This is a genomic window from Arthrobacter sp. NPDC056493 (assembly GCF_042795115.1).
Taxonomy (GTDB): Bacteria; Actinomycetota; Actinomycetes; order Actinomycetales; family Micrococcaceae; genus Arthrobacter.
The window spans coordinates 118,087-170,452 of record NZ_JBHTSL010000003.1 but is presented as its reverse complement, the minus strand read 5'-3'; the positions used below and the strand labels follow the sequence as shown (position 1 = coordinate 170,452).

The 52,366-nt window shown below is 66.6% G+C and carries 52 protein-coding genes (1 of these 52 cut by a window edge); 30 read left to right on the top strand and 22 right to left on the bottom strand.

Annotated features, from left to right (window positions below; translation table 11 throughout):
- From ACFQ50_RS02505 to ACFQ50_RS02490, 4 genes are all read right to left on the bottom strand, one after another.
- A partial coding sequence (locus ACFQ50_RS02505; RefSeq protein ID WP_377993946.1) for a DUF222 domain-containing protein occupies positions 1 to 1,151 on the bottom strand: 1,151 nt, incomplete at its 3' end.
- A gap of 313 nt (positions 1,152 to 1,464) precedes the next feature.
- Positions 1,465 to 1,932: a hypothetical protein gene (locus tag ACFQ50_RS02500; RefSeq protein ID WP_377993945.1), complete on the bottom strand. Its 468-nt coding sequence runs from the start codon at positions 1,930 to 1,932 to the stop codon at positions 1,465 to 1,467.
- A 112-nt stretch (positions 1,933 to 2,044) separates the two neighbouring features.
- On the bottom strand, positions 2,045 to 2,308 hold the full coding sequence (locus tag ACFQ50_RS02495) for a GlsB/YeaQ/YmgE family stress response membrane protein (protein WP_236806325.1): 264 nt from the start codon (positions 2,306 to 2,308) through the stop codon (positions 2,045 to 2,047).
- Positions 2,309 to 2,455: 147 nt separating this feature from the next.
- On the bottom strand, positions 2,456 to 3,286 hold the full coding sequence (locus ACFQ50_RS02490; RefSeq protein ID WP_377993944.1) for an aldo/keto reductase: 831 nt from the start codon (positions 3,284 to 3,286) through the stop codon (positions 2,456 to 2,458).
- 185 nt (positions 3,287 to 3,471) lie between these two features.
- On the opposite strand from ACFQ50_RS02490, the gene ACFQ50_RS02485 reads away from it, so the two are divergent.
- On the top strand, positions 3,472 to 4,170 hold the full coding sequence (locus ACFQ50_RS02485; protein ID WP_377993943.1) for a CDP-alcohol phosphatidyltransferase family protein: 699 nt from the start codon (positions 3,472 to 3,474) through the stop codon (positions 4,168 to 4,170).
- Positions 4,171 to 4,323: 153 nt separating this feature from the next.
- Positions 4,324 to 4,533, top strand: coding sequence for a hypothetical protein (locus ACFQ50_RS02480; RefSeq protein ID WP_377993942.1), 210 nt, complete (start codon positions 4,324 to 4,326; stop codon positions 4,531 to 4,533).
- Between the two features lie 442 nt (positions 4,534 to 4,975).
- On the opposite strand, the gene ACFQ50_RS02475 is transcribed toward ACFQ50_RS02480, so the two are convergent.
- Positions 4,976 to 5,188, bottom strand: a complete 213-nt coding sequence (locus ACFQ50_RS02475) for a dodecin (RefSeq protein WP_003799328.1) — start codon at positions 5,186 to 5,188, stop codon at positions 4,976 to 4,978.
- Positions 5,189 to 5,263: 75 nt separating this feature from the next.
- On the bottom strand, positions 5,264 to 5,965 hold the full coding sequence (locus tag ACFQ50_RS02470; protein WP_377993941.1) for a FadR/GntR family transcriptional regulator: 702 nt from the start codon (positions 5,963 to 5,965) through the stop codon (positions 5,264 to 5,266).
- A gap of 158 nt (positions 5,966 to 6,123) precedes the next feature.
- Between ACFQ50_RS02470 and ACFQ50_RS02465 the strand changes: the two genes are divergently transcribed.
- From ACFQ50_RS02465 to ACFQ50_RS02440, 6 genes are all read left to right on the top strand, one after another.
- Positions 6,124 to 7,599 carry a four-carbon acid sugar kinase family protein gene (locus tag ACFQ50_RS02465; RefSeq protein ID WP_377993940.1) on the top strand — a complete coding sequence of 492 codons (1,476 nt, stop codon included), beginning with the start codon at positions 6,124 to 6,126 and terminating at the stop codon, positions 7,597 to 7,599.
- 22 nt (positions 7,600 to 7,621) lie between these two features.
- A complete protein-coding gene (locus ACFQ50_RS02460) occupies positions 7,622 to 8,530 on the top strand; it encodes an NAD(P)-dependent oxidoreductase (protein ID WP_377993939.1) in 909 nt (302 codons plus the stop codon).
- Positions 8,530 to 9,399 carry a class II fructose-bisphosphate aldolase gene (locus ACFQ50_RS02455; protein WP_377993938.1) on the top strand — a complete coding sequence of 290 codons (870 nt, stop codon included), beginning with the start codon at positions 8,530 to 8,532 and terminating at the stop codon, positions 9,397 to 9,399. Before ACFQ50_RS02460 ends, ACFQ50_RS02455 begins: the two co-directional genes overlap by 1 nt.
- 176 nt (positions 9,400 to 9,575) lie before the next feature.
- Entirely contained in the window at positions 9,576 to 10,889 is a 1,314-nt protein-coding gene (locus ACFQ50_RS02450; protein ID WP_377993937.1) for an acyltransferase, read from the top strand.
- The gene (locus ACFQ50_RS02445) at positions 10,886 to 11,239 is read left to right on the top strand and encodes a GNAT family N-acetyltransferase (RefSeq protein ID WP_377993936.1); all 354 of its coding nucleotides are present in this window, start codon (positions 10,886 to 10,888) and stop codon (positions 11,237 to 11,239) included. Before ACFQ50_RS02450 ends, ACFQ50_RS02445 begins: the two co-directional genes overlap by 4 nt.
- A gap of 276 nt (positions 11,240 to 11,515) precedes the next feature.
- Positions 11,516 to 11,794: a hypothetical protein gene (locus ACFQ50_RS02440; protein ID WP_377993935.1), complete on the top strand. Its 279-nt coding sequence runs from the start codon at positions 11,516 to 11,518 to the stop codon at positions 11,792 to 11,794.
- A 52-nt stretch (positions 11,795 to 11,846) separates the two neighbouring features.
- Here the strand turns inward: ACFQ50_RS02440 and ACFQ50_RS02435 are convergent, their stop codons facing one another.
- Positions 11,847 to 12,329: a hypothetical protein gene (locus ACFQ50_RS02435; RefSeq protein WP_377993934.1), complete on the bottom strand. Its 483-nt coding sequence runs from the start codon at positions 12,327 to 12,329 to the stop codon at positions 11,847 to 11,849.
- A gap of 356 nt (positions 12,330 to 12,685) precedes the next feature.
- Between ACFQ50_RS02435 and ACFQ50_RS02430 the strand changes: the two genes are divergently transcribed.
- From ACFQ50_RS02430 to ACFQ50_RS02410, 5 genes are read left to right on the top strand one after another with little or no spacing between them, the layout of a single operon-like run.
- Positions 12,686 to 14,356 carry a pyridoxal phosphate-dependent decarboxylase family protein gene (locus ACFQ50_RS02430; protein ID WP_377993933.1) on the top strand — a complete coding sequence of 557 codons (1,671 nt, stop codon included), beginning with the start codon at positions 12,686 to 12,688 and terminating at the stop codon, positions 14,354 to 14,356.
- A complete protein-coding gene (locus tag ACFQ50_RS02425; RefSeq protein WP_377993932.1) occupies positions 14,353 to 15,729 on the top strand; it encodes a lysine N(6)-hydroxylase/L-ornithine N(5)-oxygenase family protein in 1,377 nt (458 codons plus the stop codon). The genes ACFQ50_RS02430 and ACFQ50_RS02425 overlap by 4 nt, the downstream gene beginning before the upstream one ends.
- Positions 15,726 to 16,289, top strand: coding sequence for a GNAT family N-acetyltransferase (locus ACFQ50_RS02420; protein ID WP_377993931.1), 564 nt, complete (start codon positions 15,726 to 15,728; stop codon positions 16,287 to 16,289). Before ACFQ50_RS02425 ends, ACFQ50_RS02420 begins: the two co-directional genes overlap by 4 nt.
- Positions 16,286 to 18,121 (top strand): IucA/IucC family protein, encoded by a 1,836-nt coding sequence (locus tag ACFQ50_RS02415; protein ID WP_377993930.1) that lies wholly within the window; start codon positions 16,286 to 16,288, stop codon positions 18,119 to 18,121. The genes ACFQ50_RS02420 and ACFQ50_RS02415 overlap by 4 nt, the downstream gene beginning before the upstream one ends.
- Positions 18,122 to 18,178: 57 nt before the next feature.
- Positions 18,179 to 18,979 (top strand): SDR family NAD(P)-dependent oxidoreductase, encoded by an 801-nt coding sequence (locus tag ACFQ50_RS02410; RefSeq protein WP_377993929.1) that lies wholly within the window; start codon positions 18,179 to 18,181, stop codon positions 18,977 to 18,979.
- Here the strand turns inward: ACFQ50_RS02410 and ACFQ50_RS02405 are convergent.
- Together ACFQ50_RS02405 and ACFQ50_RS02400 are read right to left on the bottom strand one after the other, a co-directional pair.
- Entirely contained in the window at positions 18,918 to 20,003 is a 1,086-nt protein-coding gene (locus ACFQ50_RS02405; protein ID WP_377993928.1) for an FUSC family protein, read from the bottom strand. The genes ACFQ50_RS02410 and ACFQ50_RS02405 overlap by 62 nt on opposite strands.
- A 182-nt stretch (positions 20,004 to 20,185) precedes the next feature.
- Positions 20,186 to 21,784: an MFS transporter gene (locus ACFQ50_RS02400; protein WP_377993927.1), complete on the bottom strand. Its 1,599-nt coding sequence runs from the start codon at positions 21,782 to 21,784 to the stop codon at positions 20,186 to 20,188.
- A 395-nt stretch (positions 21,785 to 22,179) separates the two neighbouring features.
- Here ACFQ50_RS02400 and ACFQ50_RS02395 point away from each other — a divergent pair, with 395 nt between their 5' ends.
- Together ACFQ50_RS02395 and ACFQ50_RS02390 are read left to right on the top strand one after the other, a co-directional pair.
- Positions 22,180 to 22,686, top strand: coding sequence for a hypothetical protein (locus ACFQ50_RS02395; RefSeq protein ID WP_377993926.1), 507 nt, complete (start codon positions 22,180 to 22,182; stop codon positions 22,684 to 22,686).
- Positions 22,687 to 22,942: 256 nt separating this feature from the next.
- Positions 22,943 to 23,203, top strand: a complete 261-nt coding sequence (locus ACFQ50_RS02390; protein WP_377993925.1) for a hypothetical protein — start codon at positions 22,943 to 22,945, stop codon at positions 23,201 to 23,203.
- Positions 23,204 to 23,293: 90 nt separating this feature from the next.
- Here the strand turns inward: ACFQ50_RS02390 and ACFQ50_RS02385 are convergent, their stop codons facing one another.
- On the bottom strand, positions 23,294 to 25,882 hold the full coding sequence (locus ACFQ50_RS02385; RefSeq protein ID WP_377993924.1) for an ATP-dependent DNA ligase: 2,589 nt from the start codon (positions 25,880 to 25,882) through the stop codon (positions 23,294 to 23,296).
- Between the two features lie 40 nt (positions 25,883 to 25,922).
- Between ACFQ50_RS02385 and ACFQ50_RS02380 the strand changes: the two genes are divergently transcribed.
- The gene (locus tag ACFQ50_RS02380; RefSeq protein ID WP_377993923.1) at positions 25,923 to 27,005 is read left to right on the top strand and encodes a Ku protein; all 1,083 of its coding nucleotides are present in this window, start codon (positions 25,923 to 25,925) and stop codon (positions 27,003 to 27,005) included.
- Positions 27,006 to 27,045: 40 nt separating this feature from the next.
- On the opposite strand, the gene ACFQ50_RS02375 is transcribed toward ACFQ50_RS02380, so the two are convergent.
- The 7 genes from ACFQ50_RS02375 to ACFQ50_RS02345 form a co-directional block, all read right to left on the bottom strand.
- Complete coding sequence (locus tag ACFQ50_RS02375; RefSeq protein ID WP_377993922.1) at positions 27,046 to 27,312, bottom strand: Rho termination factor N-terminal domain-containing protein; 267 nt, start codon at positions 27,310 to 27,312, stop codon at positions 27,046 to 27,048.
- Positions 27,313 to 27,314: 2 nt separating this feature from the next.
- The gene (locus ACFQ50_RS02370) at positions 27,315 to 27,782 is read right to left on the bottom strand and encodes an SRPBCC family protein (protein ID WP_377993921.1); all 468 of its coding nucleotides are present in this window, start codon (positions 27,780 to 27,782) and stop codon (positions 27,315 to 27,317) included.
- Positions 27,783 to 28,059: 277 nt separating this feature from the next.
- The gene (locus ACFQ50_RS02365) at positions 28,060 to 28,338 is read right to left on the bottom strand and encodes an HPr family phosphocarrier protein (protein WP_003799274.1); all 279 of its coding nucleotides are present in this window, start codon (positions 28,336 to 28,338) and stop codon (positions 28,060 to 28,062) included.
- A 51-nt stretch (positions 28,339 to 28,389) separates the two neighbouring features.
- Positions 28,390 to 30,423 (bottom strand): fructose-specific PTS transporter subunit EIIC, encoded by a 2,034-nt coding sequence (locus ACFQ50_RS02360; RefSeq protein ID WP_377993920.1) that lies wholly within the window; start codon positions 30,421 to 30,423, stop codon positions 28,390 to 28,392.
- Positions 30,424 to 30,425: 2 nt separating this feature from the next.
- A complete protein-coding gene (locus ACFQ50_RS02355; RefSeq protein ID WP_377993919.1) occupies positions 30,426 to 31,430 on the bottom strand; it encodes a 1-phosphofructokinase family hexose kinase in 1,005 nt (334 codons plus the stop codon).
- Positions 31,427 to 32,233 (bottom strand): DeoR/GlpR family DNA-binding transcription regulator, encoded by an 807-nt coding sequence (locus ACFQ50_RS02350; protein WP_377993918.1) that lies wholly within the window; start codon positions 32,231 to 32,233, stop codon positions 31,427 to 31,429. The genes ACFQ50_RS02355 and ACFQ50_RS02350 overlap by 4 nt, the downstream gene beginning before the upstream one ends.
- 239 nt (positions 32,234 to 32,472) lie before the next feature.
- On the bottom strand, positions 32,473 to 32,730 hold the full coding sequence (locus tag ACFQ50_RS02345; protein WP_377993917.1) for a DUF6458 family protein: 258 nt from the start codon (positions 32,728 to 32,730) through the stop codon (positions 32,473 to 32,475).
- 168 nt (positions 32,731 to 32,898) lie between these two features.
- Between ACFQ50_RS02345 and ACFQ50_RS02340 the strand changes: the two genes are divergently transcribed.
- From ACFQ50_RS02340 to ACFQ50_RS02330, 3 genes are all read left to right on the top strand, one after another.
- Complete coding sequence (locus tag ACFQ50_RS02340; RefSeq protein ID WP_377993916.1) at positions 32,899 to 33,516, top strand: alpha/beta hydrolase; 618 nt, start codon at positions 32,899 to 32,901, stop codon at positions 33,514 to 33,516.
- A 590-nt stretch (positions 33,517 to 34,106) separates the two neighbouring features.
- Positions 34,107 to 34,853: an HAD family hydrolase gene (locus tag ACFQ50_RS02335; protein ID WP_377993915.1), complete on the top strand. Its 747-nt coding sequence runs from the start codon at positions 34,107 to 34,109 to the stop codon at positions 34,851 to 34,853.
- Between the two features lie 125 nt (positions 34,854 to 34,978).
- Positions 34,979 to 37,345: a glycoside hydrolase family 65 protein gene (locus ACFQ50_RS02330; RefSeq protein WP_377993914.1), complete on the top strand. Its 2,367-nt coding sequence runs from the start codon at positions 34,979 to 34,981 to the stop codon at positions 37,343 to 37,345.
- A 54-nt stretch (positions 37,346 to 37,399) separates the two neighbouring features.
- Here the strand turns inward: ACFQ50_RS02330 and ACFQ50_RS02325 are convergent, their stop codons facing one another.
- Positions 37,400 to 38,740, bottom strand: coding sequence for an MFS transporter (locus ACFQ50_RS02325; protein WP_377993913.1), 1,341 nt, complete (start codon positions 38,738 to 38,740; stop codon positions 37,400 to 37,402).
- A 61-nt stretch (positions 38,741 to 38,801) separates the two neighbouring features.
- Here ACFQ50_RS02325 and ACFQ50_RS02320 point away from each other — a divergent pair, with 61 nt between their 5' ends.
- The 3 genes from ACFQ50_RS02320 to ACFQ50_RS02310 all read left to right on the top strand — a co-directional run bounded on the left by ACFQ50_RS02320 (position 38,802) and on the right by ACFQ50_RS02310 (position 41,080).
- Positions 38,802 to 39,392: a hypothetical protein gene (locus ACFQ50_RS02320; protein ID WP_377993912.1), complete on the top strand. Its 591-nt coding sequence runs from the start codon at positions 38,802 to 38,804 to the stop codon at positions 39,390 to 39,392.
- 145 nt (positions 39,393 to 39,537) lie between these two features.
- Complete coding sequence (locus ACFQ50_RS02315) at positions 39,538 to 40,347, top strand: hypothetical protein (protein WP_377993952.1); 810 nt, start codon at positions 39,538 to 39,540, stop codon at positions 40,345 to 40,347.
- On the top strand, positions 40,331 to 41,080 hold the full coding sequence (locus ACFQ50_RS02310; RefSeq protein ID WP_377993911.1) for a LamB/YcsF family protein: 750 nt from the start codon (positions 40,331 to 40,333) through the stop codon (positions 41,078 to 41,080). The genes ACFQ50_RS02315 and ACFQ50_RS02310 overlap by 17 nt, the downstream gene beginning before the upstream one ends.
- Before the next feature lie 55 nt (positions 41,081 to 41,135).
- Here ACFQ50_RS02310 and ACFQ50_RS02305 read toward each other — a convergent pair whose 3' ends face one another.
- The gene (locus ACFQ50_RS02305; RefSeq protein WP_377993910.1) at positions 41,136 to 42,509 is read right to left on the bottom strand and encodes a DUF445 domain-containing protein; all 1,374 of its coding nucleotides are present in this window, start codon (positions 42,507 to 42,509) and stop codon (positions 41,136 to 41,138) included.
- A 50-nt stretch (positions 42,510 to 42,559) separates the two neighbouring features.
- Here ACFQ50_RS02305 and ACFQ50_RS02300 point away from each other — a divergent pair, with 50 nt between their 5' ends.
- The 4 genes from ACFQ50_RS02300 to ACFQ50_RS02285 all read left to right on the top strand — a co-directional run bounded on the left by ACFQ50_RS02300 (position 42,560) and on the right by ACFQ50_RS02285 (position 45,427).
- Complete coding sequence (locus tag ACFQ50_RS02300) at positions 42,560 to 43,489, top strand: glycerophosphodiester phosphodiesterase (protein ID WP_377993909.1); 930 nt, start codon at positions 42,560 to 42,562, stop codon at positions 43,487 to 43,489.
- A 12-nt stretch (positions 43,490 to 43,501) separates the two neighbouring features.
- Positions 43,502 to 44,332 carry an AzlC family ABC transporter permease gene (locus tag ACFQ50_RS02295; RefSeq protein WP_377993908.1) on the top strand — a complete coding sequence of 277 codons (831 nt, stop codon included), beginning with the start codon at positions 43,502 to 43,504 and terminating at the stop codon, positions 44,330 to 44,332.
- Entirely contained in the window at positions 44,329 to 44,640 is a 312-nt protein-coding gene (locus ACFQ50_RS02290) for an AzlD domain-containing protein (protein WP_377993907.1), read from the top strand. Before ACFQ50_RS02295 ends, ACFQ50_RS02290 begins: the two co-directional genes overlap by 4 nt.
- A gap of 121 nt (positions 44,641 to 44,761) precedes the next feature.
- Positions 44,762 to 45,427: an SIS domain-containing protein gene (locus ACFQ50_RS02285; RefSeq protein WP_377993906.1), complete on the top strand. Its 666-nt coding sequence runs from the start codon at positions 44,762 to 44,764 to the stop codon at positions 45,425 to 45,427.
- A gap of 13 nt (positions 45,428 to 45,440) precedes the next feature.
- Here ACFQ50_RS02285 and ACFQ50_RS02280 read toward each other — a convergent pair whose 3' ends face one another.
- Together ACFQ50_RS02280 and ACFQ50_RS02275 are read right to left on the bottom strand one after the other, a co-directional pair.
- Complete coding sequence (locus ACFQ50_RS02280) at positions 45,441 to 45,638, bottom strand: hypothetical protein (protein ID WP_377993905.1); 198 nt, start codon at positions 45,636 to 45,638, stop codon at positions 45,441 to 45,443.
- 278 nt (positions 45,639 to 45,916) lie between these two features.
- Positions 45,917 to 46,537, bottom strand: a complete 621-nt coding sequence (locus tag ACFQ50_RS02275; protein WP_377993904.1) for a TetR/AcrR family transcriptional regulator — start codon at positions 46,535 to 46,537, stop codon at positions 45,917 to 45,919.
- A gap of 112 nt (positions 46,538 to 46,649) precedes the next feature.
- Here ACFQ50_RS02275 and ACFQ50_RS02270 point away from each other — a divergent pair, with 112 nt between their 5' ends.
- Both ACFQ50_RS02270 and ACFQ50_RS02265 read left to right on the top strand, forming a co-directional pair.
- Positions 46,650 to 46,997, top strand: coding sequence for an MTH1187 family thiamine-binding protein (locus ACFQ50_RS02270; RefSeq protein WP_377993903.1), 348 nt, complete (start codon positions 46,650 to 46,652; stop codon positions 46,995 to 46,997).
- 43 nt (positions 46,998 to 47,040) lie between these two features.
- Positions 47,041 to 47,718, top strand: a complete 678-nt coding sequence (locus ACFQ50_RS02265; protein ID WP_377993902.1) for an O-methyltransferase — start codon at positions 47,041 to 47,043, stop codon at positions 47,716 to 47,718.
- A gap of 131 nt (positions 47,719 to 47,849) precedes the next feature.
- Here the strand turns inward: ACFQ50_RS02265 and ACFQ50_RS02260 are convergent, their stop codons facing one another.
- Positions 47,850 to 50,003, bottom strand: coding sequence for an FG-GAP-like repeat-containing protein (locus tag ACFQ50_RS02260; RefSeq protein WP_377993901.1), 2,154 nt, complete (start codon positions 50,001 to 50,003; stop codon positions 47,850 to 47,852).
- Positions 50,004 to 50,365: 362 nt separating this feature from the next.
- On the opposite strand from ACFQ50_RS02260, the gene ACFQ50_RS02255 reads away from it, so the two are divergent.
- Together ACFQ50_RS02255 and lepB are read left to right on the top strand one after the other, a co-directional pair.
- Positions 50,366 to 51,970: a multicopper oxidase family protein gene (locus tag ACFQ50_RS02255; protein ID WP_377993900.1), complete on the top strand. Its 1,605-nt coding sequence runs from the start codon at positions 50,366 to 50,368 to the stop codon at positions 51,968 to 51,970.
- 113 nt (positions 51,971 to 52,083) lie between these two features.
- Positions 52,084 to 52,366, top strand: partial view of a signal peptidase I gene (gene lepB / locus ACFQ50_RS02250; RefSeq protein WP_377993899.1) — the 5' portion only. 167 nt of this gene lie beyond the right edge of the window; 283 of the gene's 450 nt are visible here — the first part of the coding sequence; it begins with the start codon at positions 52,084 to 52,086; its stop codon lies off the right edge, out of view.

The window sequence follows — 52,366 nt, the reverse complement described above, 5'->3', positions numbered from 1 at the left end:
AAGACGCCTTGGCGGTGGTGGAGGGTTTCTTCGGAGGGTTCGGTGCCGTCCTGGTCGAGGGCGTCGATCCAGCGGTGGGCGATGCGGGTGAGGAAATCGTGGTCGTTTTCGATCGCGGTCAGGGTGAGGTTGTGTTCCATTTCGGCGATCGTTCCGGGGTTGGGGATGTGGCGGACTTTGTCCAGGGCGGTGGTGATGATGGTTCCGGCGCGGGAGGCGATGATTCCGGCGGTGAGGGCGGCGGCGGTTTCTTCGTGTTCGGGGGGCATGGGGCGGCCGGCGAGTCCGGTGCTGGGGAGGGTGGCGTTCGCGAGGGCGAGGCGGCGGCGGGCTTCGGTGGTGCTGATCCGGAGCCGGGTGCGGAGGAACTCGGCGGTGTTCCTGGCCCCGTCGTCGGCCGGGGACCAGGCCACCGGGCTGGCGGGGGTTGCCGGCGTGGCGGTGCCTGCGCCGTCTGCCGTGGTGCCGGCGGCCGTGGTGCCGGGGGCCGTGGTGTTGGGGGCCGTGGTGTTGGGCGTGTCGGTATCAGAGGAGACTGCGGCGGCCGTGGCCCTGGCGGGTTCAGCGGTGCTGGCCGCGGCGGGTTCGGGTTCGGGGTCGGTGCCCCAGCCTGTGGTCCATCCGGCGGCGCGGCTGGCTGCTCCGGCGGCGTTGATCGCCTCGGCCCGGGTCCGGTCCACCGCAGCGGCGGCCTGCAGCTGGAGGTATTCGATCCGGCGGGAGAGTTCCTCGGTCAGTTCCGCGAAATCGGCCGCCTGGAGGAAGTTGGCAGCGGCCAGTTCCTCGGGCGCCGAACTGGTGGCCGAGTCAAGCAGCGCCAGGGACGCCTGCAGATTGGGAGTGGCACGCGCCGGGGATGCAGGCTCTGTGGATGCTTGGCCGGCGGAACCGGAATCAGCCGCGATCCCGGCGGGAGCCCCGCCGTCGGACGCCGGGGCGTCAGAACGGAACCCGGCGGCAGCACCGCCGTCGGACGCCGGGGCGTCAGAACGGAACCCGGCGGCAGCACCGCCGTCGGACGTGTCCTTTGCTGGGGTGCCAGCGCCCGGAACGCTGCGTAGCCCGCGGCCGCGCAGCAGGGCAGCAGCACTGACGCCCGGGACATCAGTCCCGGCCCCGACATTCGCTCCATGCCCCCCAAGAGCTTCCATGGAACAAGTCTGATGAGGGGGTCTGACATTTAACGTTGTGACCGGGGCCATGCGGGCCCCGAAGCCGGCGGCAGCACCGCCGTCGGACGAAGATGTGTCCGCAACGGCGGTGCCAGTTCCGGCATCAGCCGGGCACCCGGAAGCAGGAGCGTCTGGCAGGGCAGCACGCAGGCCGGGCAGTGCTGCCCGGCCTGACATACCGTCTGCGTTTTCCCCCATGGCTTCCATAGGAAAACATTGTCAAAGGGGTCTGACATTTTTCAGCTCTGGCCCACACCGCCCGGGATGCAGGCGAAAGCAGCCAACTCTGGAGCTATTGCCTGTCCGGATTCACGTTTGTGGCGGCGCCGGCGGGAGTGGCGCCGCCCTCGTCCGACCAGTCTTGACCCGTGCTGTCATTGAGCGCCGGATCGGACTCCACATCGGAGGTTCCAAGGTTGATCGTTTCCGGGTGTGTGCTGTGGGCGGGGACGTGCCCGCTGTCAGCAAAGGCACCGGCAGAAGCAGAGCCAGTAGAAGCAGTATCAGCGTGTGTATCGTGATGCATGGCTGAGCTGAGCACCGTCCCAGCCCGGCGCGCGGCTTCAGCCAGGTGGTCACCGACGTCGGGGGCCTTTTCCTTGACGGCTTCGGTTGCTGCCGTGACCTTGTCCTGGACCGGCTTGCTGTCCCAGATGCCTGCGGCCCGCGCTTTGAGCTTGTCGTACGCTGCCCGGCCCGACCTGGATCCGAGCACGTAGCCTGCAGCGAGTCCGGCGCCGAAGAGAAGTTTGGATTTCATGATGATCTCCTGCTCTTGAGGGGGATCTGTACGATTTGGAATCGGCCCGGTGGGCCTGGGGCGGGAAACCGGCCCCGGGTGGTTCCCGGAGCCGGTTCCGGCACTCTTCTGTCTAGCGCGCCGTGCGCTTGGTAATCATGCCGTAGACCAGCAGGACGATCAGCGCGCCGCCGATCGCCAGCAGCCATGTGGACAGCGAGAAGAACTCGTTGATGCCCACATTGAAGAGCGCGCTGCCGATGAAACCACCGAGAATTGCGCCAACCACGCCAAGCAGAAGCGTGATGAAAATGCCGCCGCCCTGCCGGCCGGGGAGGATGGCCTTAGCAATGGCTCCGGCAATGAGGCCAAGAATCAGAAATGCGAAAAAACCCATCTTTTATCGTTCCTTCTTCATCTAGAGGAGTTACCCGGATTGCCGGGTACGCTTCGTCCTTCTGCTCAATACTAATCATGCTTACTATTTTTTTGCCAGTCGGCTTCCGGTGGGAAGGGACTGGCAGCGCACGCCCGGGCCCAGGCCTTAGTGGCCCTGGACGTCGGAATTTACTCCCGCCTCGGGGCCTTCGTCGAGGGTGCTGATGGCCGTCAGGTCCTCCTCATCCAAAGCGAAATCGAAGACATCGATGTTCTCTTTCATCCGGTGGGGATCGGCGGACTTGGGAATGGCCACGAGACCCTGCTGGACGTGCCAGCGCAGGACCACCTGGCTTACGGTCCGGCCGTGTTTGCCAGCGATTCGGGTCAGCACGGGCGCGGAAAGCAGCCCCGAACCCGCACCCAGCGGGCTGTACGATTCGGTGGCGATCCCGTGCCGCTCGTTGTAGGTGCAGTCCGCCGAGCGGGTCACTGACGGGTTGATCTGGATCTGGTTCACGGCCGGCACAACGTCGGTCTCCCACATGAGCTTTTCCAAATGGGCGGCCTTGAAGTTCGAGACGCCGATCGACCGGACTTTCCCTTCGCCCTGCAGCCGCTCAAAGGTCTTCCACGTGGAAATGAATTCTCCGCGGCGGGGGAGCGGCCAGTGGATCAGCAGCAGGTCCACATAATCCAGGTTCAGGCGCCTCAGGGACCCTTCAAGGCCGGCCGCGGCCAGATCTTCACCTTGGAATTCGCCGTCCAGCTTAGTGGTGATGAAGAACTCCGCCCGGTCCAGGCCGCTGGCACGGATTCCGGAACCGACGCCGGACTCGTTCCCGTAGCGCACGGCCGTATCGATATGCCGGTACCCGGCTTCCGCAGCCCGTACGACGGCGTCACGCACCTCCCGGTCGTTCAGCGGCCAAGTGCCAAGGCCGATCTGAGGTATCCGGTTGCCGTCGTTCAGTTCGATGACTGGTGCGAGTGCCATGCGGAAGAGTCTTTCCTATCGGTGGCAGTTTGCCCAGACCCCGTTTGCTGCCCTAACGGCACGTTTTTGCTGTCTTCCGAGGTCAGCCCGCGAATGCTCGTGCGCAGCCTGTTGTTACGATGAGCGCAAGGAGGCATATGCAGGTCTTGCTCGGTAGGCGCGCTTTGGTGGACGTAGGCGTTGCCATGGCTGGTTTCCTTGTGTCCGGGGGCTGGATCCTGACCGTTGCAGGGGCTGGAGCAACGTACTTCCTTGCCGCCATAGCTGCCGGGTTGGCGGTGATGGGAAATGCTGCGGCTTCCATCCTCAACCGCAAGCCCCGGCTGACCACGGCTGCGGACCGCGTTACCCTGACTCGGGCTGTCTTGGTGGCGTGCTGCGCGGCGGCAACGGTCCCGGCGATGTTCGGTGGGACTGGGCCCGGCATGCAGGTGGTCGTGCTGGGTGCGGCAGCTTTTCTTCTTGACGCGGTGGACGGGGCCGTTGCGCGCCGATTTGCCTGTGTGAGCCCGGCGGGAGGCCGGCTGGACGTCCAGACCGATGCAGCGCTGGTCCTTGTGCTGGCGTGCGCAGCTGTGCCCATCACCGGCCCCTGGGTGCTGTCTATCGGGCTCATGTGGTACGCGTTCGTCGCGGCCGGGTGGTTCCGGCCTCAACTGAAACGCACGCTGCCTATTAAGAGACTGCGAAAGGTCATTGGCGCCTTCCAGCCCTTCGCCTTGCTGTTAGCACTGACGCCGGGGGTGCCCGGTGGAATCAGCATGGCCGCGGTTTTTCTGGCGCTCGTGGCCCTGGTGGCCTCGTTTGGCCGGGACGTCGTCGAACTGGAGCAAAGCCACCGCAAGTGGACCGGCCGGCATTCCAGCACCGAACTGGTGAACTGACGGCGCCCGGTGAACTGGCGGCACGCCCGGACTAATCAAGGAGGGTCGCTCAAGGGCTGGGTGCTCTGGACTAACTATGCCGGCGCTGGTAATCCTTGGAGTGGCCTGGCAGGACAATAATCCCGGCCCTTCCAACAGCTAAGGATCCAGACCATGAGCGAAACGCCCGCCGATCCGGAGCAGAACCCGACGGACCAGCCGAAGGACGGTACGCCCGAAGGATTCCCCTTCGACCCTAATCAGGACCCGCCCCAAGAGGAACCCGCAGTTCCGCACCAGGACAACCCGGGACCGCCCACGGGTCCGGACGGCGAACCTGATGAGCCGGCGCTGGAGGATCCCCAGCGCCCGCCCGCCCGGTAGCACCTGAGGCCACGCTTAGGCGGCCCTGTGCTGATGCCCAGCCGGACGGCCGGATTCTATCCATTCGTCCATTGGGCCGGTGTGGCGCGTTTCCTAGCCTTGGAGGAGAACTTCTCCCAGCCCTCCGACCCAAGGATGACCTTCAACGATGAAACGCATCGCACTGCTTCGGGAACGCCACACACCCTCCGCCTCGACTGGAACCCATTGCCCGGCGTCGGGACTGTGGGCCCCCGCCGACTCGCCGGACGAGGCGCACGCTTTCTTTGAAGGACAGGTATTTCCGGCATTCCGCGGGATCGCCACCGTGTGGCGCCGGAGTGCTACCGGCCAGGATTAAGCAAGTAGGGCGGTGCCGGCTGAATGAAAGCCGGCACCGCCCTAGTTAATCTGCCAACGCGCGGTCAGTCCCGCCGGCGCGCGCGTGAGATCACGGTGCGATCTAGTCCCGCTCCAGGCGGAATCCGAGCTTGAGAGTGACCTGCCAGTCCGCCACCTGCCCGTTCTCGAGGTGGCCACGGATTTCCTTGACTTCGAACCAGTCCAGGTTGCGCAGGGTCTTCGCGGCGTCGGAAATACCGTTGCGGACGGCCGCATCGACGCCTTCGGTCGAGGTTCCGACAATTTCAGAAATGCTGTAGGTGTTATTAGACAACTTCGCTCCTCGTGATCGCCACCGATACCCGGCTGCGGGCCGTTCCTGCAGAGTATCGGACGGGACGCCTTGGGACTAGCCTTCCAGCACGTAGCTTCTGAGGTCGTCGAGGGTCTGCTGCATGTGGGCGTCCATGGCATTGCGTGCCTGCTGCGGATCGCGGGCAGCCAGGGCCTCGTAAATGTTCTGGTGGTGCCCGATCGCATGCTCCTGGATGTCAGGCACCTTCGAGGTTTCGGTCCGTCCCTTCTCCAGAACGCGGTGCAGCGGCTCGAAGAGGACTGCCACGAACACGTTCTCGGACGCGTGCAGAATCTGATCGTGGAAAGCCAGGTCGGCGGCAACAAAGCTTGCCACGTCGTTTCCCTGGTGCGCCTTCCGCATGTCCGCCACGCAGTCCCGAAGGCCCTCGAGCTCGGCGTCGGTGATTCGGTGGGCCGCCAGCTCGCAGGCGCCCGTTTCTAGCATCCGCCGTAGCTCGATCAGCTGGACCGCGGCGGCCGGGCCGTTCTGCCCCTCGGATGCGGCCCGCAGCACTGCCTCAAGGGACGACCACCGGTTGAGTGGATTCACGAACGTCCCGCGGCCCCGTTCCACACTCAGGATGCGCTGCGCCTCAAGGGTCTTCATCGCCTCCCGAACTGTCATGCGGCTGACGTCGTGCCGTGCGCTGAGTTCCAGTTCTCCCGGCACGCTGCTGCCCGGCGGAAACTCGCCGGAGATAATGCGGTCAAGGAGTTCGTCGGCGACGACGCCCACCAGTGATTTGCGTGCCATTTTTTCCGTTCAGCGTGTGCGGCCTTTTACGGCTCGGGATATCTGCCAAAAAGTGTACTTGCGCACGTGCTGTGCGTTATGCCACACTAGCACCAAAGAACAGATGTCTGACATCTGACAAATGTCCGTAAGACAGTTTCGACACAACGGAGTGCACAGTGCCCCTCGAATCCGACGTTCTGGCCGCCTTTCCCGCCGAGCTCCAGATCCCTGCCCGGCAGGTCGCAGACGCTGTTGCCGCTACGGCCGCCACATCCCCCCGCGTCCTCGTGGTGCTCGACGACGACCCCACCGGCACGCAGTCTGTTGCGGACTTGCCTGTGCTCACCCGCTGGGAAGTCGAGGACTTCCAGTGGGCTCTCCATCAGGGTAAACCGGCCGTGTACGTGCTGACGAACACCCGCAGCCTCGACCCCGAAGAAGCGGCCGCCCGCAATGAAGAGGTGGTGCGTAACGCCCTGGCCGCTGCCCGCGACGGCGAAGGGGACATCAACCTGGGTTTTGTTAGCCGCAGCGACTCTACCCTCCGCGGGCACTTCCCCCTGGAACCGGACGTCATTGCCGCCACGGTGGCAGCCGAAAGCGGCGAGGCCACCGACGGCGTTGTGATGGTTCCCGCATTTCCCGACGCCGGCCGCATCACCATTGGCGGCGTGCACTACACCCGCGGCCCGGAGGCCGGCCAGCTGACCCCCGTTGCCGAGACGGAATTCGCCAAGGACGCCACCTTCGGCTTCGCCAACTCCGAGATGGCCAAGTACGTGGAAGAAAAGTCGCAGGGGCGGTTTGCCGCAGACTCCGTGATCGTGCTGGATCTGAACATCATCCGCGCCGGCGCCGCCACCGGGCAGGCTGAGGTCTCGGCCAAGGCCATCGCCGACGTCATCGAGCCGGCCACGCAGTCCACGCCCATTGTGGTGGACATCGTCACGGAAAACGACATGCGGGCCTTGGCTCTGGGGCTGGAGGAGGCCGAGCGCCGTGGCAAGAAGTTGCTGTACCGGGTTGGCCCACCGTTCATGCGCGCCCGGATCGGCCAGGACATTCGGCCTGAGCTCAGCGGCGAGGAGGCCTACGCGGGCAACACCCCGTCCGAAGCCGGCGGCCTGATCGTCGTGGGCTCCCACGTGGGCGTGACCACCCGGCAGCTCAAGGTGCTCACCGACCGGCACAGCCGTGCACGCATTGTGGAGATCGACGTCGAAAAGCTGCTGGACGAGGATGCACCCGCCTACCTCGAGCAGACCGTCGACGCCGTCGTGGCGGCCTTGCGCAGCGGCGACGTCATCGTCCACACGAGCCGCCTGCTCATCAAGACCGACGACCCGGCCGACAGCCTGCGGATCGCGCGCACCGTGTCTGCCGCCGTCGTCGCCGTAGTGAACCGGACGCTGAAGACCTTCCCGCCGCGGTTCGTCATCGCCAAGGGTGGCATTACGTCCTCGGACGTTGCCGCGCACGGCTTGGAGATCCGGCACGCGATCGTCCGCGGACCCATGTTGCCCGGCATCGTGAGCCTCTGGGAGCCGGTCGACGGTCCCGCCAAGGGGATCCCGTACATCGTCTTTGCCGGCAACGTGGGCGATGACGAGTCGCTCGCCCAGGTCACCAGCAAGCTCAGCAACACTTTCTAGACTTTTCAACGGAGAGCACACTATGACCTCGAATTACACAGTCACCGTCCTCGGACTGGGCGCCATGGGACTGCCCATGGCCACCCGCCTCGCCAGCCAGCTGACCGTCCACGGTTTCGACATCGCCGAACCGCGCCTGCGCCTCGCCGAAGAAGCCGGCGTGCAGACCTTCGCTTCCGCCCGGGACGCCGCCCAGGACACTGACGCCCTGCTGCTCGCCGTGCGCAACAGCGAACAGCTCGACGACGTCCTGTTCGGGGAGAACGGGGTGGCCTCCGTGCTGAAGCCGGGCGCCGTCGTCATCCTGACCAGCACCGTGGGCACGGAGGCCATTCCGGCCGCTGTCGCCCGCCTGGCGGAATTCGGCGTCGGGCTCGTGGACGCCCCGCTGTCCGGCGGGCCAAAGCGTGCCGGCGAAGGCGACCTGCTGATCGTCGTCGGAGCCGAACCCAAGGCGCTGGAGTCGGCACGTCCGGTCCTGGAGCTGCTCGCCTCCACGTTGACTGTCGTGGGCGACAAGCCAGGCGACGGCCAGGCCCTGAAGACCGTCAACCAGCTGCTGTGCGGCATCCACATCGCGGCAGCCGCCGAGGCCATGGCGCTGGCCGACGCGCTGGGCCTGGACCAGGCGAAGACCCTGGCCGCCCTCGAGGCGGGTGCCGCGGGCTCCTTCATGCTGTCCAACCGCGGACCGCGCATCCTGGAGGCCTACACCGAGGAGGGCGCCGAGGTGCTTAGCCGCCTGGACATCTTCGTCAAGGACATGGGCATCGTGGGCAAGGCCACGCGCAGTGCTGGCCTGGCGACGCCCGTTGCCGCCGCCGCCGAGCAGCTGTACCTGCTGGGCCAGGCCCATGGGCTGGCAGCCGCCGACGACTCTGCCGTCATCAAGGTGGTTGCCCCCACCAAGCGCACCGCCGGGGAAGGCTGATGCGGGCGCAACTCGATGAGCTGGTGGTCTCCGCACTCAAGCGGGGGTCGGCCGGGCCGGCGTTTACGTGCTACGACTTCACCACGGCACTGGCGGTAGTGAGCGCAGCGGAGGAGGCACAGCGCGGCGTCATCCTGCTGGTGGCGCCCAAGACCGCCGGCACCGCCAACGGACTGCGGCTCATCTCCGCGCTCCGGGGACTGGCCGACGCCGCGTCCGTGCCGGTTGCTGTGCAGCTCGACCACGCCTCCGATCTTGAGGTCATCATTGCCGCCGTCGAGGCAGGCGCGGACTCCGTCCTGGCAGACGGCTCGGCGCTGCCCTACGAAGAGAACGTCGCGCTGGTGTGTGCGGTGCGCTCCGCGCTTGAGGCCAAGGGGCATGCCGGTGTGGTGCTGGAGGCCGAACTCGGCGGCCTGGCCGGCGATGAGGACAGGGCCTTCGGCGCCGAAGGGGACGCCGGGGGCAACGAGGTCGCCGGGCTTACCGACTCCGCCCAGGTGGAGGACTTCGTGGCACGGACGGGCGCACAGCTGCTCGCGGTGGCCGTAGGCAATGTCCACGGGAAGTACAAAGGCGAGCCGCGGCTGCGCTGGGATGTCCTGCAGGACATCGCCGTCCGGACACACATCCCGCTGGTGCTCCATGGCGCTTCCGGCATTCCGGCGGACGACCTGGCCAAGGCGCCGGCCATGAACGTAGGCAAGGTCAACTTCAACACCGAACTCCGTACGGGCGTCCTCGCCACACTCGAGGAACAGCTTCCCGCGCACCGGGCCGATGGTGAGAACCTGCAGGGACTCCTGGCCCGCTGGAACACCACCGCGAAGGACTTCGGCACGAGCACGCTGGCGATCCTCAGCCGCTGACGATGGGGCTGACGATGGAGTTTTTGTCCACGTATCGAGAGTTCGGGGGCCTTTAGAGGCCAATACGTGGACAAAAACTCCGGCGCCGACTTGTGGAGCAGGCGCCCACATGTGGGGCAGGTTGGCGCACAATGGAAAGCACAATGATGTAAGCGAGTTCCAGTGGTGGGGGCGCCATGAAGAATTCCACGGAGCCGGAGCCGGGGGCAGACGTTGCCGTGCCCGCCCGCGACCTGGCTATCGATCTCGCACGCTTTGGCTGCCTCGTCCTTGTGGTGGTGGCGCACTGCATGATGACCAGCCCGGTGCTGCACCCCGACGGCACTGTCACGACAGAAAACACCCTGGCCGAGCAGGACTGGTTCGAGCCGGTCATTTGGATCTTCATGGTGATGCCGCTGTTCTTCGTGGCCGGGGGCATCACCGGGGCCCAGTCCTGGCGGCGCATGCAGACGCGCGGGGGCAGCGGCTTTGAGTTCGTCCAGTCCCGGCTGCTGCGGCTGGTCCGCCCCGCGGCGGCCCTGCTGGCGGCAATGTTCGTCGGCCTGTGGGGCGCGCTGCTGGCCGGTGTGGATCCGCAGGTGGTGCAGCTGCTGGCCAGCGGGGCCGGGATGCCGCTGTGGTTCCTGGCTGCCTATCTGGCGGCCCAGCTGAACATTCCGCTCCTGGTGACGCTGCACCGGCGTGCCCCGTGGCTGACGCTCCTGGGGCTGGTGGCGCTCGTGGTGACAGTGGACTGCCTCCGCGGCGCCTTCCCGACGTTCGCCTACATCAACATGGTGTTCGTCTGGTGCGCGGTGCAGCAACTCGGGTTCTTTCTGGCGGACGGCTGGCTGGACCGGTGGAGCAGGTCCCGGCTGGTGGGGCTGATCGCCGCCAGTAACCTGCTCATGGTTGTCCTGGTGGTGCTGGGCCTGTACCGGGACAACATGCTGGTGAACCTGAATCCGCCCAACCTCAGCCTGGTCCTGCTCGGCGTCTCACAGGCGGCGGTACTGCAGCTCGGCCGGCCGTTGCTGAACGCACTCGCCGCCGTGCGCTGGATAAGCGCGGTTGTGGCCGTTGCCGGCCGCCACGCCATGACGGTCTACCTCTGGCACCTGCCGCTGCTGGCGGCCATGACCGGTCTGCTCCTGCTGACGGACTTTCCCCAACCGGCTTCGGGCACCGCAGAATGGTGGTGGTCGCGCCCGCTCGTTTTCCTGGGCGTGGTCCTCCTCCTGCTGCCCGCGGTTCTCGTGTTCGGGCGGCTGGAGGAACGGCCGACGCCGGCCCTACACTCCCGGGGCCGGGCACCGGCCGCCGTGGTGACCGCCGCCGTCGTCGTTTTTGTTCCGGTGGCTGACGCCGCCGTCAATGGCCTGACGCTGGGACTGCTGGGCGGCGGCGCCGCCTGCTTTGCACTGGCCGTGCTGTTGCTGGGCCGTGTTCCCGCACCCGGCACGCGGCCATTGCCAGCACAGCCATTAAGTGCCAATGTCGAACCATGACGGAGAACACGGCAGCCACCGAGGACCATTTCACCCCGGACGTCACCACCTTCCGGAACGATGCGCTCCACCGCTACGAATTGCACGTTGGCGGAAAGCTGGCGGTGGAAGTCAGGTTCGTAGACAAGCCCGGCCATGTGGATTTCATCCACACGGAGACGTCCGAGCAGTTCCAGGGCCATGGCCTGGCTAAGGTTCTCATCCACTTCGCGCTCGACGATGTTGTGGCGTCGGGCAAACGGATCATTCCGCATTGCCCGTTTACCGCCCGCTACCTGCGCAAACACGAGGTGTACACGCAGTGCATTGACTGGCCCGAGGCGGCCGCGCCCAAGCTGCTCGGCACCTGACGCCGCCTCCGGGGTCCCGTGCCGTGACCCCGCGATACTTGTGCCCGCGATACTTGTGGCCGCGGGGACATTTCCGTACGATCGGGCAGGGCTATGCAGTTGGCCTTTGGACTCTCTTTTTAGGGATCTCTTTGAATCAAAAACTGCGTGTGCCGGTGCGGGTTGAGTATCGCCGGCGCATCACTCCGGATTTCCGTGAACCGATGTGTCTGATCCCCACGGGGGCGGGCGATGACTGACGGTGCCTTGACTGACGGTTCCTTGACTGACGCTGCCATGACGGACGAAGAAGTGCTCCGCCTCCTGGACGGATGCCTGAATGCTGCCGTGGATCCTGCTGCAACCCTCGCGGCAGTCCCGGACGCGGAGTTGGCCCGGCTGGCGGACGGGCTGTACCGGCATTTGGATACGCCCAGCCCTGCTTTCGGCGCCCCCTTCTGGTATGTCCAAGTCACCGCGGAACTCCGGCTGCGCCGTCTGGCCGAGGCCGGGCCGTCCCGCCCGGCCGGCGCTGCCCCGGAGGATCCAGTGGACAGCGAAGTACCCGCCGGGTAGGCGGGCTGGGCTGGCGCGTGGGGCTTAAGTGTTCGTTCGCGCTTGGTGGGGATTACGACGGCGGGGGCTGCTTAGCGCGGTTCCGTTGCCATTGCGCTGCGTGCCAGAAAAGCAGGCCGAGGGCTCCGACCAGCCCGGCGAACAGCATCTGCGGCGCGAACGTGATCCACATGTAGCTCACGGGCATGACCTGCGGTTCGGTGCCGGAGTTCAGGGACTCCTGCGCAAGTGTGAAGACGCCGAACGGCGACACCAGCAGAATCGCCTCGAGCACCCACAGCGCAACGATGAATGGGTTCACGGACAGGGGGCTCCGCTGCCCGAAGTCTGCCGTCTCGTACGGCGCAAACCCTGGTTGCTCGAACCCGACAGTTGGCTGCCCGTCGGTTGGCTGCCCAGCGTGCAGTTGCCCCGGTTGTTCCGGCCCGAAGCCCGGCTGCCCGCTGCCAGCCGGGCTGAATTCCGGCTGCCCAAATCCTGGCCCGCCCTGGCCGGCCACCGATGGGCCGATGCGGCTGCCGCCGGCAGGCGGCATGCGCCCATATCCTGTGGGATTTCCGTGCGAATCCACTTCCCGAAAATTGATCGGATCATGCTCACTGCCGGACATGTCCCCCTGCTTCCTGCTGCGGCTGAAGCCCCGTGCCAGAAATCGCTGTGCCAGAAACTCTACCCCGCCTGACTGACCCTGTCGCGGGCGGACATTATGAGGTTTTCCGCGTCCTTGCGAAAGTCAATGACAACGGGTGACGCCGAAGATCCTCCGGATTCCGCGGTTAAAGCGAATTAGATCATGAAAGTTTGACTAAAAGGTGCGCCTAAGTAAGGCTTACCTTGCTTGGCGCCCATGGCGGGTGCCGGTCTCACATCACGCCGACAAAAGGATGACCTATGACGCTGCTGCCTGACGTGGATGAACCACTCGTGGACTTCGATGCCGGAGCCGGTCCCCGCGCCCAAAGAACGTCTGCCCAGGACCCGGTCGCCCAGGACCAGGTCGCCCAGGACCCGTCCGGCCTGGACTTCGGGTCTGGCGTGGAACTCGCCCTCGCCGCCAGCAACCAGCTGTTCAACGCCCGGAATGCCCCGCGCTACGTGGCCCAGGTCCTGCAGGGCGTCAACGCCGTGGCCACCAAACTCGAGCGCACCTCGCAGCCGTTCACCGGCGTCGGCCCGGCCGAGATGAAGGCCCGCGTGGCGGCAGTGGACCTCGACCGGCCGCTGCCGGACACGGCGGCCGCCCTCGAGGAACTGCAGCACACCTACCTGCGCGACGCCGTGTACTTCCATGACGCGAAGTATGCCGCCCACCTGAACTGCCCGGTGGTCATTCCCGCCCTCGTGGGGGAGGCGGTGCTCTCGGCCGTGAACTCCTCGATGGACACGTGGGACCAGAGTGCAGGCGCGACGATGATCGAGCGCCGCCTTATCGATTGGACGGCAGAGCGCCTCGGCCTGGGCAACACGGCCGACGGCGTGTTCACGTCCGGCGGCAGTCAGTCCAACCTGCAGGCGCTGCTCATTGCCCGCAATCACGCAGTGGCCCGGCTGCGGCAGGATCCGGCGAACGGGGGACTGCGTCTTCCGCTGCTGCTTGAGAAGCTGCGGATCTTCACCTCGGTGGACAGCCACTTCAGTATCCAGAAGTCGGCCTCCATGCTGGGGCTGGGGTTCGACGCCGTCGTGTCCGTAGCCTGCACGGCGGACCACCGGATGGATCCGGCATCCCTCGCCAGCGCGCTGGCCACGGCCTCCGACGGCGGCCTGATTCCCATGGCGGTTGTGGGGACGGCCGGGACTACTGACTTCGGCGCCGTGGATCCGCTGGCCGAACTGGCCGCCCTCGCCGGCGCCTATGGCGCATGGTTCCACGTTGATGCCGCGTATGGTGGCGGGCTGATGGTCTCGAACCGCCACCGCCACCTTCTGGACGGCATCCGGCTGGCGGACTCCGTCACGGTGGACTACCACAAGACCTTCTTCCAACCCGTCAGTTCCAGTGCGCTGCTGGTGCGCGAGGGTGCAATGATGCGCCATGTCACCTACTACGCCGACTACCTGAACCCGGAAACTGCGGCGCGCGCCGAGATCCCCAACCAGGTGGACAAGAGCATCCAGACCACACGCCGCTTTGACGCCCTCAAGCTGTGGCTGACCCTCCGCATCATGGGCGCCGACGCCGTGGGTGCGCTGCTCGACGAAGCAATCGACCTGGCTGCCCGCGTGGGCTCGGTTCTCGCGGCGGACGACGACTTCGAGCTCGCGGCCGAGCCGCAGCTGAGCACGCTGGTATTCCGGTACCGGCCTGTCCTGGCAAATGGAACGCGGCTGCCGGAGGACGCCGCCGATGAGCTGAATCCGGCCATCCGCTCGGCCGTGTTCGCGTCGGGCCAGGCTGTGGTGGCGGGTACGAGGGTGGCCGGACGCCACTACCTGAAGTTCACGCTCCTCAACGCCGAGGCAACGCTGGAGGACATCCGCGGGATCATCGACCTGCTGCGGAGCTCGGGCGAAAGACTGCTTGCCGCCGGCCCGGCCGCACGGACCGAGGCACACGCATGAGCAGTACCTCAAACACAGGCCGCGTTTACGACTTCGCCGGCGTCGGCGTCGGGCCTTTCAACCTTGGTCTCGCCGCCCTGAGCGAACCGATCGAAGGCCTGGACGGCGTGTTCCTCGAGCGCCGCGAATCGTTCGACTGGCACCCCGGCATGATGCTGGAGCCCGCCCACCTGCAGGTGCCGTTCATGGCGGACCTGGTGACCCTGGCGGATCCGACGTCCCCCCACTCGTTCCTGAACTTCCTCAAGCAGACCGGGCGCCTCTATCGCTTCTACATCCGCGAAAACTTCTACCCGCTGCGTGCCGAGTACAACCAGTACTGCCAGTGGGTGGCCGGCCAGCTGCCGTCGGTCCGGTTTGGCACGGACGTCACCGACGTGACGTACGACGACGGCGTGTACACGCTTTCGGTGGAGGGCCAGGCAGGGCCGGAGGTGCTTCGCGCACGCCGGCTGGTGCTTGGCACCGGAACATCGCCCTATGTCCCGGACGCGTGCCGCGGGATCCTGGGGGCCGGCGGGCTGGTCCTGCACAACGCGGAGTACCTGGCGCGGAAGGACGAGCTGCAGAAGCAACGGAGCATCACCATCGTCGGCAGCGGACAGAGCGCGGCGGAGATCTATTACGAGTTGCTTCAGGACATCGATGTGCATGGGTACCAGCTGAACTGGGTCACCCGCTCCGGCCGGTACTTTCCGCTGGAGTACACCAAGCTCACGCTGGAGATGACTTCGCCGGAGTACGTTGACTATTTCCACGGGCTCCCGCAGGACCGGCGTGACTCACTCATCAAGAACCAGAAGAACCTCTACAAAGGCATCAACTCCGAGCTCATCGACGCGATCTACGACCTCCTGTACACCAAGAGCCTCTCCGGCATGGTGGACACCCGGCTGCTGACACACTCGGCGCTCACCGGCGCGTCGTGGGATCCTGCCGCAGGTTCGCACACCCTGCAGCTGCGGCATGAGGAACAGGGCGCGGACTACTCGCTGGAGACAGAGGCGGTTGTCCTCGCCACCGGCTACGTTTACCGCGAGCCAAAGTTCCTGGGCGGCGTGCAGAACCGCATTGCACGGGACAGCGCCGGAAGGTTCGCCGTGCAGCGCAACTACAGCACCGGCGTCGAACCAGGCGAAATCTTCGTGCAGAACGCCGAACTCCACACCCACGGCTTCGTCACGCCGGACCTCGGCATGGCCGCCTACCGCAACTCCTGCATCCTCCGCGAGATCCTGGGCCGCGAGGTCTATCCCGTGGAGCGAAGCATTGCCTTCCAGGAGTTCGGCGCTCCTTCTGCGGTGCTTCCGTCGCCCGTGCCGGCGGACGTGGCTGTGCCGGCCGGAGTAACCGCGGCGGAGGTGCCCGTATGAGCTTTACATTCCGCTGCCTCGATCCGCAGGCCGACGCGCCGCTCCTCCACAGCTGGGTCACCCGCCCGTACGCCTCCTTCTGGGGGATGCTGAACGCGACCGTCGAGGACGTCGTGGGGGAATATGCCAGGATCCAGTCCAGCGGCCACCACCATGCGCTGCTGGGGATCGACGACGGCGTTCCCGCCTTCCTGATGGAGGAGTACCTGCCGGAGTCCTCGCCGCTCAACAGTGTCTATGCCGTCCAGCCGGGCGATATCGGCATGCACCTGCTGGTGGCTCCGCCGCAGGCGACGCCCCGCAACGGGTTCACTGCCGACGTCATGGAGTCGGTCCTGGAGCGGCTCTTCCAAAAGCCCGGTGTGGAGCGCGTGGTGGTGGAGCCCGACGCCCGCAACACCAAGATCCACGTGCTCAACGCGCGGTTGGGCTTTGAGCCTGCCGGTGAGGTGAACCTTCCGGACAAACAGGCCCTCCTCAGCTTCTGTACGCGCGAAGCGTTCCACGCCGCCCGCGCCGCCCGTTCGTCAAAACCGACCATCCAGGGAGCATCACTGTGACCACCCTTGAATTTGAATCTGCCGTAACCGCAGGCAATGCGGCCACCCACCTCGCGCCGGAACGCTGGGCCGCTGCCAACCGGCACCTGGTCCGCAAGGCGCTCGCCGAGTTCTCGCACGAGCGGATCCTCGTTCCGGAACCGGTTGGCGGCAGCGGCGGCGGGTACCGGGTCCGAAGCGACGACGGCACCGCCGAATACCGCTTCTCCGCCCGGGTCCTGCAGCTGGACCACTGGTCCATCGAAGCGGCTTCCATTACCTGCTGCCGCGACGGGCAGGACGCCCCGCTGGACGCGCTCACCTTCATCACCGAGTTCTCCGGCACCCTGGGCATCCGCCAGGAAATGCTCCCCGTCTACCTTGAGGAGATCAGCAGCACCCTCTCGAGCCATGCCTACAAACAGTGGGTGGGCCAGCCGTCCTCGGCCGAACTGGCAGCCGGTGTGACGCGCGGAGCGGACGTGGCCACCGACTTCCAGACGATCGAACGCAGCATGACCGAGGGGCACCCGTGCTTCGTGGCCAACAACGGCCGGCTGGGCTTCGGCATCTCTGACTACCGTGCCTTCGCCCCGGAGGCAGGAGCCCCGGTGCAGCTGGAATGGATTGCGGTGCACCGCAGCAAGGCGGTCTTCACGTCCAGCGAGGGGCTGGAGTACGCCGCCCATCTGGAAGCCGAACTGGGGGCAGGCGCCCTGGCCTTCTTTGGCGCCGAGCTCGGTGCCCTTGGACTGGACCCTGACCAGTACCTCCTGATGCCGGTGCATCCGTGGCAGTGGGAGAACAAGCTGACGGTCACGTTCGGGGCCGAGATCGCCCAGCGGCACATCGTCCACCTCGGCATCGGGGCCGACAGCTACCAGGCCCAGCAGTCCATCCGTACCTTCTTCAACACCGCCGCACCGCAGAAGACTTACGTGAAGACTGCCATGTCCGTCCTCAACATGGGGTTCATGCGCGGGCTGTCGCCGCAGTACATGAAAGCGACCCCGGCGATCAATGACTGGCTCCGGGACCTGATCGACGGCGACGGGGCACTGCAGGGCCGCGGGCTCGCCATGATCCGCGAAGTGGCGGCCATCGGCTACCACAACGGCTACTACGAGGCTGCCGCTGCGAAGGGCTCGCCGTACCGCAAGATGCTTTCAGCCCTGTGGCGGGAGAGCCCCCTGCCGTTGCTCAAGGACGGGCAGCAGCTCGCCACAATGGCCTCGCTCCTGCACGTCGACGCCGCCGGCAAACCCATGGTGTCCGCGCTGATCGAGCAGTCCGGGCTGGAGCCGGGTGCGTGGCTGCGGCAGTATTTCGAGGCGTACCTCGTGCCGCTGGTGCACTGCCTGTACCGCTACGAGCTCGCGTTCATGCCCCACGGTGAGAACGTGATCCTGGTCCTCGAGAACGGCGTGCCGGTCCGCGCCGTCATGAAGGACATCGCCGAGGAGATTGTGGTGATGGGGGACCGGCTCGACCTGCCCGAAGCGGTGTCAAGGATCAAGGCGGACATTCCGGACGGCGACAAGGTCCTGTCCATCTTCACCGATGTGTTTGACTGCATCTTCCGTTTCGTTGCCGCCCTCCTGGAGGAAGACGGCGTGCTCAGCGGCGGGGAATTTTGGCGCACCGCGGCGGAAGCCGTGCGCAGCTACCAGGCCGAGCACCCGGAACTCGCGGAGCAGTTTGCCCGCCACGATCTGTTCGCACCGGATTTCGAGCTGTCCTGCCTGAACCGGCTGCAGCTGCGCAACAACCAGCAGATGCTGGACCTGGCCGACCCGTCCGGCGGCCTGCAGAAGGCGGGAAGGCTCGCGAATCCGCTGGCCAAATTCGCCTGACGGCCGGCATGGACCGCGGGGCTGAATTCAGCAGTGCCGCGGGCTTAGGCTGTTGGCATGACCAACACCGCCAGACCCACAGCCCTCATCACCGGCGCCACCGCGGGACTGGGCGCCGAATTTGCCCGCCAGCTTGCCGAACAGGGGCACAACCTCGTGCTCGTGGCACGTGACACGGCACGGCTCCAGGCCACAGCGGACGAGCTGCAGCGGCGGTACGGAACCACGGCTGAGGTGCTGACCGCGGACCTGACCGACGACGGCGGCGTGGCCGCCGTCGTCGGACGCCTTTCCGACCCCTCACGGCCGGTGGACATGCTGGTAAACAACGCCGGGATCGGGCTGCTGCATAACTTCGACGAGAACCCGATCGAGGACGAGAGGAAGCACCTGAAGCTGCACGTGCAGACGGCCATGGAACTCAGCCATGCCGCCCTCCAGGGCATGCTGGCGCGCGGCTCCGGCCGGATCATTAACGTGGCCAGCGTGGCGGCTTTCCTTCCCCGCGGCTCGTACTCGGCGGCTAAGGCGTGGCTGCTCAGCTTCAGCCGGTGGGCGAACCTCGCCTACTCACCCCGGGGTGTGAAGGTCACCGCCGTCTGCCCCGGGTTTGTCCACACCGAGTTCCACGACCGGATGGGGATGGACAAGTCCGTGGCCCCGGGCTGGACGTGGCTGCGGCCGGGGCGCGTGGTCCGCGAAGGGCTGGCTGACAATGAGCGCGGGAAGGCCGTCTCCATCCCCACCAAGCGCTACAAGGTGCTGGCGGCCGCCGCCCGGATGGTGCCGGACAGGTTCATGGCCGGGCCGCCGCGCCGGCCGCAGGTGCCGGGAGCCGGTTCCGGCGCGAGCGGATAAGCACCACGACGAGAATTCCGACGCCGGCTCCCACCACCGTTTCGACGGCGCGTTCGACGATGAGTACCTGGGGGTCGGCCGGCGCTGCCAGCTGGGTCATCAGCAGGATCACCGGAGTGAACCAGACCATCGCCAGCCCGTAGTGCCGGGTCATGAACAGCTCCGTGCCGAACTGGAAAACGATCACCAGCAGCGCCAGCACCGCGGCCTCGGCTCCCGGGAAAAAGTGCAGCGGAGCCCATGGCCCGGGCAGAAGTACGACGGCGACCACCACCAGCCCGAGGAACGTCCCCATGATCCTGTGGATGCCGCGGTGGACGCTGCTGGGCAGGTCGGCGCCGGCCAGCGGGACCGCGGCGGCCGCCATCGCCCAGTGCGGGTGGCCGCTACCGGTCAGGACGCCGATGGTGCCGGCGGCACCCACAGCCAGCACGTAGCGGGAAGCGTGAAGGGCGGCCCGGCGGCGGATGGCTCCCCGCAGCCGGGCGGACGGCCGCGCCGCGCCGCGGCGCCAGGCCCTGCCGCGGACCCAGCCGCCGAAGCCCACCAGCAGCGAGAAGGCGGCGGAGCCGGCAGCGATGAGAAGGGCAACATACCAGGGCACGGCGGCGGGAACGGAGGCGCAAGCGCCCAGGGCGAGGATCCCGAAGAACGGGCCGTTGGGCCGGAGATGGACCTTGTCCGAATAAAGGGAACCCACGCCCGCCAGGAGGGCTTCGATGCCAACGAGCCACCACGAGTGCAGGCCGTTGACGGACAGGACCACGCCCACGGTCACGCCGGAAAGCAGGACCAGTGCCGCCTGGAGCTGGTGTTTGAGCCGGAGCTGGTGCGGCTCCGAACGGCCGTACATGCCGGTGAGGGCGCCGAACACGGCGTAGATGGTGAGCTCCGGCCGGCCGAGGAGCAGCAGGACGAGGGAGGGGATGGCCACGCTGATGGCCACGCGCCACGCGGAGAGGTGATCGTTGTTGGCGGGGCCGAGGCTGTGCAGTTGCCGCAGGTGGTGCACTACAGACTGCACCGGCACGACCCCTTTCACCCTATGAAGGTAGCACCGCCGCAAAGATCTCACCGCGGGCTGCGTCACAAAGTGAGGCAGGCAACAGGGCTGGGCCCGGCTGGGCAGAGCAAAGGCCCGCCCCGCCCTTCTCCTTTAGGGGAGCGGGGCGGCGCGGGCCTTCAACCCGGGCGCGGGGACCGACGTCAGGTGCCGGCGGGCACCTTGTTCAGTTCGTCGTCGAGTTCCTTATGCAGTTCATCCACGGTCTCGAACGGCAGTTCGTCGAGGTCGAGCAACGGGTTCTCATCCTGGGTGGCCACCAGTTCGCGGGCCTCCGCCGCGGTGTCCACGCTGGGCATGGATCCGGGCAGCGGGCGCTGGGCGGATTCCTTGAGGAAGTAGATGGCCACGGCACCAACAGCCGAGGTGGCCATCAGGTAGTAGGCAGGCATCATGTCATTGCCGGTGGCGTTGATGAGGGCGTCCACGATGAACGGCGTGGTGCCGCCGAAGATTGCCACGGAGAAGTTGTAGGCAATGCCCATGGCGCCGTAGCGGCTGGCCGTGGGGAACTGCGCCGGCAGCGCCGAGGCCAGGTTCGCAACGTAGAAGGTCACGGGGAACGCGATCAGGGACAGGCCGGCCAGCGTGGACCAGATGCTGCCGATGCCGATCAGCATGAAGGCCGGGGCGGCCAGGACAACGGTGCTGACGGCGCCGATCCAGAGGACCGGGCGGCGGCCGATGCGGTCGGAGAGCTTGCCGGTCAGCGGGATGCAGAGACTCATGACCACGAGTACCGGGATGGTCAGCAGCGTGCCGTGGACCGGGTCGTAACCCTTGGATTCGGTGAGGTAGGTCGGCATGTAGGACGTCAGGGCGTAGCCGGCGGTGTTGGCCGCTGCCACCAGGACCATGGCCACGATGATCGAGCGCCAGTAGGCCTTGACGATGCCCACGGGGCCCTTTGCTGCAGCGTTATCACCGGCGGCAGCATCCTTGGCGAGTTCCTCCTGGGCGTCCAGGGTGGCCTGGAACTGGGGTGACTCCTCAATCTTGCTTCGGAAGTACACGGCGATGAGGCCGAGGGGACCGGCGATCAGGAAAGGCAGGCGCCAGCCCCAGTCCTCCATGGCGGCCTGGCCCAGCGTTAGCTGCAGCACGGACACCAACGCGGCACCCAGGGCGAAGCCGAGGTAGCTGCCCATGTCCAGGAAGCTGGCGAAGAAGCCCCGGCGCTTGTCGGGCGAGTACTCGCTCACAAAGGTGGTGGCACCGGCGTATTCACCGCCGGTGGAGAAGCCCTGCACGAGCTTAAGCACCACCAGGAGGGCCGCTGCCCACATGCCGATCTGCGCGTAGCCCGGAAGCAGGCCGACGGCGAAGGTGCTCGCCGCCATCAGCATCAGCGTGGCAGCGAGGACCTTTTGGCGGCCCACCTTGTCGCCAAGCCAGCCGAAGACGACGCCGCCGAGCGGGCGGGCGATAAAGGTGGCAGCGAACGTGCCCAGGAGGAACAGCGTCTGCACGCTCTTGTCCGCTTCCGGCAGAAACACGGGCCCCATGGTGGTGATGAGGTAGCCGAACACGCCGACGTCGTACCACTCCATGGTGTTGCCCACGATCGTACCGCCGAGGGCCTTCTTGAGCATGGGCTGGTCGACGACGTTAACGTCGGATACCTTGAGCCGGCGCCGCGCGAGCAGCTTTGGTTTCTTCGCACCCTGGGGTGCGGACTGGTAGGTTCCGCTGGCGTTCCTGGCGCCTGCTGAAGAGTCGGTCGTGCTTCGGTCTGTGGGCATTTGGGCAACTCCTGTGGAGGTCATTTGCTTGCGACTTGTAGCTGCCCCGCTCCGGGCAGGCCTTCAATTTTACGGGATTTCCATGGAATTTGAGAGCTGGGTGCCGTATGATCGCCCGCTTTAGGGGTCCAAACGGGGCCCAAATCAGATTTGTTTTGGCCGATCTGACCCCGCCATCCTGCGGATTTTCTGCGGCAGAGGCGATCGTTATCAAACTTTTTTCTGTAACGGGGCTTTTTGGGCCCGATTTTCCGCCAAAACCGGCCACCGTGGGCGGGCCGAAGCCAGCTCTGCCGGGCGGCCTGTAGCAGCCACGGAGAGGTGCCGATTGAACCGTTCAACCGCGGTGCTCGTCTCACTTGTTAGGTCATAACTTCCAGACAGGGGTGTTCGCCATGGACTACGAGATCAGCGGTCTGCCGATGCATGTGTTGCTCGTCCACTGCACGGTGGTCTTCGTTCCGCTGGCAGCCCTTTGCACGCTGCTCAGTCTGCTCTGGCCTGCCGCCCGACGGCGTTTGGGGATCGTCACGCCGCTGGTTGCCCTGTTGGCGCTTGTCCTGGTGCCGGTCACCATGGCAGCCGGCGCGTGGCTGCTGGACCGCGTTGATACCACGCCACGGATCCTTGCCCATATGCAGATCGCCGGGACGCTCCTGCCCTGGGTCGTTGGCGTGTTCCTCGTGGCCCTGGCCCAGTGGCTGTGGTTCCGCTACGGCGGAAGGCAGGCAGCGGGGATGAGGCGGCGCATGGGCACGGCCGGGTCCCGCGTCGTGGGGATTGTCGCCGTCGTGGTCGCCCTGGTGCTCTGCGGGGGTGCGGTGGCCACCGTGGCGCTGATCGGGGAATCGGGGTCCAGGGCAGTCTGGGAAGGGTTGTTCCGGAGCGGCGCTGAGGACTAAGAAGGTCTCTTCCCGGACGGCGTGATTCTGCCTAAGGTGGACCCATGGGAACACTGATCTTCGAGTAGTGGACGCGTCGCGGCGGCCATAGTGTGGCCGCCGTGCCCGGCATTCGCCGCGCAATCAACCCGCCCGTTCAGGTTTCTGCGTTCACAATGCTTCTTCGCTGGAGCAGGGCCTCTTGCTATCCAACAACGGCGGAACCACCGATCTAAATATGGGGAACACTTCATTTCATCGCGGAAAGGAAGAACAAATGGCCGACTCCTATAACGGAAGCAGCATCAAGCCGGATGTCGCTGCGCACCTGGCGGAATCGATGGAAAGGCCGCCGCTGCCCACGCCTGAGACTCTCGCCGTTACCGCGGCAATGGGAGGGGCAAAGCAGTGGCCGGATGGCAACGGCAAACGGCGCCACCCCAAGGAACACGGCGCAAGCCCCGGCCGGCTTGGCCAGGGCGCTGGGGTAACGGCAGTCCACCGGACCAGCCGCCCGCAGATGCCGCACTCGTCCTGACCAGCTGAAAATACGAAAGACAGCCTGACGGCGCCCGATATTCGGGTGTCGCCAGGCTGTTTCCGTCAGAGCCGCGGCAGGACTGGTCCGTCAGGGGTGCGGGGACTCCATCACCACGTCCGCCGGTTCCTTGTCCAGCCGCCAGCCCCGCCACACCGGGTGGCGGAGCTTGCCGCTCCCGGTCCACTCACCGAAGGTCACCTCACCCACCAGGTCGGGGTTCACCCAGCGCGCGTCCGCCGCGTCCGCCGACGGAACGTCGTCGAACGGGGACGTCTTCCGCGCCAGCCGCTCCACCTGTTTACGCAGCTCCTCCAGTTCACGCATGCTGAAGCCGCTTCCCACGCGGCCCACATAGCGAAGCGTCCCGCCCTCCGGTATGCCCACAAGGAGGGAACCCACGGAGTTGGACCGGTCGCCCTTGCCCGGACGCCAGCCGCCCACCACCACTTCCTGGGTCTGCTCGATCTTGAGCTTGAGCCACGTGTGGGTCCGCTGCCCGCTCACGTAGCGGCTGTCCGCCCGCTTGGCCATCACGCCTTCCAGTCCCAGCTCTCGGGCGCTTTCCAGGATGTGTTCCACCCGCTCGTCCAGGGTCTCCGACAGTTCCACTGGACACTCGCCGGGTTCGAAGAAACCAGCCAGCCGCTCCCGGCGCTTCCGCAGGGACAACCTCCGCAGGTCGTCGCCGCCGTCGGCCAGCAGGTCGAAGAGCATCATCCGTACCGGGATGGCGGCGCGTGCCCGTTTCACGTCGCCCGGCCTGGTGAGCTTCATCCTTCCCTGCAGGAGCCCGAAGTCGGGCCGGCCGGAAGGCCCGACGGCGATGATCTCGCCGTCTGCGATGAAATCCTGCGGCGGCCAGCAGTTCCTGTCCGTAAATTCGGGATAGCTGGCCGACATGTCGTTGCCATTCCGGCTCAGGAGCCTGATCCGATCGCCGTCTGCCACCACCAGCGCGCGGATCCCGTCCCACTTGAGTTCGAAAAGCCAGTCGCTGCCGTGCAGGTCCGCCGGGGTGCCTGCGGAGGCGAGCATGGGGGCCGGGTCCTCCTGGAGGGTGTCCTTTCGGGGCGCTGCGGGCCTGGAAGCCGCCGTACGGGCCGGGCCCACCTGTTCCTTGCTGACGGCCGGTTCCTTGGGGCTCGCCGGATCTTCCGCGCCAGCCGTCGGATCGGTCCCGGCGGGTTTTTTCCGCGTGCCCGGGACCCTGTCCATCAGATGGATGAGCCATTGCGACTCCTCGCCATGGCCCTTTCCGGTGTGGATTAGGGCGAACCTCCTGGTGCCGCCCAGTCCGCCGCCCTCACGGCCCGTCAGCGTGGCTATGACTTCCTTTCCGTTGACCCATTTTTCAAGCTCATAGACCCCCTTGTCCCAGATGCCCACGCTGCCAGCCCCGTACTCGCCCTTGGGAATGTCGCCCTCAAAATCGGCGTAGTCCATGGGGTGGTCTTCGGTCTGTACTGCCAGGTGGTTCTTGTCCCCCGACTCCGGCACGCCCTTCGGCAGCGCCCAGGAGACAAGCACGCCCTCGTGCTCCAGCCGGAAGTCGTAGTGGAGCCGGCTGGCGTGGTGTTCCTGGATGACAAAGATCTCCTTGCCCGCCTGCGCCGAAACGCCGTCGGTTTTTGCCGCGTGGTGCTCCTCCGCCGTGAACGGCTCCGGCGTCTTGCCCTGGTCGCGCAAGGACCGGTACCTGTTCAGCCGGGGATCCGCGTGCCCGCCGCCCCGCGGCTCCGCGGTTTTCGGAGGTGCGGAGGTGGCGTGGGCGGGGCCGGGGTGGCCGGTGGCCGCACTGACCGGGGCGAAGGGGTCCTTGCCGGCCGCCACCCGGCGCATGACCTCCTCGTAGTCCAGGTGCTTGAGCGACGGCGAACTCAATTCCCGCCAGGTCCGCGGAGCCGCCACCGTGGGGTGCAGGCGCCCGCGGAGCGAATACGGAACGATGGTGGTTTTCGCGGCGTTGTTCTGGCTCCAGTCCACCAGGACTTTTCCTGTCCTGAGGGTCTTCTTCATGTCACTGACGGCCAGGTCCGGGTGGTCGGCCTCCAGCGCGCGGGCGAGTTCACGGGCGAAGGCTGACACCTCATCCGAGGTCTGCGTCCCGCTCAGGACGGCATACAGGTGGATCCCCTTGCTTCCGCTGGTGACCGGAACGGGATCGAGCCCCACGTCGCGCAGGATGGTCCGCGCGAGCTTGGCAACCTCCACGCATTCGGGCAGCCCTGCGCCCTCCCCGGGATCGAGGTCCAGGACCAGCCGGTCGGGAGGCAGGGCGCTGCCGTGGGAGTCCACCGTCCACTGCGGCACGTGGATCTCCAGAGAGGCGATCTGCGCCAGCCAGGTGAGGGTGGCCGGGTCATTGACCAGCGGGTAGTAGCTGGTGGTGGTCTTGTGCGTGATGGCGGCGCGCGGCACCCACCCCGGGGCTGACTCGTCCAGGTTCTTCTGGAAAAACATCTCGCCGGGCCGGTCTTCGGTTCCCACCCCGTGCACCCACCTTTTTCGGGTTGCCGGGCGGTTTCTGGCGGCGGGGATCAGTACCGGGGCCACAGCGGCGTAGTAGGCGATGACGTCGGCCTTGGTGGTGCCGGTGGCGGGATACATCACCTTGTCGAGGTTGGTCAGGGTCAGTTCGCGGCCGCCGACCCGCACGCGTTCCTTACCGCCGGCCATGGGGCTTCACCTCCGGCCTTGTGTGCTGTTGACTTGTCCCATGAGAGCCATCTGGAAAGGCGCCATCGCGTTCGGGCTGGTCAACGTCCCGGTGAAGGTCTACAGCGCCACCGAGGACCACGACATCAGCCTCCATCAGGTGCACAATGCCGACGGCGGCCGGATCCGCTACCAGCGCCGCTGTGAGGTCTGCAGCGAGATTGTTGACTACTCCGACATTGAGAAGGCCTACGAGGACGACGGCCGGACGGTGATCCTCACCAAGGAGGAGCTCAAGTCCATTCCCGCCGAGAACAGCCACGAAATCGAGGTGGTGCAGTTCGTGCCGTCCGATCAACTCGACCCCGTCATGTTCGAGAAGAGCTATTACCTGGAGCCGGACTCCAAGTCTCCCAAGGCCTACATGCTGCTGCGCAGGGCACTGGAGGATACCGAGCGCGTGGCCGTGGTGCAGTTCGCGCTGCGGGACAAGACCCGGCTGGGTGCCCTGCGGATCCGCGACGACGTCCTGATGCTGCAGGCGCTGTTGTGGGCGGACGAAGTCCGGGAAGCAGCGTTTCCCGCCCTGGACACGTCCATCCGCATCTCCGCGCAGGAACGTGAGATGTCCGCCGCCCTGGTGGAGTCCATGGCCTCTGACTTCGAGCCCGAGCAGTTCACCGACGACTACCAGGCACAGCTTCGGCAGCTTATTGAGGCGAAGCTGGAAAAGGGCGACGCGCTGGACACGGAGGAGACGTTCGGTGCCGAGGCCGAGGGTGGCAACGGCGAAGTGATCGACCTGATGGAGGCCCTGAAGCGCAGCCTCGACAAGAAGCGCGGGGGAGGGGCTGCCGCACAGAAACCGTCCGAAGACGGGTCGGACGAGGATGAGCCGTCCGGGCCAGCCGCGCGCGGCGGCCGCGGCAAGACTGCGGGCGCGTCGAAGACAAGCACTGCTGCTAAGACCAGTACTGCCTCTAAATCCGGCACGGCGTCGAAATCCGGCGCTGCGTCTGGGACCGGCACTGCGACGAAGACCGGCACCGCCGCCAAAACCGGTGCCGCTGCCAAGTCCGGCACGGCGTCCAAGACCGGTACCGCAGCCAAATCCACGGCGAAGACCGCGCGGAAAGGCGCCTGAAAGGACGGGCGCCCCGCCGCGCGGCTGCATGTGCACCCGCTCAGGAGTTCCGGAGTGCAGAGATGAGTTCGCTCTTTTTCTTGCCTGAATACCCCTTGAGGCCGATCTCCTTGGCTTTGGCCTTGAGCCGGTCCACGGTCCAGTCCTCATAGTCGCCGGACTTGCCGCCCTTGCGGCCCACCTCGGAGCGCCCCTTCTTGGCTGCTGCGTTGGAGACACGGGCCGCTTTTTGCTTCGAGGCCCCCTCGTCGCGGAGCTCTTCGTAGAGTTCCGGATCCTTCAGGCTGGGGTTCTTCTTCTCTGGCATGGCTACCTCTCTACTTCGCCCCGGTCCACAGCGGCACGCCAGGCGCCGGTCTCGATGCCCCGGGTTTCGATGAATTCCTTGAACCGCACCAGGTCGGCGGACACCTGCTGCTCGTCAACGTGGGCAGCGGCCCCGGCCCTCTCCAGCAGGCTCTCCGGCTCCCATTCGAGTTCCACGTTCACGCGGCAGAGGTCCTGGCCCAGGTTCTCGAACGTGACCCTGCCGGCGTTGCGGGGCTTGTCCTTGCTGACCCAGGCGATGCACCGGTCCGGGGTCTGTTCCAGGATCTGCGCATCGTATTCGCGCTTGACGCCTGCCACGCTGGTGCGGAAATGGAGGGAGGTTTCGTCGATCTGTTCGACGGACTCGACGCCCTTCATGAAACGGGGAAACGATTCGAACTGGGTCCACTGGTTGTAAGCGGTGCTGACCGGTACCTCGACGTCCACGCTTTCCTGCAAGGTTTCCACTCTGTCATCCTCCTTCAGCACGGCTGTTCCGCCGATCCATCGAATGGCTGGGCACAGTTCCAAGCTAGTGGGGCGCAGAATCAAAAACAAGAAACTACTAAGTTTGCTTACTTCTGCGGAACGGGCCGCTGATCAGGCGTGATGTCCGCGGACGGTGGCGGACCAGCGGCACGGTGCCACCAAAAGGGCAAAAACTGTCCGGAAACGGCAACGGCCGGCCTCCGCAGCAGTCCCTCGGGGAGTTGCAGCGGAAACCGGCCGTAAGAACGTGCGGTGCCTATTCGGCGTCGTGATCCGTTTCCAGGATCTGGACCAGACGTTCGAGGGCGGCGTCGGCGCCGTCGCCGTCGGCCCGCAGCACCACAACGTCGCCGTGGGATGCGCCAAGGCTCATGAGGGATAGGATGCTGGCGGCGTCCATGGCCTCGTCGGCCGGCTCCCCTTCGCGGGCGATGGTGATGTCGAGGTCAAACTCGCCCGCGGCTTCGGCGAAGATGGCGGCGGGGCGGGCGTGCAGGCCTACGCGGCTGGCGACGGTTGCGGTACGTTCGGACATTTCTGCTCCTTGCAATTGCAGTGCGGGTTGGAATGCTGAAACAGCGGGGGGTCAGACAGTTACAGGGACGGACTCCACCGTATCAACGGCCTTGCGGGCAGCCCAGCGTTTGAGGGCCACCACGATGAGCGCCGCCACCACTGTTCCGGCCAGGATGGACACGATGAACATCATCACGTTGCCGATGGCGAAGAACACGAAGATGCCGCCGTGGGGTGCCTGTGACGTGACGCCGAAGGCCATGGTGAGCGCGCCAGTGACTGCGCCGCCGACCATGCTGGCGGGGATGACGCGGAGCGGGTCGGCTGCCGCGAACGGAATGGCACCCTCGGAGATGAAGGAGGCACCCAGCAGCCAGGCCGCCTTGCCGTTTTCGCGCTCGGCCAGGCTGAAGAGCTTCTTGTCCAGGACCGTGGCCAGGGCCATCGCCAGCGGCGGCACCATGCCGGCCGCCATCACGGTGGCCATGATCTGCCAGGGTGCCTGGTTGGTGGCGCTTCCGGCACCGAGGCCTGCGACTGCGAAGGCGTAGGCCACCTTGTTGACGGGCCCGCCGAGGTCGAAGCACATCATGAGGCCGAGGATGATGCCCAGGACGATCGCCGAAGCGCCGGACATGCCGGAGAGCCAGGTGTTCAGTCCGACGGTGATGGCGGCAATCGGTCCGCCAAGGAACAGGAACATCGCGCCAGAGGCGATGATGGAAGCCAGCAGCGGAATGATGACGACAGGCATCAGGCCACGGAGCCAGCGCGGCACTGACCATGTTCCGATCAGGTGGGCGATGTAGCCGGCGAGCAGGCCGCCGACGATGCCGCCGAGGAAGCCGGCGCCCATGAAGCCGGAGACTGCACCGGCAACGAAGCCCGGTGCAATGCCCGGACGGTCGGCGATTGCGTAGGCAATGTAGCCGGCCAGGGCAGGAACCAGGAAGCCCATGGACAGGGCACCGATCTTGAAGAAGACGGTTCCGAGGTACAGGGCGAGGTTGCCGTCCGGAAGGTTGACCAGGGAGTTGTTGGCCAGGATGTCGTTGGCCTTCGTGCCCAGGGCGATGTCGAAACCGGCCAGCAGGAAGCCCAGCGCGATCAGCAGACCGCCACCAGCCACGAACGGGATCATGTAGCTTACGCCGGTGAGCAGTGCCTTCTTCAGCTTCTGGCCGATGTGCTCGCCCTGTTCGGCGGCTTCCCGCTCGGCCTGCTCCTCCGCGCCGAAGTGCGGAACGCGGTGGGCGTGCGGGTTGTCCGCCGCGTCCAGGGCTTCCTGGACCATCTTGGCCGGCTCGTCGATGCCGCGCTTGACCGGTGCGTTGATGACCGGCTTGCCGGCGAAGCGTTCCTTGCCGCGCACGTCCACGTCGACAGCGAATATCACCGCGTCGGCAGCGGCGATGACCGCCGGGTCCAGCGGCTTGGCGCCGGAGGAGCCCTGGGTTTCAACCTGCAGGTCCACGCCCACTTCCTTGGCCGCGGCCACGAGGGAGTCCGCTGCCATGTAGGTGTGCGCGATGCCGGTGGGGCAGGCCGTGACGGCGACGATGCGCCGGGTTCGACTGGATGCAGCGCTGCCGCCAGCGGCAGCGCCGGTGGCTGCAGCCGGGGCCGCAACCGTTTCGGGCGCGGCAGCCGGCTTGTCCGCGAGGGCGTTGTCCACGAGCTCCACGATTTCTTCCCGTGAGGCGGCCGCGCGGAGCGCACCCGTGAAGTCTTTCTTGATGAGCGAGCGGGCGAGCTTGGACAGCAGCTTCAGGTGCTCCTGGTCGGCGCCGGCCGGTGCAGCGATGAAGAAGATGAGGTCGGCCGGGCCGTCCTTGGCGCCGAAGTCGACGGGCTGGGAAAGGCGTGCCATGGCGAGGGTTGGTTCGGTCACGGCGGCCGAGCGGCAGTGCGGGATGGCGATGCCGCCGGGAACGCCGGTGGCCGTCTTCTGCTCGCGGGCGAAGGCATCGGTGAAGAGGCCTTCCACTTCGCTCGCACGTCCGTTGGCGGCAACACGGCCGGCCAGGTGCCGGATCACGTCCTCGGGCGAATTGCCCAGGTTCTGGTCAAGCTCGACCAGGTCCGCGGTGATGAGCTGAGTCACTGTCAATCCTTCCGGAGGGCCGTGATGGTTACGGCGTCGGGGGTTGTTTGGTGGACTGCCGGGACGGTGGAGCCCGGCAGGGAAGCGGCGGCGGCGCCGTGCGCCACAGCCTGGCGGAGGCAGTCAGCCGGGGCGGCACCCTGGCTGGCGGCCAGCAGATAGCCGGCCAGCGACGAGTCACCGGCGCCGACCGTACTGACTGCGGTGACCGGCGGGTGCGTGGCCAGCCACGCGCCGTCGGCCGTCACGAGGACAGCGCCCTTTGAACCGAGCGTTGCCAACACGGCCCCCACACCGGAACGCACGACGGCGGCAGCTGCCGCCGCGGCAGCATACGGGTCCGCTTCGAGTTCCTCAGCCGTGTTCACCGAGGAAAAACCTGCTGCCGCGGCCAGTTCCGCGAGCTCCTCGGCATTGGGTTTGAGCAGGTCCGGTTTTCCGGACACTGTGGTTGTTGCCGGAGATTCGCCGGCGACGGCCGCTGCCAGGGGAGCGCCGGAGGAGTCGACGGCAATCATTGGTACGCCGGCCCCAGCGTCGGCATTGCGTAGCCGACGCGTGACTGTGGCGTAGAAATCAGCCGGGACGCCGGGCGGAAGCGATCCCGCCAGGACCACCCAGCTGGCTCCGCGTGACCGTTCCAGGAGCAGGCTGATCAGCGCCTCCTGGGCGTCCTCCGCGAGGACCGGGCCGGGTTCGTTGATCTTGGTGGTCACACCGCCGGGCTCCGTCAGTGCCACGTTGGTGCGCAGCGGTTCGTGGATGTCCAGGGATGCGAAGGGCACGCCCTCTTCCCGCAGGCCGGCAAGTACGGGATCGGATTCGGCGCCGGGCAGCACCGCAAGTGTCTCGAGGCCGGAGGTCACGAGGGCACGGGAAACGTTCACTCCCTTGCCGCCGGATTCCTGGCGGACCGAGACTGCGCGCTGCACCTCGCCCCGCTCGAGCGGGCCGGGCAGAGCCACCGTCCGGTCCAGGCTCGGGTTTGCTGTGAGGGTGACAATCATGCGACTACCACCTCCACGCCGGCCTCGGCGAGGGCCGCAGCTAGTTCGAAACCGGGTGTGCGGTCAGTGATCACGGTATCCAGATCTTTCAACGAGGCGAACTGGACGAGCGTTTCCGCTTCCAGCTTGGACGAATCGGCCAGCACCACAATGCGGCGCGCCGAATGGACGAAGGCAGCCTTAACAGCTGCTTCTTCAGAGTCGGGTGTGCTGAGGCCGAAGCTTGGGTGGATGCCGTTGGTCCCCACGAAGGCGATGTCGGGACGCAGCTTGCCGGCGGCTTCCACTGTGCCCTGGCCCACCGCCGCCTGCGTGAGCCCGCGGACCCGGCCGCCCAGAATCTGAAGGGCGATGCCGGGGGTGCTTGCCAGCTTGGCGGCGATGGGAACGGCGTGGGTGATGACAAGGAGTTCCTGGGCCGGATCGGCCGGCTTGGCCGGAGCTGCGGCGCCGCGGCGGGCGAGGAGGTCGGCGAGGACTTCGGTGGTGGAACCGGCGTCGAGGAGGATGCTGCCGGAGGGTCCCTTCGGGAGGAAGCCGAGCGCGGCCTCGGCGATGCGGAGCTTCTGCGCCTGCCGCTGGATGGTCCGCTCGAGGATGCTCTCCTCTGTGGTGCTGAAGCGGTCTGCGGAGACAGCCCCGCCGTGCACGCGGCGCACCGTGCCGGCCGACTCCAGGGCCGCCAAGTCCCGGCGGACGGTTTCGGTGGTGATGCGGAAGCGCTCGGCGAGGTCGGTCACGCTGGCGCGGCCGCTGGCTGCAACGAGCCCGGCGATCTGCTGCTGACGCTCCTCGGCAAACACATACCCTCCATTGCGTAGTTACTGCTGCAGTGCGTCGGCACTGCCTTCATGGACCCCCTCGGAGATCAGTGACGGCTGTCACAAATCTGCAAGTACTTGACTTTATCTTCGTTCATGTTGGTTTGTCAACGAAAAAACCACAAAAAACCAAAGGCCGGACCAGACCCGAAGGTCCAGCCCGGCCGTGTCTGGCGAGTCCACTGCCGCCCGCCCCTTCTGCGCGGTTCTACCGGCCGTTTCTACAGTCCGTTGTCGCGGCTCTCGTTTCGGGTAATCCTCTCGCCGGTGTTGGGGTCCACGACGGAACGCGTCTCGCTGACGCGGCGACTCCTGCCCGGGGCGGCAATGACAAGCGAGGCAACGAGGCCGATCACGCCAACGGCCATCAGGATGTAGCCGATCAGCGTCAGGTCCACGTTGGGGATGAGGCCCGGTGTGATGGCCCAGGCGAGGATGGCGCCCAGGGCGATGAGGAAAATGGCGGAACCGATTCTCATGACTTGCTCCTTGCGTTCGCGGACTTCCCGCCATCTGGATTCGTGCGGTGGGTCCTGCGTCATTTGCTAAGCATGCTGTCAAGCGTCAGGCTACATCCCGGTAACTCCCGTTTCAATCAAATCCGCAGGTCAGGGGCGGCCTTAGCGGCGACTCGCTAGGCTGATCGGATGGAGACGGTTGTATGGTCCAGGCCGGAGGAGGAACGCGCCGGCACCCCGCTGCTGGTAATGATGCACGGCTACGGCACGGACGAATCCCGGATGGTCAATCTCTTCGACTATCTCCCCGGGGAATTCACCTGCGCGGCGCTCCGGGCGCCGATGCCAATTGCGAACGGCTACGGCTGGTTCCTGCTCGACTATTTCCTGACCAACGATTTTGCCGACGTCATTTCGGCGGCCAACTCCGTGTTCTCCTGGATCGACTCGGCCAGGGCGCTCCACACCAGCGTGAGCCTGCTGGGCTATTCCCAGGGAATGGCCATGGCGAGCACACTCCTGCGACTGCGGCCGCAGGACTTTCCTGCGGTAGTGGGGCTTTCCGGGTTCGTCATGAACAACGACCTGCTGGCCCTCGGTGAGTCCCTGGACGAGCGGCCCCCGTTTTTCTGGGGAAGAGACCGGGCCGACCTCGTGATCAACGGGGACGCAACGGCCTACACGGAGGAATGGCTGAACGCGCACACCAGGCTCACGGCGCGGACGTATCCGGGCATGGGCCACGCCATGTCCAAGGCCGAGATGGTGGACGTCAGCGCGTTCCTGAGGCACTACGTCCTGGGCTGAAACCGGGTTCCGGCCCAGGCGGAAAATAAAAACAGTTGCAGGGTAAATCTGCAAGCGCTTACACTCTTCTTCGGCCGGTACGCGGCCAGCAGGCGTCCCCTCGGCGGTGGGCGGCTGGCAGTGCACGACTCATAGTGTTCGAAAGGGCAGGACCGCGCCATGCATCCTTGCGCCACCCGTCCCGCGGGGATGTTCCGCTGGCTTGCCCTGAACCGTCTGCACGCTCATCATGGACGTAGGCAAAAAACCGTGCGCCCGCGCATTGACGCGTTCAGCCTGGCCCGCGACGCCGCGGTGCAAATGGCGGAACCCCGCAAATTCACGCGCCGGACATAGCCCGGCCGGTACCTAACCGACCTGCCGCGCACAAAGTGGGGCGCCGTCACCGGCCAGGGCAACGCCGCCCGGTCCGCAGGAAATGCCGGCCTGTCCTTCAAACTGCAGCACCACCTCCCGGAAACCATTCGGGCCCGCGGCGCCCGGAGCGGCAGGTTCTGCAGGCACACCGCACTCTTTGGTCACCGGCGACCACGTTCCTGGTAATTCCCAACCCATTGCTGTCCGAACCCCGAAAGGACACGGAACAAAGCATGACCGAAACCCTGAATACCAGCGCTGGCAGCCGGCCGAACAGCTGGACCGGCGCCGCCGCCATCCTCTTTGACCTGGACGGCGTGCTCACGCCAACGGCCGTCGTCCACGAGCGTGCCTGGCAGGAGCTGTTTGACGGCTACCTGGAAACCGTCCCCGAAAAGGACGGCTACCAGGAGAGCGACTACTTCGACCACATCGACGGCAAGCCGAGGTTCGACGGCGTCCGGGACTTCCTGACGTCCCGCGGCATCACCCTTCCGGAGGGCCCCGCCGACGACGATCCGGACAACATCACGGTCCAGGGCCTGGGCAACCGGAAGAACCGGATTTTCAACGACATTGTCAGCGCCGGCGTGGAACCGTACACGGGTTCGGTGCGTTTCCTGGAAGCCGTGCTGGACCGCGGACTGAAGGTCGCCGTCGTCTCCTCCTCACGGAACGCCCCCTCGGTGCTGCGCGCGGCAGGGCTGGCGGACCGTTTTCCGGTGGTCGTGGACGGCGTCGTGGCCGCTGAGGAAGGGTTGCCCGGCAAGCCGGACCCCGCAACCTATGAGTACGCCGCCCGGCTCCTGGAGCTGCCCAGCGAGCAGTGCGTCGTCGTCGAGGACGCAGTGTCCGGCGTGCAGGCGGGCAGCGCGGGCAGCTTCCACTCCGTCATCGGCGTGGACCGCGGGGCAGGGCGGCAGACGCTGCTCGACGCCGGCGCCACCCTCGTGGTCAGCGACCTCGAGGAACTTCTCTAGTCCCGCGGTTTCCACACCGCGGCCTGTCCCGCGGTTCCCACACCGCGGGACAGGCCGCCAACAAGGCCCCGCCAGCCCCAACAGAATTTCCAGCACCACTTTCGACCGTCTAAGGAACGCCACTCATGGCACTCATCACCGCCGACCGCGTCCGCTTCCCCAGCGATCCCTGGAAGCTCGTGGAGACGAGCCACCAACCCGGCGACGCCGGGACGCTCGAGACGCTCTTTGCCCTTGGCAACGGGCACCTCGGTGTCCGGGGTGCCCACTGGGCCTCAGCCGATGCCGAGCTTCCCGGCAGCTTTGTAAACGGCTTCCACGAGATCTGGGACATCAAGCACGCCGAAAACGCCTTTGGCTTCGCGCGCACGGGCCAGCGCATCCTCTACATTCCGGATGCCAACAACTTCACGGTCGTCATCGACGGCGAAATGCTCAGCCTCGCCGAATCCACAGCGCTGGACTACCGGCGGTCCGTGGATTTCGCCACCGGCATCTACGAGTGCAGCATCGTCTGGCAGTGCCGTTCCGGCGCCACGGTGACCACGGTGGAGCGCCGGGCGGTGGGCTTCGAAGCCCGCGGCAGCCTGGGCATCACGCTGGAGGTTTCGGCAGACCGGGCAGTCTCCGCCGACGTCACCTCATCCGTCACCAACCGGCAGGACCAGCCGGTGGAGGACCATTCCACGCACGACCCGCGCCGGGCGGGCCGGCACGCCGGCCGCGTGCTGCTGCCCCTCAGGATGGAGGGCGGTGACGGCTCGCTGCGCCTGTCGTGGGAGGCTGCCGAGTCCAAGCAGCGGGTGGGGATCGCCGTCGACCACTGGACTTCAGCCGGCCACCAGCCCTTCGACACCCTTGTCGACCAGGACGACAGCAGCGTCCGCTATGTGCTGGCGATTGCCGCCGACGAGCCGTTCCGGCTCGAAAAGAGCGTCAGCTACGCCGTGGCCCGCGGCACCCGGACCGGCCTGCCCGGCGCTGCGGACGCGGAAGCGGGGGAGGACCCTGCCGACGCCGCGGAAGCCGGGCTGAAGCCGACCGGCGACGTCTTCGCCGAAAGCGAGGCGCACTACCGGAGCTACTGGGCGTGCGCCGACATCCAGGTGGGTGGCCAGCCGGAACTGCAGCAGGCCATCCGCTGGAACCTCTTCCAGCTCGCGCAGGCCACCGCCAGGGCCGGCGTCGCCGGCATTCCGGCCAAGGGCGTCACTGGCTCGGGCTACGACGGGCACTACTTCTGGGACCAGGAGGTTTACCTCCTGCCGTACCTGACGTATACAAACCCCGACGGCGCGCGGCAGGTTTTGGAGTTCCGTCACGAGATGCTCCCGGATGCCCAAATCCGAGCCAAGGAGCTCAGCGTGGACGGCGCGCTGTTCCCCTGGCGCACCATCAATGGCCTGGAGGCCAGCGCGTACTACGCTGCCGGCACGGCGCAGTTCCACATCGCCGCCGCCGTTGCCTTCGCCACCAACAGGTACGTCTGGGCCAGCGGCGACTCGGAGTTCCGCGCCGGGATGGGCGCCGACCTGCTGATCGAAACCGCCCGCATGTGGGTTTCCCTGGGCTTCTTCGGCAAGGACGGCGCGTTCCACATCCACGGTGTGACGGGGCCGGACGAGTACACCGCCGTGGTGAACGACAACCTCTACACGAACGTCATGGCCCGGTTTAACCTGCGGGCCGCCGCTGCGCTGGACCACCCGGCAGTCGATGACGCCGAACGGGAGCTGTGGGAGGCGGCTGCGCAGCGGATCCAGCTGCCCTTCGACGAGCACTACCAGGTGTACTCGCAGGACAACGACTTCATGACCCTTGAGCCGTGGGACTGGACGACGCCGCGCGCCAAGTACCCGCTGCTCCTGAACTTCCACCCGCTGGTGATCTACCGCCACCAGGTGCTGAAGCAGGCGGACACGGTGCTGGCCATGTTCCTGCAGTGGCAGGAGTTCACCGCCGAGGAAAAGCGCAGGGCCTTCGATTTCTACGATCCCATCACCACGGGGGACTCCACGCTCTCGGCGTGCGTCCAGGGGATCATGGCCGCCGAGGTGGGTTACCGCAAGGCTGCGCTGGAACACTTCACGAATGCCGCGTTCATCGACCTGGACAATACCCACGGGAACACGATCGACGGCGTCCACATTGCGTCCACCGGCGGGGTGTGGAGCTCCCTGGTGTGCGGCTTCGCCGGACTCCGCGACCAGGGACCCGTGCCCTTCTTTGATCCGCGGCTGCCCGAAGAATGGGAGACCCTGCGCTTCCACCTGAAGCTGCAGGGCCGCCCGCTCCTGGTGGAGCTCGACCAGGGCGCCATCACGCTGACCCTCCTGGACGGCGAAGCGCTCGACATCGACGTGCGCGGGGTCCGGTTCACAGTGGCTTCGCAGCCGGTACGGGTCCCGCTGGAACCGGTGCACGTGCCCGAGCCCTCGGTGTTCCCGAGCGGGCCGCCGACGGCGAGCATCCCGGTGGTGCGCGCGCACTAGTCGAGCGCCGTCAGGTGGCGGCCTCGGCGGTGCCGCGGCTTGCCGGGGCCTCGGCTAGGTGGTGGCCTCGGCGCCGGCGGGCAGGGTGCCCTGGCGGTCGAGCGGATGGGCGATTTCGTCCACTGACATCCGGGCCGCCAGCAGGGCCACCACCGCCATGACCGGGCACACCCCGCCCGCCACCAGGAAGATGAGCCAGATCGGAAGTACGGCGGCGGCGGGACCGGCCAGCGCCATCGACACCGGCATCAGCGCCAGTGACACAAAGAAGTCCAGGCTGGAAACCCGCCCCAGCAGGTGCGGCGGCACACGCCGCTGCAGCAGTGTTCCCCAGATGACCATGCCCACACTGCCCGTGGCGCCGAATATGAAGAGCGCCAGGGCCAGCAGCCAGAAACTGTCCATGAGCCCCACCGCCGCGAGCGGCAGGGTGCCTGCTCCCCAGCACACCATCATGACGGTCAGGTAGCGGCGCGGGAGCGGGACGGACGCCGTGACCAGGGAGGCGACGGCGCTGCCCACTCCCATGACGGCCAGCAGGAAACCGAACATGCGGCTGTCGCCGCCCAGCTGGTCCCGGGTCACGAAAGGCAGGAGCACTTCGATGGGCCCGATCAGGAACAGCACCGAAATGCACGCCCACAGCAGTGTCCAGAGGAGCCACGGCGTCCGGACGGTGTAGGTGACGCCCTCGCGGAGGTCGGCGAAAAAAGACGTCTTGGCTGGTGCCGTGGGGCCACCATCCGCCGCGTCGCCAGAGCCATCCCGGCGGGCACCGTGCCCCCGCCCGCCGGGGGCCTCGAGGGCATGCTGGCCGAGGAAGTTCAGGATGATGAACGCCAGCAGGTGGCACACGGCAACGCCGGTCACGGCGTGCGACGGCGACAGCGCGGCCACAACGACGCCGGCCACGGCAGGACCGGCCGCCTGCTGAAGCGTGGGGCGCAGGGTTCCTTCCATGCCGTTGGCGGCCAGCAGGTCCTCGGGCGGCAGGATCCGCGGCAGAATCGCCGAGTACGCCGGGAAGAAGAACGCCGCCCCGACGCCAAGGACGAAGGCACCGGCCACCAGATGCCAGAGCTGAAGCCAGCCCGCCATTGCCAGCCCGCTGACCGTTGCGATCACGGCAAGGTTGATGCCCTCGACGGCGATGATCAGCAGCCGCTGCGGAACCCGGTCCGCTGCGATGCCGCCGGCAAGGACGAAGGCCACGAGACCCACGCTGCCTGCGGCCGCCACGAGGGACAGCTCGAGCGGACCGCCGCCGATGTGGATGACCTGGTAGACCATGGCCACGGCCCACATGCCCGAACCGAAGATGGAAATGGCGAGGGCGCCGATCAGCACGCGGTATTCGCGGTGGGAAAAAGGGCGAAGGGCGCGGGGGAGGGGCACACCGCAATCTTAGGCCGAGCCTCTGCCGCGTGGAACGTGCGCGGCGGGATAGGCTCTAACCATGGGGAACACACCGGCCCGGCCGGGGCGGCGCAATGTGGCGCTGATCGGCGCAAACTTCGGCCTTGCCCTGCACCCGGTGGACCGGAACGGCGTTCACATTCCCGGCGAACCCGCTAGTTGTTTCGCCTCATTCTGGGTGGCTGACTGGTCCCGGTGGGGAACCGGAACGGTCCTCATGGTAGCCACGCTCCAGGGCTGGCGCAGTTACGGCTCCAACGAATTCTTTGCCTCCTCCCTCGCCACGGAACTGACGCGCTTCTTTCCGGAGGCCGCGCGCTTTCCACTCGGCGCGGTCAGCCACACCCAGGACGAATTCGACGTCGAACTCGACCTTGAGCGCGGGTTCCGGGCGACCGGGCGGCGGGCTGCCCTCGAAATTTCCGGGGTGCTGGACCGGCGGCAGTTCTCCGCGCCCGACTTCCAGTTGGGTCCCTCCGGCGCCTCGATGAGCAACGTCTACCATCCGTGCAGCGGAGGCAAGCTCTCCGAGTTCGGCGTCGAGTGGCCTGGCGCCCCCACTGTCTACCCCGGTCCCCGCGGGCCGTCCTCCTCCGCCTACATGGCGGTGGCCGAGTCCTGGTCGCTGTGACCGTCCGGGCGCTGTGACTGTGTAAGTGCTGTGGCGGGCCGCCCCGCGACCCGGTGATCAGCATGCTTGGTATGTTGGGGTGTGGCCTAGTGTTAAGGCCAGACGGCGGCCTCCGGCTGCCGGTTGTTCCGAGGTAGAGGTGATGATGGCCAAGAGACGCAACCCCGCGATGAGAATCGCGCAGGAAACAGCCCACAACGCCGTGTTCGACGCCCACGGCAATCCCAAACCCGGTGTTCACAACGTGCTGCTGCGGGCCGTGGAGATCCAGCGCCCACTGGTGGTCGCGTACATCCGCCGGCTCCAGCGCCGCAACCCGCGGGCGTCCGCCGCCCAGCTCGCGGACATCCTCGAACGCGACTATCTCCGTGCCGTGACAGGCGGCGGAGCGCTGGTCGGGGCCACCGCCGTCGTTCCCGGAGTCGGCACGGTGGCGTCCCTGGGCCTCTCCGCCGCCGCTACGGTGGGCTTCCTCGAGGCGACGGCCCTCTTCGCCACCTCGCTGGCCGAACTGCACGGGATCCGGATGACGGACCCGGAGAAAGCCAGCACCCTGGTGATGGCCGTGATGCTCGGCGAAGAGGGGACCGCGCTGCTTGGTTCGCTCAGCGGCCAGGCCATGGGCAAGGGCAAGGGTGCCAGCCAGGCCTGGGGAAATGTGCTGGCGGGCAGGATGTCGTCATCGGGGTTCGGTTTCATCCGCGAGCGCATCCAGAAAGCCTTCCTGCGAAACCTGCTCAGGCGGCAGGGAACCGCCCTGCTCGGACGTGCGCTGCCGTTCGGCATTGGGGCGGTGGTGGGCGGTGCCGGTAACCTCATGATGGGCCGGGCCGTCGTCGTTAACGCGAAAGAGGCCTTTGGGCCGATGCCGGACACCGTACCGGGCGAGCTCACAGCCGGGGGAGCATCGGCACCCGGCATAACGGAAGGTAATACGGGTGGATCTGAACGCTGACCTCGGGGAGTCCTTCGGCTCCTGGACCATGGGTGATGACGCGGCCATGTTTGAGCTCATCACCAGCGCCAACGTGGCCTGCGGCTTCCATGCCGGAGACCCTGTGACGATGCTGGACAGCTGCCGCGCTGCCTATGAACTGGACGTCAGGGTAGGCGCGCACGTTGGCTACCGTGACCTCGCCGGCTTCGGGCGGCGCTCCCTGGACATGTCCTTCGACGAACTGTTCGGCGACGTGCTGTACCAGCTCGGGGCGCTGGACGGAGTAGCGCACGCCGTGGGTGCCTCGGTGGACTACGTCAAACCGCACGGCGCCCTCTACAACCGGACATTCCACGACGCCGGGCAGGCTTCCGCGCTCGTGGCAGCCATCCAGGCCTACGATCCCGGCATGCCTGTCCTGGGGCTTCCCGGGTCCGAGCTGCTGAAGCAGGCCAAGGACGCCGGGCACCCCGTCTTCCGTGAGGCGTTCGTGGACCGCGCCTACCTGCCGGACGGGACGCTGGTGCCGCGCTCGCAGGAGGGTGCCGTGCTGCACGACGTCGGGCCGATCGTTGAGCGGGCAGTCCGCATGGCGCTCAAGGGCGAGGTGGTTGCAGTGGACGGAACCGTTGTCAGGGTGGACCCGGATTCCCTGTGCATCCACGGCGACACCCCCGGCGCTGTGGACATGGCAGCTGCCGTCCGCGCCGGCCTTGGGGAAGCCGGCGTGGAACTGGCGCCGTTCGCCTAAGCACGCCACCGGTCAGCCGGCGGTTGGCCGGGCGGACCGGCCGCCCGGCGGCCCGTCAGCCGAACGTCAGGTGGGCCACCGTGAAGATGGCGAGCCCGGCGAGGGACCCCACCACTGTGCCGTTGATCCGGATGAACTGCAGGTCCTTGCCCACCTGGAGCTCGATCTTCTGCGAGGTTTCCTCAGCATCCCAGCGGGCCACCGTATCCGTGATCACCGCTGCGATGTCCGACCGGTACGTGCGGACCAGATAGCCTGCGGCGTCACCGATCCAGGCGTTGACCTTGCCTGCCAGCTCTTCGTCGTTGACCAGCCGGGTGCCGAAATCGCGGACAGCCGCCTTGAACTTCACGGTCAGCTCGCTGTCGGGGTCGTCGACGGCGGTGAGCAGTGCCCCCTTGATGGTGGCCCAGGTGCGGGACGCCAGCTCCCGGACCTCAGGATCACCGAGCACCTGGGCCTTGATGCCCTCCGCGCGGGCGATCATGGCGGGATCGTGCTGCAGGTCCTGGGCCAGGTCCGTCAGGTACTTGTCGATGGACAGCCGGACCTGGTGCTGCTGGTCGTCCTGGACCGCGCGGGTGAATTTCAGCAGCTCGATGTAGACCTTGTCGCCCACCAGGCCGTCCACGAAGCTGGGCACCCATTGCGGGGACCGCTCCGTGACGAGCCGGCTGACCGTCTGGTGGTTTGCGGCCACCCAGTCCGCTGCCCGGTCCACGAGGAGGTCCACCAGCTTGTGGTGGTGCCCGTCGGCGAAGATCCGCTCGGCCATGCGTCCCACGGGCGGTCCCCACGGGGGTGTCAGGAGGTGTTTGCGGACCATGCCCTCGATAACGGCCTGGACGTCGTCGTCGTTCAGCACTTTGAACGTGCCCCGGATGACGGCGGCGCCCTCCTTGGCCACGCGCTCGGCGCCGCCCGGGCCCGACAGCCAGCTCCCGACCTTGCCGGAGATGTTGATGCTGGCCAGCTTGTCCTGGACCACCTGTTCGGAGAGGAAGTTGGTCTCCACGAACTCGCCCAGGGACGCACCGATCTGGTCCTTGCGGCGCGGGATGATGGCGGTGTGCGGGATTTTCAGCCCCATGGGATAGCGGAACAGGGCCGTCACCGCGAACCAGTCGGCCAGGGCGCCCACCATGCCGCCTTCCGCCGCGGCCCGGACGTACTCCAGCCACGGGTACTGTTTCTGCAGCGCGAAGGCGACGACGAACACCACGGCCATGGCGATGAGCAGGCAGAGGGCCACCAGTTTCATCTTCCGGAGCGCGGCCGCCTTTTCGGCGTCGCCCGCCGCGGGCTCACGTACGACGGCGGGACGCGCCGGAGTGCGGCCCGCCCGTCCGCCGTTCCGTTCGGGGCTTTCCGGGAGTTTCCGTTCCTCCGCCGCATCTTGCTGGGTGGTTGGCTCAGAGTTCACCTGCATGTGCCAAGCCTAGTCCCGCTATGCCGGCCGCGGTCGGCTAACGTGTGACCATGACAGCCGACGAGTCAGCCCTAACCCGTCCCCTGGTCTACGCCCACCGTGGTGCCAGCGCGGATTTCGCCGAGCATACCCGTGCCGCCTACCTCCGGGCGCTCGCCGACGGCGCGGACGGCGTCGAGTGCGACGTGCACCTGACCCGAGACCAGCACGTGGTCCTGCTGCACGATTCGAACCTGGACCGGACCTCGGACGGCACGGGTCCTGTGGCCGAACGGACCGTCGACCAGCTGCGGCTGCTGGATTTTTCATCCTGGAAGGGCGTCCGGATCCCCGAGGCCTACGGGCCCAGGTCCGAACAGTTCCTGACCCTGCAAGACCTGCTGGATCTGCTCCGGGCTGCCGGGCGGGAGATCGGGCTGGCCATCGAGCTGAAGCACCCCAGCCCCTACCAGCTGAAGCTGGAGGACAGGGTGCTGGAGGTGCTGCGCGAGGAAGGCTGGGACGCCGCAACATCCAGGCTGGGCAACATCCGGGTGACCTTCATGAGCTTCAGCCCCGACTCTGTCAGGCACCTCCGCAAGGCCGTCCCGGGGGAGTTCCTCTGCCAGCTCGTGGATGACGTGAACGTCACCGGAATCCGCGAGGAACTGGGGCTGGGGCCTTTCACGGGCAGTGCTGTGGCCAACGTGATGAAGGCCGCACAGCTGGAGGGTGAGCGGATTCTCAACGACGGCGAAGTGGCAATTGCCGGGCCCGGCATCGACTACATCCGCCGGCACACCGGTACTGTGAGGCGCTGGCTGGATGACGGCCGGCGTTTCCGGGTCTGGACGGTGGACGACGAGGACGACGTGGCGCTGTGCCGGAGGCTCGGCATCCAGGAAATCACCACCAACCGGCCGGCGCAGGTCCTGGCCCAGCTCCAGCAGCCGGCCATGGCGGCAACGTCGGCCGCAGCCCGGGCCCAGCCGCCGCTGTGATTGAGTGGTGGCATGCCCATCACCTGGCCCCCGAAGCTCCTGCGTTCCCCTGCGGTCCGTGTTGGCCTGTCCATCAGCGTCGCCACCGGGCTGTACGGAGTGTCCTTCGGTGCGCTGTCCGTGACCTCTGGCCTGGACTTCTGGCAGACCATGGCGCTGAGCCTGCTGCTGTTCAGCGGCGGCTCCCAGTTCGCGTTCATCGGGGTGGTTGCCGGCGGCGGCTCGGGTCTTGCCGCCATGGGGGCCGCCACCCTGCTGGGAATGCGCAACGGCATCTATGGCATGCAGCTCAACGTGCTGCTCCGGCCGAAGGGGTGGCGCCGGTACGCCGCCGCCCACGTGACCATCGACGAGTCCACGGCCACAAGTACCGGGCAGTCGGATCCTGACGAGCAGCACAGGGGCTTCTGGGCCGCGGGCATCGGGATCTTTGTACTCTGGAATCTCTTCACCGCAGTGGGTGCCCTCGCCGGAGGTGCGCTGGGGGACCCCAGGCAGTGGGGGCTCGACGGCGCAGCCGTGGCGGCCTTCCTAGGCCTGCTCTGGCCGCGGCTGAAGGGACGGGAGCCGGTGGCGATCGCCGTCGTCTGTGCCCTCGCAACGGTGCTGGCTGTGCCGTTCGTCCCGGCAGGCGTCCCCATCCTCATTGCCGCAGTGGTGGCGGCCGCCATCGGCTGGGTTAGCCACGGGCGCCAGGACGAAGGGCTTGAACCGGATATCGACCCCTACGCGGAATGGCATCCCAGCCATCATCCGCGTCCCAGCCACCACCCGCGTCCCGGCCATCAGCCGGGCCCCGGTCATCACACGGACAACGGAACCAACTCCGGAGGTGCCGAGTGAGTCTGTGGGTGTGGCTGCTGCTCGCCTGCCTCTTCGCCTATGCCTGGAAACTGGTGGGCTACCTTCTCCCGGCCAGCCTGCTGCAGAACCCCAGAATGTCCCGGATAGCCGGAACCATGACCATCGGGTTGCTGGCGTCCCTGACGGTCGTCAACACCCTGGCCAGCGGGCAGGCACTGGTTCTGGATGCCCGGCTTGGCGCCTTGGCTGCGGCTGCCGCGGCCCTGTTCCTTCGGGCGCCCTTCCTGGTGGTTGTGCTGGCAGGGGCGGGAGCCGCTGCCTTGCTCCGGCTGGCTGGCTGGAACTGAGCCGGCTGAACTGAGCCGCTTGAAACTGCCAGCCGGCCGGAACGGCCAGCCGGGCATCGTCGTCGTAAGAGTGATGTGGATCACAGCCGTTGTATCCTCGAATGAAGAGGAGTGGTAAAAAATGAAGGCCGTCAGCAGACTGTCCCGAACCCGCGCCACGGACGCGCCGTTCGAAATGAAAGCCCCGGTGGACATCGTCCTTGAGCACCTTCGGCAGGTAGGGCCTGCGGTAGCCGCGCTGCGGAATGAATCCTCGCGCCTGGCCGGCTGGGGCGAGGAACTGGCCCGCCGCCTGCTTTCCGGGAACCGCCTGGTCACAGCCGGAAGCGCCGGTTCGGCGGCGGAGGTGCAGCAATTTACCGCGGAGCTGCTGGGGCGCCATGCGGGTGAGCGCCAGCCGTTTTCCGTCATCGCACTGCGGCCCGGCGTGTCAGCAGGGGCTGCGCCGGTCAGTGCCATCGAAATTGCGCAGGGGCACGCGGACGAGGTTGCCAGCCAGGTGCGCGCCCATATCCGTTCCAACGACATTCTTCTGGCGGTCTCCGCCAGCGGGCACCGTCATGGCCTGCTGGAGGCGACGGCGGCAGCGCGGGCAGTCGGCGCCACCGTTTGGGCCGTGACCGGGGCAGCCCCCAACCCGCTGGCCCAGGCGGCCGATGAAGCTATCTGCATCAATTCGCCCAAGCCCCAGGTGCGGGAAGCGCAGTTGATCGCGCTTCAAGCCATGAGTGAGTGCCTGGCTTCGGCCCTGCACGCCTTGGCGGCCCGGCCGGAGCCGCGCAGGTGAGGGCGATGCGCAGCTACGCGGCGCCGTAAGCGTCCGGGGAAAGGGGTGCGGACCGCCGTGCGAGTTCTTCGGTGGCCAGGTCATACCAGTCCTGGGCGCCGAACACAGGGGCCGGCGTATCGAGGTTCCGGTAGAGCGCGTCCACGATGATGCTGAGCTCATCGGTGGAGGCCGCGGTTAATGTCGTTTCAGGATCCGTTGAATGTTTCATGAAGTGCGCTAGCTGTGAGCGGTTCATGGTGCCACGGCCGATCTGAATTGAACACGTGCAGGGAATGACATGGTGTGCTCCATATATGGAACTTCCCGAGGCTGACTTCCTAACCCGCCGGTGTGCCCAGCTTACTGTGCACGGGCGTTGTGCGGAATATGCGGGTCCGTCATTCCGGACCCGCCCCGCCACTGGAACTGCCACGCCTGCTCGAACGGCGCTCGCTGCTCGAACTGCAGGCGCTACTCGAACTGCGCTCGCTGCTCGAACTGCGGGCGCTACTCGAACTGCGAGCCTGGGAGCGGCACCTGCGGAGGCAGCGGCCTGATGGGCCGTTCCGCACGGATCGCGTCCTCCACAAGGGCAGCCGGCCGGCGCCAGGCGTCGGAGCCGGGCTCCATGGTGTCCACCACGCCGATCAGCATGGCCAGCAGCCGCACCATGTCAGTCAGTGAGATGTCCACCCGCAGGGTGCCTTGGTCCTGGCCGCGGTCAAGGAGCACGCCAATAGACTCGATCAGGCTTCCCGTAATGCCGGTGAGCAAGTCCCGCCGGCCGGCAACGGCGCCGAGCAGGTTGGCATTGTCACTGGCTGCAGTCATCACTGCGTCGATAACCCGGAACAGGCCCTCGGCCGCATCGCTGCCCGCAAGGGCGACGTCGATGACCGGGTCCACATTGAGCCGGAGCTGGCGGTTGAGGGCTGCCAAAACGAGCTGTTCCTTGTCCGAGAAATTCCGGAACAGCGTCGCTGGACCCACTCCGGCCGTTGCGGCAATGGTCTGCAGCGGAACGTCCGGGCCGTACTGCCGGAAACACTCGCGGGCAGCGTTAATGATCTTGTCCACATTGCGTGCAGCGTCAGCACGGAGTGGCTTGCGCTCTACTGCGAGGTTCATGAATCCAAGGTTAGCAACGCTGTGTCAGCCTGACTCCGTTACCCGTTGGTAGCGCCGAATATGACACAGAACACGTTCCGGGCGCCACATTCGGCCGTGTCAGACTGGACCCATGTTGCTTGCATTTTCAGTCGCCCCTTCCGGTATTCCCGCTGATCCTGCCTACGCTGCGGCGGGGGCCGGGGACGCATCAGTGCATGACGCCGTGGCGGCTGCCGTCAAGATTGTCCGGGAGTCCGGGCTGCCCAACAAGACGGATTCCATGTTCACCACCATCGAAGGCGAATGGGATGAGGTGTTCGACGTGGTGAAGCGCGCCACCGAGGCCGTGGGGAAATTCGGCAGCAGGGTGTCCTTGGTGATCAAGGCCGACATCCGGCCCGGCTATTCCGGCGAGCTCACCGCGAAAGTCGAGCGCCTGGAAGGCGCCCTGGACGGTCCCCGGGCCGAAGGCGACTGACGGGAATCTGGCCCGGCCGGTTGCTTGCTGGAAGACTGTGCCCATGTTTGAGCACAAGCCGCGGCCCGAGTGGGCGGCCGTAGAAGAGTACCTGTCCGACGTCGTCGTCCACCCCGACGATGCCGTCCAGCGCGCCGTCCGGTCCGCCGAGGAAGCCGGAATGCCGCCAATCGAGGTGACCCCGAACGCCGGAAAGCTTTTGAAGCTGCTGGTGGCGGCATCCGGTGCCCGCAGGGTGCTGGAGATCGGCACGCTGGCCGGGTTCAGCACCATCTGGATGGCACAGGGAATGCCCGACGACGGCCGGCTGGTGACGTGTGAATACCTCCAGAAACACGCCGATGTGGCCCGCGCCAACGTGGACGCGGCCGGAGTGGGCCACAAGGTGGAAATCCGGACAGGCGCTGCCCTGGACACGCTCGCCGCCCTCGAAGCCGAAGGTGCCCCCCCGTTCGACTTCGTCTTCATCGATGCGGACAAGGAAAACAACCCGCAGTACCTGGAGTGGGCGGTGCGGCTGGGCAGGGCTGGAACGAGCATCGTGATGGACAACGTCGTGTGGGAGGGTGTGGCGCTGGACCCGTCCATGGATGAAGTCAACGCCCCCGGAATCATCGCTGCGTTGAAGATGATGGGTGAGGATAGCCGGCTGGACGCCACTGTCATCCAGACCGTCGGGTCCAAGGGCTGGGACGGCTTCGCGCTGGCCGTGATCCGCTAGCCATGCCATGCGGGAGCTGCGCCGTCCGTAGGCAGCCCCCAGACCTGTCCCACCCACAGCGAGGCACCGCCCGCGTACTGGATGTACACGGGCGGTGTTCTTCTTGCTGGGCGCTCTTATCGCTGCGGCAACTACTGGATCGAGCTCATCGCGTTCCAGCCGGTACCGGCGGCAGCCTTGCTGACGAGGGTGGATCCGTTGCCGCGGTAGAGGAACAGGCTTCCCCGGGTATCGCGGGCGATGATGTCCGCCCTGCCGTCACCGGTGAAGTCGCCGGGAGCCACCAGGGAGCTGAAGCCGCCCCAGCCGGCGCCGATCTGGACCCGGGCGAGGAACCCGCCCGCACCGTCGCCCCGGTACAGCCAGAGGCTGCCGGCGGCGTCCCTGGAGACGATGTCGGTCTTGGCATCACCGTTGAAATCGGTAGGCAGGATGGTGTTCTGGGTGTTCCAGCTGCTGCCGATCTGGATCCGGCCTGAGAGGCCGCCGTTACCGACGCCGAGGTAGGCGAAGAGCCCACCGGCGGCGTCGCGGGCCACAAGGTCAGGTTTGCGGTCGCCGTTGAAGTCCCCACCGGCGCTGAGGCTGGTGAAGGAGTTCCACCCGATGCCGATCTGGGTCCGGCCCGAGAAGCCGCCGAGTCCGTTGCCCTTGTAGAGGTAGAGCAGGCCGGTGGAGGACCTGGCGATGATGTCTGCCTTGCGGTCATTGTTGAAGTCACCCGCGCTGATGATCGACGTCATCGAGTTCCAGCCTGTGCCGACTTTGGTCCTCGCGAGGAAGCCGCCGGTTCCGTTGCCGCGGTAGAGCCAGAGCGTTCCGGTGGAATCGCGGGACACGATGTCCGCCCGGCCGTCACCATTGAAGTCCTGCACCTTGCGGTACGGGGCGGTGACGGTGGTGCCGATTTGCACACTTCGGCTGGCCAGTGGGCTGACGTTGCCGGCCACGTCCGTGCCGCGGACCAGGAAGTTGTAGGTTCCGCTGACCTGTCCGTCCCACGTCTTCGGGGAAGCGCAGGTCGGATCCCAGACCGTGTTGGTGGGCTGGAGCTGGCATTCGAACCGGGCTTGCGGGTCACTGCTCGTGAAGCTCAGCGTCGGGGTGCTGTCCAGGCTGGGCGTGGACGGGAACGGTGCCACGATCGACACCGGGGGAGCAATTGTGTCCACCGTGAACCTGAGGGTCCCGGAATTCTGTCCGCCGGCCACAGCCTGCACGGAGTGGGGGCCATTGGCCAGCGCCGGCAGCGTCAGTGAGTACGAGGAGCCGGTAACCGTGGCCGCCCGGGGAGCGCCGCCGTCGACAATGAGCTGAACGGGGCCGGCGGTTCCCGCCGGCAGCGTGCCCGTGATGGTAGGCGTTGCCACCCTGGTGATATTGTCCGTGTTGGACCGACCGCTGTCACTGGCCGCAGCCAGGTCGGGCGTATTCGGGCCTCCAACGGAATCGGTCGCGATCAGGCCCTGGACCGTGAAAGTGTTCACGGTGAGGGTGTTGACCCCGGCTCCGCCGGCATTCGGGCCGACGACGCGCACGAAGTTGTTGCCCGAGGGGGCGCCAGTGACTGTCCGCGCAGTATTGATGTCACCGAGGGTGCCCGGTGCAGCACCCTCCTGGCGGAGGAAGGTCGCGGTCGTACCCCTGCCAAAGTCCCCCAGGAAGGCAGCGCCGACGCCGGCCCAGTCGCACGGAGTGGTGGCGGACGGTGCGCAGATGCCCTGGTCCAGGGTCTGGTTGATCACGCCGGTAGCGTCCGCCGTGAAGGTGTGGAGGCCATAGGGGTGGGTGATGCTGTAGCTGGCGTTCGGCGTCAGGCCGTTGAGCCGGAACCGTAGCCGTCCGAAGCCCATCTGTTCGCCGTCGACCACGGCTCCGTTGACATGGGCGCCCTCGAGGGCAGCCTCGTACAGGCGCAGGTTGCCCGCCGAAGCCTCGGCTCCGAACCAGAAGGCTTCCTCCGGGAAGTTGTCCGGGTAGGACGCCGGCGCGCTTGGGTCAGGCGGCTCAGAGAGGCAGCCCTGCCCGCCCTGGTAGCAGAACTGCAGCCGGACGGTACCGTCCGAAAACCAGGTGGGGAACCCGTTTGCGGGGTCAACCGGGCCCATTCCGGCCGTTTCCGCGTGGGCGGGAACAGCGCCGATGGGTGACAGGGCGGCGGCAAGAAGTGCGCCGGCAACGGCCGGGGCAAAGCGCCCGGCGGTAGTGAGGGGCCTAACCTGCGCTGGCCGGGAGCGCTTGGCTCCGTCAGGCATCAAAGGCCTCATCGCGGAATGCGAAGACATGGTAACTCCTTTTTGGACACTCGATTTGTGGCCCCCAATACCTTCAAGGCCAAGCCGGGAGGTGCGTTCCCAACTGCGTCAAGAGTGGACGCGGCACCTTGGGCAAAGGTCGGATTTAGCCGGTGGGGAGCGGCGCCTGAACGGCCCCAAGTTCGGGTGCGTCCCCTGCAACCACCCCGGAATGCTGCGGGCTTCGGGTGGGGAAGCCGAATTAGACCATCGATTTGAGGGGGCCCAATTGAGGGTGCTCCCTCAGAACCCCCACTGCTCCCAGCCTGATCCGGCTTTTTCCAAGTAGGCCGGGACATCCTCGAACTATCCCATTTGGTCTCGAACCATCCCTATCGAAAGGAGGCCCGGTAATGACCGTGTCCAGACGAAATGTCCTGCTACTGGGTGGCCTCGGCGTTGTTGGAGCAAGCGCCCTTTCGCTCCCGCGGGGCGAGGTGGAGGCCAAGTCTGCCAGCAGGCTGAGCAGCGCAGAGATGCCCAAACCGTTTCAGTCGGCGTTCGTGAAGCCGCCGGTGCTGGCTGCGGACAAGGTGGAGGTGGACCCCGCCGACGGCAAGCCCGTCAACTACTACACCCTGACCGAGAAGGCAGCCATGGCGTCCATCCTGCCGCGGCTCCAAACACCGATCCTGGGCTACAACGGGATTTTCCCCGGTCCCACGATCAGCCTGGACCAGGGCACCAAGGCGGTGGTCCGGGTCCGGAACCAGCTTCCCGCAACGCATCCGAACGACGGCCACGTGCTCTCCACGTCCACGCATCTGCACGGTTCAGCCTCGCTTCCGCAGTTCGACGGATACGCCAGTGACGTGACCCATCCTGGCTTCTTCAAGGACTACCACTATCCGAACTTCCAGCCGGCCCGCACGCTCTGGTACCACGACCACGGGGTGCACTTCACCGCGCAGAATGCCTACTCCGGCCTGGCCGCGCAGTACCACATGCACGATCCGCTGGAACGGCAGCTGCTCCCGCAAGGCGACTTCGACGTACCGCTCATCATTTCCGATGCGATGTTCGCCGCGAACGGCGCACTGGGCTATGACGACAACACGCACTCTGGCCTGTGGGGTGACGTCATCCTGGTCAACGGCAAGCCCTGGCCGGTCATGAAGGTGCAAAAGCGTATCTACCGTTTCCGGGTCCTGAACTGCAGCATTTCCCGGTCCGTGCGGCTCACGCTGAGCACCGGGGATCCGCTCATCATCGTGGGCACCGACGGCGGCCTGATTCCCACGGCGCAAAAGGTGGCGAACTACCGGCACGGCGGGGCAGAGCGGTACGAGGTGCTCATCGATTTCCGCAAGTACAAGACCGGCCAGCGGATCGAGTTGCGCAACCTGTCCAACCCGAACAACGTTGACTACGACTTCACCAGCAAGGTCATGGCCTTCGACGTCACGGACGAGCCCGTCAACACCAGCGACCCCACCTGGAACACGGTTCCCGTCCAGCTGGCGCCGGCGAACGAGGTCATGGCGTTGCCCGAGAAGCGGGCCACCAAGGTCCGGAAGTTCCGGGTCAAGCGGAACGACGTCACCAACATGTGGACCATCGACGACGACAGCTGGCAGGACGTCATTGCCAGCGGCTACAAGAAGGTGGCCGCGGAGGTGGACCTGGACGCCGTCGAGGTCTGGGAAATCGAGAACAGGTCCGGCGGCTGGTTCCACCCCGTGCATATCCACCTCGTGGACTTCAAGATCCTGAGCCGCAACGGCAAGGCACCGTTTCCGCAGGAACTCGGGCCCAAGGACGTCGTCTATGTGGGCGAGGGCGAGACGGTCCGACTGCTCATGAAGTTCGGTCCGCACCGCGGCCGCTACATGGTGCACTGCCACAACCTGCCCCACGAGGACCACGACATGATGGTTCAGTTCCGGGTAGGGCTGAAGGAAACCGACAACGATCCCAACGACCCCATGACGGCGGCGCTGCCCCAATGGGACGGCTAGCGGCGCACAGGGCGACCCCAAAATCCGGGGCAGTCCCTGAGGGCAGAGCCGTCACCCAGAACCTTGCCGGGTCCGCCCGGCAGGGTTTTCGGGGGAGAACAATTACGACGGCGGTGCTGCTGGCCGCCGGTCTGCTCGCCTCCCGCCTGTGGCTGGTGGAGCCCGTGACGGTCAGCTCCGAAAGCATGGAACCGGCACTGCCCAAGGGCAGCACGGTGCTGATGTTCAAACCGGGGCCGGCGCTGGGAACCCTCAGAACCGGAGACCTGGTGGTGTTCACGAGCCCGGAGGACGGGAACCCTGCTGTGAAGCGGGCCGTTGCCTTCGCCGGCCAGACCGTTGCCATCGAGGACTCGGTGCTGGTGGTGGACGGGGTTCCGCAGGCCGAGCCGGGGA

Excerpts from the sequence above, each read along its gene's own strand:
- ACFQ50_RS02270 (WP_377993903.1), top strand. The coding sequence starts at position 46,650 with ATGTTGCTTGCATTTTCAGTCGCCCCTTCCGGTATTCCCGCTGATCCT.
- ACFQ50_RS02340 (WP_377993916.1), top strand. The coding sequence starts at position 32,899 with ATGGAGACGGTTGTATGGTCCAGGCCGGAGGAGGAACGCGCCGGCACC.
- ACFQ50_RS02430 (WP_377993933.1), top strand. The coding sequence starts at position 12,686 with ATGACGCTGCTGCCTGACGTGGATGAACCACTCGTGGACTTCGATGCC.
- ACFQ50_RS02390 (WP_377993925.1), top strand. The coding sequence starts at position 22,943 with ATGGCCGACTCCTATAACGGAAGCAGCATCAAGCCGGATGTCGCTGCG.
- ACFQ50_RS02500 (WP_377993945.1), bottom strand. The coding sequence starts at position 1,932 with ATGAAATCCAAACTTCTCTTCGGCGCCGGACTCGCTGCAGGCTACGTG.
- ACFQ50_RS02455 (WP_377993938.1), top strand. The coding sequence starts at position 8,530 with ATGCGGGCGCAACTCGATGAGCTGGTGGTCTCCGCACTCAAGCGGGGG.
- ACFQ50_RS02295 (WP_377993908.1), top strand. The coding sequence starts at position 43,502 with ATGCCCATCACCTGGCCCCCGAAGCTCCTGCGTTCCCCTGCGGTCCGT.
- ACFQ50_RS02450 (WP_377993937.1), top strand. The coding sequence starts at position 9,576 with ATGAAGAATTCCACGGAGCCGGAGCCGGGGGCAGACGTTGCCGTGCCC.
- ACFQ50_RS02305 (WP_377993910.1), bottom strand. The coding sequence starts at position 42,509 with ATGCAGGTGAACTCTGAGCCAACCACCCAGCAAGATGCGGCGGAGGAA.
- ACFQ50_RS02265 (WP_377993902.1), top strand. The coding sequence starts at position 47,041 with ATGTTTGAGCACAAGCCGCGGCCCGAGTGGGCGGCCGTAGAAGAGTAC.
- ACFQ50_RS02490 (WP_377993944.1), bottom strand. The coding sequence starts at position 3,286 with ATGGCACTCGCACCAGTCATCGAACTGAACGACGGCAACCGGATACCT.
- ACFQ50_RS02315 (WP_377993952.1), top strand. The coding sequence starts at position 39,538 with ATGGCCAAGAGACGCAACCCCGCGATGAGAATCGCGCAGGAAACAGCC.
- ACFQ50_RS02365 (WP_003799274.1), bottom strand. The coding sequence starts at position 28,338 with ATGTCCGAACGTACCGCAACCGTCGCCAGCCGCGTAGGCCTGCACGCC.
- ACFQ50_RS02445 (WP_377993936.1), top strand. The coding sequence starts at position 10,886 with ATGACGGAGAACACGGCAGCCACCGAGGACCATTTCACCCCGGACGTC.
- ACFQ50_RS02280 (WP_377993905.1), bottom strand. The coding sequence starts at position 45,638 with ATGAAACATTCAACGGATCCTGAAACGACATTAACCGCGGCCTCCACC.
- ACFQ50_RS02395 (WP_377993926.1), top strand. The coding sequence starts at position 22,180 with ATGGACTACGAGATCAGCGGTCTGCCGATGCATGTGTTGCTCGTCCAC.
- ACFQ50_RS02485 (WP_377993943.1), top strand. The coding sequence starts at position 3,472 with ATGGCTGGTTTCCTTGTGTCCGGGGGCTGGATCCTGACCGTTGCAGGG.
- ACFQ50_RS02425 (WP_377993932.1), top strand. The coding sequence starts at position 14,353 with ATGAGCAGTACCTCAAACACAGGCCGCGTTTACGACTTCGCCGGCGTC.
- ACFQ50_RS02380 (WP_377993923.1), top strand. The coding sequence starts at position 25,923 with ATGAGAGCCATCTGGAAAGGCGCCATCGCGTTCGGGCTGGTCAACGTC.
- ACFQ50_RS02335 (WP_377993915.1), top strand. The coding sequence starts at position 34,107 with ATGACCGAAACCCTGAATACCAGCGCTGGCAGCCGGCCGAACAGCTGG.
- ACFQ50_RS02470 (WP_377993941.1), bottom strand. The coding sequence starts at position 5,965 with ATGGCACGCAAATCACTGGTGGGCGTCGTCGCCGACGAACTCCTTGAC.
- ACFQ50_RS02260 (WP_377993901.1), bottom strand. The coding sequence starts at position 50,003 with ATGTCTTCGCATTCCGCGATGAGGCCTTTGATGCCTGACGGAGCCAAG.
- ACFQ50_RS02285 (WP_377993906.1), top strand. The coding sequence starts at position 44,762 with ATGAAGGCCGTCAGCAGACTGTCCCGAACCCGCGCCACGGACGCGCCG.
- ACFQ50_RS02460 (WP_377993939.1), top strand. The coding sequence starts at position 7,622 with ATGACCTCGAATTACACAGTCACCGTCCTCGGACTGGGCGCCATGGGA.
- ACFQ50_RS02480 (WP_377993942.1), top strand. The coding sequence starts at position 4,324 with ATGAGCGAAACGCCCGCCGATCCGGAGCAGAACCCGACGGACCAGCCG.
- ACFQ50_RS02420 (WP_377993931.1), top strand. The coding sequence starts at position 15,726 with ATGAGCTTTACATTCCGCTGCCTCGATCCGCAGGCCGACGCGCCGCTC.
- ACFQ50_RS02495 (WP_236806325.1), bottom strand. The coding sequence starts at position 2,308 with ATGGGTTTTTTCGCATTTCTGATTCTTGGCCTCATTGCCGGAGCCATT.
- ACFQ50_RS02400 (WP_377993927.1), bottom strand. The coding sequence starts at position 21,784 with ATGCCCACAGACCGAAGCACGACCGACTCTTCAGCAGGCGCCAGGAAC.
- ACFQ50_RS02300 (WP_377993909.1), top strand. The coding sequence starts at position 42,560 with ATGACAGCCGACGAGTCAGCCCTAACCCGTCCCCTGGTCTACGCCCAC.
- ACFQ50_RS02385 (WP_377993924.1), bottom strand. The coding sequence starts at position 25,882 with ATGGCCGGCGGTAAGGAACGCGTGCGGGTCGGCGGCCGCGAACTGACC.
- ACFQ50_RS02355 (WP_377993919.1), bottom strand. The coding sequence starts at position 31,430 with ATGATTGTCACCCTCACAGCAAACCCGAGCCTGGACCGGACGGTGGCT.
- ACFQ50_RS02440 (WP_377993935.1), top strand. The coding sequence starts at position 11,516 with ATGACGGACGAAGAAGTGCTCCGCCTCCTGGACGGATGCCTGAATGCT.
- ACFQ50_RS02410 (WP_377993929.1), top strand. The coding sequence starts at position 18,179 with ATGACCAACACCGCCAGACCCACAGCCCTCATCACCGGCGCCACCGCG.
- ACFQ50_RS02320 (WP_377993912.1), top strand. The coding sequence starts at position 38,802 with ATGGGGAACACACCGGCCCGGCCGGGGCGGCGCAATGTGGCGCTGATC.
- ACFQ50_RS02375 (WP_377993922.1), bottom strand. The coding sequence starts at position 27,312 with ATGCCAGAGAAGAAGAACCCCAGCCTGAAGGATCCGGAACTCTACGAA.
- ACFQ50_RS02330 (WP_377993914.1), top strand. The coding sequence starts at position 34,979 with ATGGCACTCATCACCGCCGACCGCGTCCGCTTCCCCAGCGATCCCTGG.
- ACFQ50_RS02345 (WP_377993917.1), bottom strand. The coding sequence starts at position 32,730 with ATGAGAATCGGTTCCGCCATTTTCCTCATCGCCCTGGGCGCCATCCTC.
- ACFQ50_RS02275 (WP_377993904.1), bottom strand. The coding sequence starts at position 46,537 with ATGAACCTCGCAGTAGAGCGCAAGCCACTCCGTGCTGACGCTGCACGC.
- ACFQ50_RS02435 (WP_377993934.1), bottom strand. The coding sequence starts at position 12,329 with ATGCCGCCTGCCGGCGGCAGCCGCATCGGCCCATCGGTGGCCGGCCAG.
- ACFQ50_RS02255 (WP_377993900.1), top strand. The coding sequence starts at position 50,366 with ATGACCGTGTCCAGACGAAATGTCCTGCTACTGGGTGGCCTCGGCGTT.